Origin of the sequence: Rhizobium sp. AC44/96 (genome assembly GCF_001692185.1) — a bacterium.
Classification (GTDB): domain Bacteria; phylum Pseudomonadota; class Alphaproteobacteria; order Rhizobiales; family Rhizobiaceae; genus Rhizobium.
Genome location: NZ_LXKO01000035.1, coordinates 1 through 56,616, shown reverse-complemented (window position 1 = coordinate 56,616; position 56,616 = coordinate 1). Strand labels below are relative to the sequence as shown.

Sequence of the window (56,616 nt, the reverse complement as noted above, 5' to 3'; positions counted from 1 at the left end):
TTCAATCGGAGATCACCCATCGACCGGCGAATGCTGGCCGGCTTCTTCTCCGGCGCCAGCTGCGCGATGCCGCGATCGGTCGGCAGCTCGATGTTGAGCGACAGGCGATCGGCATAAAGCCCGGCCTCCTCGATCAGATGCGGCGAGGCCTCGGGAATGGATTTCAGATGGATGTAGCCCCGGAAATTATGGGTGGTGCGCAGCTCGCGCACGATCCGCACCATCTCCTCCATCGTGTGGTCGGAGGAACGGATGATCCCCGATGACAGGAAAAGCCCCTCGATATAATTGCGCCGATAGAACTCCAGCGTCAGCCAGATAACCTCCTCGGGCGTGAACCGCGCCCGCTCCACATTGCTGGACGAGCGATTGATGCAATAGGCGCAGTCGTAGATGCAGAAATTGGTGAGCAAGATTTTCAGAAGCGAAATGCATCGTCCGTCCGGCGCATAGGCGTGGCAGATGCCGGCACCTTCAGTCGAACCAAGCCCGCCGCCCTTGCCGGAATCGCGCTTGGTGGTTCCGCTGGAGGCGCAGGAGGCGTCATACTTGGCCGCATCCGAAAGGATGGCCAAACGCTCTTCAAGGGACTTCTTCATGCCAATGTTCACTATATGTTCCGTCGCTAACAGTCAAGAAAACGCCGTTGAGATTGATGATTTTCAAGTTTTGCGCGAATAGCCGCCAAAGGTTGCAAGTCAGGTTATCGAATTTTCTGGAAATTCGCGGCGGCGATCTGCTATAACCCCAAATCAATGACGATGTAGCACGGTTCCGAAGTTCCACTTCGGGACCTGTTTTCTTTTGTGTCTGCGCCTAAGCGGATACAGGGACTGAAGGACAGGAAAATGGTTGATAAGGTACCGATGACGCAGGGTGGGTTTGTCAAGCTGCAGGAAGAACTGCGCTGGCGCCAGCAGGAAGAGCGCCCGCGTATCATCGAGGCAATCGCAGAAGCCCGTGCCCATGGCGACCTTTCGGAAAACGCCGAATATCACGCTGCCAAGGAAGCGCAGAGCCACAATGAAGGCCGCATCGGCGAGCTTGAGGATCTGACCGCACGCGCTGAGGTTATCGACCTTTCCAAGATGTCCGGCAGCACGATCAAGTTCGGCGCCAAGGTGAAGCTCGTCGACGAGGACACCGAGGAAGAAAAGACCTACCAGATCGTCGGCGACCAGGAAGCCGACGTGAAGCAGGGCCGCATCTCCATTTCCTCCCCGATCGCGCGCGCGCTGATCGGCAAGGAAGTCGGCGACTCGATCGAAGTCAACGCGCCGGGTGGCTCCAAGGCCTACGAAGTGCTCGCCATCACCTGGGGCTGATGGACATTGGCAGATCGCCGCCAAGCAGCTGTTGTCGATATTGCTGACGTCGAAATCATAGCGCCGAACTTCAAGAAGCGGCTCTCCGGCGTCACGTCGACCATCATCCAGCTCATTCCAGTGCAGCGCGCCCTCGGCCAGAAGGTCGCGGCACTGGGACCCGGCTTGCCGATCGATCTGCCCCACATCCGTTTCAGAGACCTCCTCCAACTTTGGACGGCACCTCGCGGCCGGCGCTTCCGCATCTGGCATGCGCGGCGCAATATCGAGATGCTGCCGGCGATCTTCATGCGCGATATCCTGCGCATGAAGCTGAAGATCGTATTCACGTCCGCTTCGCAGCGCCGCCACAGCGGCTGGACGAAATGGCTGGTCTCCAGGATGGATGCCGTCATCGCCACCAGCGGCCGGACCGCAGACTATCTGGAAGTACCAAACAGCGTGGTCATGCATGGCATCGACACCGCCCGTTTTTCTCCCCCGGCAGACAAGGCAGCGGCAAAGCGCGCCTGCGGGCTCGACGCCGGCAAGAATGTCGTCGGCTGCTTCGGACGCGTCCGCCACCAGAAGGGAACCGACCTTTTCGTCGACAGCATGATCCGCGTGCTGCCCAGCCGGCCGGACTGGATCGCCATCGTTGCCGGGCGCGCTACGCCTCAGCACATCAGCTTCGAGAACGACCTCAAGGATCGCGTCGCCGCCGCAGGATTGGCAGCCCGCATCCTCTTCGTCGGCGAGCATACCAACATCAACGACTGGTACCGTACGCTCGACCTTTTCATCGCGCCGCAGCGCTGGGAAGGCTTCGGCCTGACCCCGCTCGAGGCCATGGCAACGGCCGTTCCCGTCATCGCCACGGATGTCGGCGCCTTCCCGGAACTGCTGGTCACCGGCGAAAACGAGACGGGCGTCATCATCCCGCGCGACAACCTTCAAGCCATGGCCGACGCCGCCGCAGGCTTCATGGACGAGGCCGACCGGCGACATGCCGCGTCGGCAAGAGCCCGCGCACATGCGATGGAAAAATTCAGCATCGAGGGCGAAGCGCAGCGGCTGAACGCGGTCTATATGTCTGTATAGCGCCGTCGCGATGTTTACGGGTTTCGTGAGATCGCCTAAAAAACAAGGCGGCTTGAATGAACAATAGTGCAAACGGGTAACAATAGGTCCATGGAGAGAGCTGAGCAGCACTTGAAGATTTTCGTATCGTCGCTGACGCGTCGTCGGCCAGAGATGCTGAATGCGCTTCTCGGCTCCTGGGCAGGAATGACTATTCCGGACAACTGCACGGTGACGTTTCTGATCGTCGAAAACGATACGGAGCAGACCGCCGCTGCCGTTATGGAAGCCAACCGTGCGAACTTCCCGAATTCCAACCTCCTTTATGTCCTGGAGACGGAACTCGGCATTCCTTTCGGCAGAAATCGCGCAGCTAAGGAAGCGATTGCCGCAGACGCCGATCTCCTGCTGTTCGTCGACGACGACGAGGAGGTTGCGGAAGACTGGCTGGTCCGCATGATCGACGGCTATCGCCGTAGCAATGCAGCGCTTCTCGGCGCACCGTTGCGTTCGCGTCCGCCCGAAGCCAAACTCTCCTACATCCAGCAACGAATGTACGAGAACGTCGAGGCCCGCTACGCCCAGAAAGAGGCGCGCGCGAAGCAGCTCGCGACCCTCAATTCGACCGATCGCGTCACGATCGTCACCAATAATTGGCTGGCGGAGCTGTCGATCTTCAAGACGCATAACATCTGGTTCGACGAAGCGATGCGCTACACGGGCGGCACGGACTCCAAGCTTTACGCCGACGTCCGCCGTGCCGGTCTTGTCACTGGCTGGGTCTCGGATGCCTTTGTGTATGAAACGATCCCGCCAGAGCGCCTGAGCTTCGCCTATCAGTATCGCCGCGCACGAGATCAATCGAACACGCATATCCGGCGGAAAAGCCAGACGCTCGGTCGCCCCGCGATCGTAGGCGTTCTGCCGGTGCCGCTGAAAGCAGTGATCCTGCTTGGTCAGCTCATCGCCATCCCGTTGACCGGCGGCAAGACCATGCTTGATGCCGCACGAACAATGGGCTGGATATCCGGGCGCATCGGCTACGTCGCCGGAACGAAGTCGTCGCTCTACAGCGAAGTGACTGGCAGCTAGTACAGATCGGGTCTAGTGCGTGATGGTGGACGGATCCCGCCACCATCATCCTGCACCTCAATACCGCATTGCGCAGGCTTGCCGCCTGCCAACCCAATCACACCTCTACCAGCCCCAGCCGCTTCACCTGACGGATGGTCAGCATGGTGCGCACGGTGTCGACGTGCTCGTTTGCCGTCAGCACCTCGATCACGAAGTCCTGGAAGCGCGTCAGGTTTTCGGCGACGCAATGCAGCAGGAAGTCGCTGTCGCCCGAGACCATCCATGCCTGGCGCACCAGCGGCCATTGTGCCGTGGCAGCGGCAAACGCCTTCAGATTGGCTTCCGATTGATGCTTGAGGCCGACCATGCAGAAGGCGACCAGATCGAAGCCGAGCTTCGGGCTGTTCAGCATCGCGTGATAGCCTTCGATGATGCCGGATTCCTCAAGCTTGCGCACGCGACGCAGGCACGGCGGAGCCGAGATTCCGACCCTGTCGGCGAGCTCGACGTTGGTCATTCGGCCGTCTGCCTGCAGCTCACGCAGGATCTTTATGTCGATGGCATCGAGTTCAGCGCGAACCACGCTTGTGCCTTTCTTTAATTTCCCTGCGCCAGCTTCTATATAAAGCGGCGCAATACGCAAGATTGTTTCGCGCTCGCGTCGGAATCTTGCACAGCAGCCGGGAATGCCTTGTTGGTAACGCAAGGCTGCCCTTGAATAAAAGCATTGGTCGTTCATAAATGGCGAATGGATCGCGCTACGGTCGCCTTCGCTTTTGGCCGCTGCGTCCTGCCAGTTGAAAGGAATACACACATGTCCGCCCGCCACACCAAGGTCCTCATCATCGGATCCGGCCCTGCCGGCTATACCGCTGCCGTCTATGCGGCGCGCGCCATGCTGAAGCCGGTCCTGATTGCCGGGATGGAGCAAGGTGGACAGCTGATGATCACCACGGATGTCGAGAACTATCCGGGCTTTGCCGATCCGATCCAGGGCCCGTGGCTGATGGACCAGATGCTGCAGCAGGCCAAGCACGTCGGCGCGGAGATCGTCAGCGACATCGTCACCGAGGTCGAGATGAACACGCGTCCCTTCGTGGCGCGCACCGATAGCGGCCAGGTCTGGACGGCAGATACATTGATCATCGCAACCGGCGCCAAGGCCAAGTGGCTCGGCATCGAGAGCGAACAGCATTTCCAGGGCTTCGGCGTTTCTGCCTGCGCCACCTGCGATGGCTTCTTCTATCGCAACAAGGACGTGATCGTCGTCGGGGGTGGCAACAGCGCTGTCGAGGAAGCCCTCTATCTCTCCAACATCGCGAAGTCGGTCACCGTGGTGCACCGTCGCGACAGCTTCCGCTCGGAAAAGATCCTGCAGGAGCGCCTGTTCGCCAAGGAAAACATCAAGGTGCTGTGGAACACGGAAGTCGCCGAAATCACCGGCACGCCCGCCAAGCCGCCGATGCCGCCGTCCGTCTCGGGCGCCCGCCTGCGCGATACCCGCACCGGTGCGATCAGCGACGTGGCAATCGATGGCGTCTTCGTTGCGATCGGCCACGCGCCGGCAACGGAACTCTTCAAGGACAAGCTGAAACTGAAGGACAACGGCTACATCTGGACCGCTCCTGACTCGACGGCAACCAACGTCGAAGGCGTCTATGCCGCCGGCGACGTGACGGACGACACGTTCCGCCAGGCGGTCACCGCTGCCGGCATGGGGTGCATGGCCGCTCTCGAAGCCGAACGTTATCTGACGGGCCACATGCCTGTCGCCGTGGCCGCGGAGTAAGATCGGCATGAGGGGTGGGGGAATGCCATTGGACTGGGACAAGCTGCGTATTTTTCACGCAGCTGCCGAAGCCGGATCGTTCACGCATGCGGCCGACAAGCTGCATCTGTCCCAATCCGCAATCAGCCGGCAGGTCAGCGCGCTGGAGCAGGACGTCGGTACCAAGCTCTTCCACCGCCATGCGCGCGGCCTGATTCTCACCGAACAGGGTGAACTGCTCTATCGCACGGCGCACGACGTGCTGCTGAAGCTCGAAACGGTGAAGATGCAGCTCACCGAAACAACGGAAACGCCGACCGGCAAGCTGCGTGTCACGACGACCGTCGGCCTCGGCCAGGGCTGGCTGACCGACAAGATTCAGGAGTTCATGCAGCTCTATCCCGATGTCCAGATCCAGCTCATCCTCGACAACGAGGAAGTGGATGTGAACATGCGCTATGCGGATTGCGCCATCCGCCTGCGCCAGCCGGTTCAATCAGACCTGATCCAGCGCAAGCTGTTCACCGTACACATGCACGTCTATGCGGCCCCCTCCTATATCAACAGGTATGGCGAGCCGCAGACGGTCGAGGATCTCGACAATCACCGCATCATCACCTTCGGCGAACCGGCACCGAACTATCTGCTCGACGTAAACTGGCTGGAGGTCGCCGGCCGTTCCTCCGACAACAAGCGCATTCCGCATCTGCAGATCAACAGCCAGACCTCGATCAAGCGCGCCTGCCTGCTCGGCATGGGCGTCGCCTGCATGCCCGACTACATCGTCGGCCGCGATCCGGGCCTGATCCAGTTGCCGATCAACGCCGACGTGCCGTCGTTCGACACCTACTTCTGCTACCCCGATGAAATGAAGAATGCGGCGAAGCTCAAGGCCTTCCGCGACTTCATCGTCAGCAAGGCGAGAAACTGGAACTTCTAGTTGTTTCTCGCCTGAAAGTGCAAGCTGTGCAACTTACGCATGACTGGCATGCATAAACGGGGGTTGCCGTTTGCCCATTAAAGCACCATATCGCACTCAGCTGATGCACACGGTGGCTTTTCCTCCCAGTTCCACCGCATTAGCTGTTCCCCTCTGGAGGTTTTTACCTTCACACCTATAAGGGCCCCGGCTTTCCGGTGGCCCTCTTTTTTTGCCCGCTTTTTCCGCACCGCAACAACGAAATGCTGCATTGCATAGCAGGCATGCGCAAACAGGCATTGAAATATGCCTGCGAAAGCATCATATCGCACTCAGCTGATGCACTTTGGTGGTTCTCTCCCAGTGCCACCGCGTTAGCTGTTCCCCTCTGGAGGTTTATTGACCTTCATACCTTAAAGGGCCCCGACATTTCGGTGGCCCTCTTTTTTTGCTTAAAATTTAACCACGCAAAAACGCAGCCATCTCACTGTGTCGTGACTTGAATATCGAAAAGTACCAATCCATATATCGAACGAAGACGATATATGGTTCGATGAAAGACGATGGACAAAGACGAAATCCTCAAGGCCCTCTCCCACCCGACGCGGCTGGAGATCCTGAACTGGCTGAAGAACCCGCAAGATCATTTCAGCTCGCAGGAACATCCGCTCGAGATGGGCGTCTGCGCCAGCCAGTTTGAGCGCTGCGGCCTGTCGCAGTCGACCGTCTCCGCGCACCTGGGCACGCTCAGCCGCGCCGGCCTCGTTACAACGAGGCGCGTCGGCCAATGGATTTTCTACAAACGCAACGAAGAAACCATTGCTGCCTTCTTGAAGCAGCTCACTCAGGATTTGTGATAATGCCCCTCGCCCTTCTTGTGCTGGCCTTGAGCTCCTTTGCGATAGGTACGACGGAATTCGTCATCATGGGCCTCCTGCCCGAGGTCGCCGCTGATCTCTCGGTCACGATTCCCCAGGCCGGGTGGCTTGTCACCGGCTACGCGCTGGCAGTCGCCATTGGCGCCCCGATCATGGCCGTTTCCACCGCACACCTGAAACGGCGCACCGCGCTGATCGCCTTGATGGCGTTCTTCATTGCCGGCAACCTGCTCTGCGCTCTCTCACCGAATTACTGGGTATTGATGATCGCACGCATCGTTACGGCACTTTGCCACGGCGCATTCTTCGGGATCGGTTCGGTCGTTGCCGCCAATCTGGTGGCCCCGGACCGCAAGGCTCGTGCCGTCGCGCTGATGTTTACCGGCCTCACGCTTGCCAACGTCCTCGGTGTGCCGCTTGGCACAGCCATCGGCCAGGCATACGGCTGGCGGTCGACCTTCGCTGTTGTCACCGCGATCGGTATCGTGACCATTGCTGGTCTGGTCGCCATCCTGCCGAGAGATCGCGATGAGGAACAGGGCAACATCTTCCGCGAGATCGCTGCGCTGAAGAACGGGCATCTCTGGTTGGCACTCTCGACCACGGTCTTCTTTGCCGCGTCGATGTTCGCGCTTTTCACATATATCGCTCCGCTGCTGCGCGACGTCACCGGCCTTTCGCCTGAAGGCGTGACCTGGACGCTGTTCCTGATCGGCCTCGGCCTGACCATCGGCAACCTCCTGGGCGGCAAGGCCGCGGACTGGAAGCTCGGAGCAACGCTCGCTGGCATCTTTGCCCTGATCGCCATCACCTCTGTCGCCTTCAGCTTCACCAGCCCCTTCCTTGTTCCAGCCGAGATCACCCTCTTCCTCTGGGCAATGGCAAGCTTTGCCGCGGTACCAGCGCTTCAGGTTGGCGTCGTGCGCTTTGGCAAGGACGCGCCGAACCTCGTGTCCACGATCAACATCGGCGCTTTCAACACTGGCAACGCGCTCGGCGCCTGGGCTGGCGGGCTGGTCATCGACGCAGGGTTCAACCTCACCCGTGTACCGCTTATCGCCGCGCTGCTGGCACTGATCGGACTGGTCGCCACGGCATTCACCTATCTTTCCGCCAAGGGCCGGGCAGTGCCTGCCCTTGCCGAATGATCCTCCCGTAAACGAAGAAAGGACTCCCATGAGCAAGCTTTTCGAACCAACACAGGTCGGCGACATCGCCGTCAAGAACCGCATCGTCATGGCTCCGCTGACGCGCAACCGCTCCCCGGGCGCAGTTCCGAACGACCTGAACGTCGAATACTACCGCCAGCGCGCAACCGCCGGTCTCATCGTCACGGAAGCAAGCGCCATCACGCACCAGGGCCAAGGCTACGCCGACGTCCCCGGCCTCTATACCAAGGAAGCCCTCGACGGCTGGAAGCGCGTGACGTCGGCCGTGCATGAGGAAGGCGGCAAGATCGTCGTGCAGATGTGGCATGTCGGCCGTATCTCGCACACCACGCTGCAGCCGAATGGAGGCAAGCCCGTCTCCTCGACCAACACGGTCGCGAAGTCGAAGACGTACCTCGTCAACCCGGATGGCACCGGCAGCTTTGCCCCGACCTCCGAGCCGCGCGCGCTGGAAGCCTCGGAACTCTCCGGCATCGTCGAAGATTACCGCAAGGCAGCTCGCGCAGCGATCGAGGCCGGTTTCGATGGCGTCGAGATCCACGCTGCAAACGGCTACCTTATCGACCAGTTCCTCCGCGACGGCATTAACGATCGCACCGACCAGTACGGCGGCTCGATCGAGAACCGCGCTCGCTTCCTGTTCGAGGTTGTCGATGTGATCACCAAGGAAATCGGCGCTCGCCGCACCGGCATCCGCATCTCGCCGGTAACACCGGCCAACGACGCCGCGGACTCCAATCCGCAGCCGGTCTTCACCTACGTGGTCGAGAAACTGGCCGCGTATGATCTCGCCTACGTACATGTCATCGAAGGCGCAACTGGCGGCGACCGTGCCTTCCAGCAGGGCGACAAGCCCTTTGACTACCAGGCGCTGCGCGCAGCCTACGAAAAGGCCGGTGGCAAGGCGAGCTGGATGGTCAACAACGGCTACGACCGCGAACTGGCGATCGATGCGGTTGAGAGCGGACGTGCCGATCTTGTCGCCTTCGGCAAGCCGTTTATCGCCAACCCGGATCTGGTTCAGCGTCTGAAGAACAACCTTCCCCTCGCCGGCCTCGATCAGGCAACCCTCTACGGCGGCGGCTCGAAGGGGTATGTCGATTATCCAGCATTGGAAACGGCTGCCTGATAGCAGCTATCCGAACGACGAAATCCCGCCCAACGGCGGGATTTCTTTTTCAGGCACGCCGGGTAGCATACGGCCATGTTCGAATCTTCTCTCGCGCGTTGGCAGCTGATCGCGGACGGCGACCCCATGGTTACCCATTGCAGCCATTTGCTGCCCGTGCGCTGGCACGGCGAGCCGGCAATGCTGAAGATTGCCCATGACGATGCCGAGCGAGCAGGCGGGGCTCTGATGCAGTGGTGGGATGGTATAGGCGCCGCCAAGGTCTACGCCCATAGCGAGGAAGCAATATTGCTTGAGCGCGCGACCGGCAGCCGCTCCCTGCTGACGATGGCGATGAATGGCGAGGACGATGAGGCAAGCAGGTTTATCTGCCAGACGGCAGTCAAGCTGCACGCGCCCCGCGCCAAACCACACCCGGCACTCATTCCGCTGCACCATTGGTTCCGAGAGCTTGAGCCGGCCGCGCGGACACACGGCGGCGTCCTCTCGCATTCGAGCAGAATAGCCACGGCACTTCTTGCCGAGCCTCGTGATCCCGTCGCTCTCCACGGCGACATCCACCACAGCAATATTCTTGACTTCGAGGAGCATGGCTGGCTGGCGATCGACCCCAAGGGCCTGATCGGTGAGCGCGGCTTCGACTTCGCCAACATCTTTGCCAATCACGACCTGCCGAGCACCAACCAGCCCGCTCGAATGGAACGGCAACTCGCGATCGTCACCACAGAGGCCGACCTCGACCCCATGCGCACGCTGCGCTGGATCATCGCCTATGCGGGCCTATCGGCGGCCTGGTTCCTCGGCGATGGCTCCACCGAAGCGGCCGAAAGCCCGCTGACCGTCGCCCGCATTGCTATCGCCATATTGGAGCGAGGCTAGGACGGCTGTCGCGTGAGCCGGGGCTGAACGCCGGCCACCGGCATCTCCGGCAGACAGCCCAATGCCGCTAGCGACGCTCTCACCGCCTCGTCGACCGGCGTATGCGGTTCCTCGCCGAGTTCCGCCACGAGCCGGTCATTCGCCATCCGCAGCGGTTCGCGCCAGAGATAGCGCATCTCCTTCAGCTCGCGCATGAATGTCACGAAGGGGGCGGCGAGCGGCACGATCCACCAGGGAAACGCCCGGACTTTCGCCTTTCCTCCGACAGCCCGGTTGATTGCGGCGGCCATCATGCTGCCATCCGCATCCCAGAAGCCGTTCATGTGATAGACCGCAAATGCCGGCAGCGTGGCTGCCCGCTCGACAAGGCGGACCATTGTTTCCGCCACATCGGGAAGATAGGCCCACTGGTGGCCGACGCCGCGCCTTGCAGGGTTCTTGATCGCGGTAACCGGTTTTGCCGGCGTGACCATGCCCTGCGAGAACCAGCTGTTTGCAGCATTGGCACCGAAAAAGTCGCCGGCACGCACGATAATCACGCCGACGCCATTCTGCGACGCCACCTTCAGGCGCCGTTCCATTTCGACGCGGATCGCACCCTTCTTCGTCACCGGATGCTGAGGACTGTCTTCGCGTAACATCGGAAACGAGTCGGGTCCGAAATTGTAGATCGTGCCCGGCAGAAGGATGAGTGCGCCGTATTCCCGTGCAGCGGCAATCGTGTTGTCGAGCATCGGAAGCACCAGCTTTTCCCAGTCCCGATAGCCGGGAGGATTGACCGCATGCACAATCAGATCGACGCCCCTCGCCGCTTCCATGACATCGCCGGACTTCATCGCATCGCCGCGAAGCCATTCGAAGCCGGTCTTATTGGCCCCGGCCTTGGTCGGGATGCGATGCATTGCCCGGATCTGCCAACCAGCGCTCATGAGCTTGCGTGCAACCTCGCCGCCAATCCCGCCAGTCGCGCCGAGAACAAGAGCAATCTTCTGTCTTTCGTCGGTCATTCAAACCTCCATCACATTCGATGGACCGACTATGCGTCGACATCAACATAAACAAAATTGACGAAAATCGTGCAGCCGCTATACATATTTTTATGGATGTGGAGCCGAACTGGGATTTTTACCGCACCTTGCTGGCAGTGCTCCAGCACGGTTCGCTTTCTGCCGCAGCCCGCGAACTCGGGCTGACGCAGCCGACCATTGGTCGTCACATCGATGCGCTCGAAGACAGCATCGGCGCCCAGCTCTTTGTCCGCTCCTCAAACGGATTGCTGCCGACCGAAGCAGCCCTGGAGCTGCGCCCTTATGCCGAGGCCCTGGCGGCAACATCGGCGGCGCTGCTGCGCACGGCATCCGGCAGTCGCGGTCGCGTTGGCGGTACGGTTCGCATCAGCGCGAGCGAAGTGATCGGTGTGGAAGTGTTGCCGCGGATCCTCGTCCCCCTCATGGACGCCTATCCGGATCTAGACATCGAACTCTCCGCGTCGGACGCCATTGAGGATCTACTGAACCGCGAGGCCGATATTGCGATCCGTATGACCGCCCCTGCCCAGGATGCGCTCGTCGCGCAGCGCATCGGCAATATCCCGCTCGCATTTCACGCGCACCGTCGTTACCTCGACAAATATGGAAGGCCGCAGTCTCTCGACGATCTTGCCGGCCACCGCCTCATCGGCTTCGATCGCCAGACCGCCTATATCCGCAGCCTCGTCAAGCAATTCCGGATCCCCCAAGACATCGACTTTTCCTTCAAGGCCGATAGCCCGCTCGCGCAGCTTTCGGCCATCCGTGCCGGCCTTGGGATCGGCATCTGCCAGAATGGGCTTGCGGCACAAGACCCCGACCTAGAGCACATCCTGGCTGACGTCTTCGAGATACCGCTCGGAACATGGGTGGTCATGCACGAGAGCATCAGGACGACGCCACGCTATCGCGTCACATTCGATGCGCTGGTGGAAGGCTTGACGGATTATGTAAGGAAAACAGGGCGCACAAATCCCGCCTGACCAACTGTTCAGACAGGAATTGCCATGTGGTCAAGCACCCGGAGAAGCTTCAGCCGAACGGGTCTTCCAGTTTCCGTCGACCACTTCGGTCTCCGGTCTGTCACCGCCTTCGGCATATTCTTCATGCCATTTTCCCTTGTCGTCTTGCCAGCTGATCTCGGCGGAATCGCCGCCGACCTGCTGTTCGGCCGCTACGATGCGAGCAGCTTCAAGCGCTTCGGAATGTGTCGGGAATGCCTCGGAATACACATCTCCCAGCCGGTAGGCCCAGCCCCCGTCATGCGGGACGACTTCATAGACCACCTTGACCATGCATTTCACTCCTCTTCTTTTCTGCTCACCCGAACACCGACCGGACTGAATCCAGTTCCGCCGCGGGCCGTGGCAAGAAAACGAGGGGCGCCGCGATATGCTTCCGGCTGACCGATGCGTTAGTATTCCATTAAATCGCCCAGACTGCAAACCACGCGGATCGGGCCGCTCACTTGATATGTAAAATCATCGCCTTAGACTTGAGAGGTGAATCAAAATCGGAGCCGTCCCTTGGCGATTGCGTCGCGCTTGAAAGACGAAAGATATCTCCTCGTGGCGCTCGTCGTCGGGGTGATCGCCTTCACCACGGAACATGCCGTCCTCGAGATGGGGCAAGGCGTGGTGCTGGGCGCGGCAGCGGCCCTCGTCGGCACGATCGTGCTGGCATCGATGCGCGTCGCCCATCACGCGGAAATCCTCGCGGTCAAGGTCGGCGATCCCTACGGCACGATGATCCTGACGCTCTCCGCCGTGGCGGTCGAGGTTATCATCCTCGCCATCATGATGAGCGGTGAAGGCTCTCCCACCCTCGTCCGCGACACGATTTATTCGGCCCTGATGCTCGACATCAACGGCATCCTGGGGCTGGCCGCCCTCCTCGGCGGCCTCAAGCACGGCGAGCAGCCCTATAACGACAACTCCGGCAAGACCTACGGCGTCATGATCCTGACGGCGATGGGGATATCGATGATCGTTCCGGAGTTCGTGCCTGATGACAAATGGCACTATTATTCGGCCTTCACGATCGTCGCCATGATTGCGCTCTACGCCTTGTTTCTGCGGATGCAGGTTGGCCAGCACAGCTATTTCTTCAGCTACAGCTATCCGCGCGCCGAACGAAAGAAAGACGCCCCCGATGACCACCATGAAGAGGAATCGGCAACGGCCTCCATCGTGACCATTCTCGTCGGCGTCGTCATCATCGGCGCGCTGGCGGAATTCATGTCCACCTTCATGACATCGGGCCTGAGAGGCACCGGCGCGCCGATCGCCCTCACCGCCATCGTTGTCGCCGCGATCTCGGCGGCGCCCGAAATCCTGACGGCATTGCGCGCTGCGCTACGCAACCGAATGCAGGCGACCGTCAACATAGCCATGGGCGCGTCCCTCTCCACCGTGATCCTGACGGTACCGGTCATGGAGGGCATCGCGCTTTACACCGGCCAGCCTTTCGTGATGGCCATGACCCCGGTGCAAACCGTAATGGTCGCCATCACCCTCATCGCCGCGGCCATCAACCTGAACGACGGGGAAACGAACGCGATCGAAGGCATGACCCACTTCATCCTCTTCGCAACCTTCCTCATGCTCTCGGTATTGGGGCTTTGAAGCAGTACTCGGCTGAGACAAACAAACTCGTCTCGCCTTGGCGCATATCACTCCATCCACTCACCACATGGGGTGCATCAACTCGCAAGTTTCCTTGATACTTATTTAAGCTATCGCCGATAAAAGATGAAAACTTGAACCGAGGTGGAGAGCGAAACGATGCGGGTCAATTCTATTACGTCGGCCCCGTCCCTGCCACTTGTGGTCGACATCGTAGAAAAGTCCCTCCTGCTCATCGCCTGCGTGGCCGTCTGGTGGCGTGTTGTGCCGCACATGGCCGGCGCCTCGGCAATCATCGATACGCTGGTGCTGACATCGGAGGCCGTTGCGGTCCTTTTCATTCTTCTGCGGCGTCCAACCAAGACCCTATCCCGCAATCCCCGGGACTGGGCCTTTACGGCGATCGGCACATTTTGTCCGCTTCTCGTCGCCCCGAGTGCTGCCGAACCGATTGCACCGATCGCGGTAGCGCTCTTCTTCACAATCGCCGGCTTTTTTTTGCAGATCTCGGCAAAGCTGGCGCTGCGGCGCAGCTTCGGCCTTGCCCCCGCCAATCGCGGCGTCAAGATCGGCGGACCCTACCAGTTGCTGCGGCACCCAATGTATGCAGGCTACCTGCTGACGCACATCGCCTTCCTGACGGTCCACCCCAGCATCTGGAACCTGCTCGTCTATTCTACCTGTCTCGTCGCCCAGTGCTTCCGGATCCTGGCCGAAGAACGGATCCTTGGCGAGGACGCCGCCTACCGCGACTTCGCCAAGTCGACGCGATATCGCCTGATCCCGTTCGTCTTTTAGACCCGGCAAACAATACCCAAAACAAAAAGCCCGCCTGGAGGAAACCAGGCGGGCTTTTGCTATTGGGTGTTCTCAAACGGCTTACTTGCAGGCGCCGCAGAAACGCTGGATGCGCTTGCAGGCTTCCTCGAGAAGTGCCTCGGAGGTCGCGTAGGAGATACGGAAGTTCGGGCCAAGGCCGAAGGCCGAGCCGTGAACGACGGCGACGCCTTCGGTCTCCAGCAGTTCCGAAACGAAGTCTTCATCGGTCTCGATGACCTTGCCCGACGGGGCCGTCTTGCCGATCAGGCCGGCGCAGGACGGATAGACGTAGAACGCACCTTCAGGCGACGGGCACGTGATGCCCTTGGCCTGATTCAACATCGAAACGACGAGATCGCGGCGACCTTCGAAGATCTTCTTGTTTTCAGGAATGAAGTCCTGCGTGCCGTTCAGCGCCTCGACGGCGGCCCACTGGGCGATCGAGGTCGCACCGGAGGTCTGCTGGCCCTGGATCATGTCCATGGCCTTGATGAGCTGGATCGGGCCGGCAGCGTAGCCGATACGCCATCCGGTCATCGCGTAGGCCTTGGAGACGCCGTTCATCGTCAGCGTGCGGTCGTAGAGCTTCGGCTCGACTTCGACAGGCGTGACGAACTTGAAGTCGCCATAGGTCAGGTGCTCGTACATATCATCGGTGAGCACCCAGACATGCGGGTGCTTGAGCAGGACATCGGTCAGCGCCTTCAGCTCGTCATGCGTATAGGCAGCACCCGACGGGTTGGACGGCGAGTTGAAGATGAACCACTTCGTCTTCGGCGTGATTGCCTTGTCGAGATCGGCAGCCTGAAGCTTGAAATTGTTCTCCTGGGTCGCGGAGACGACAACTGGCGTGCCGCCGCACAGCGATACCATTTCCGGGTAGGAAACCCAGTACGGCGCCGGAATGACAACTTCATCGCCCGGATTCAGCGTCGCCATGAAGGCGTTGAAAAGAATCTGCTTTCCGCCGGTGCCGACAATCGTCTGCTCCCAGGAATATTCCAGACCGTTTTCGCGCTTGAACTTCGCAGCAATCGCCTTGCGCAGTTCCGGGATACCGGAGACCGGCGTGTACTTCGTCTCGCCGCGATTGATCGCGTCGATGGCAGCCTTCTTGATATTGTCAGGCGTATCGAAGTCGGGTTCACCGGCACCAAGGCCGATCACATCGCGCCCCTTGGCTTTCAGCTCGCGCGCTTTCTGGGAAACGGCGATGGTGGCTGAAGGCTTCACACGGGAAAGAGCATCGGCAAGAAAGGCCATGATATCGGTCCTATACGGTTGATTTGGGCAGAAACCCGGGACCGGAATTCTGCGCTAAGCTCTATGTCCAATGTGAGCAGGCATTTCAAGCTCAAAGGCGTGATGGGGCCAATGATTCTTCGTGATCGATCGGTCGCGGTGCGCGTTGATTCGCGGCTCGATGCCTCCGTCGGTCTGAATCATTTTGCGAAGCACTTGAATCGATATCTCAAGTGAGCCCGATTTAGGCCCTGAAATCAAAAACTTCGCCAATATCGACCTTTGCCACGAATTGGCCGCAACAAATGCCGCGGCATGCCGCAATTCGGTCGCGAGCGCGCCGAGATCCGAGAAGCATTTTGATGCATCCGCTATTGGTTCGTGAGGGACATGCCATGTTTGTGGAAGACGAAGTTGTCATAGGGCGCCTGCGCGCCCGCCGCGTTTCAATGTCATTGCTGATTGCACTCGTGGCGTTTGCCGCCTCGATCCTGATGACGTTCGGGCTGGTGACCGTCGCCTACGCCGACGACGGACAGCCAAAGAGCGGACAGCTCGCCGGCCTCGTCCGCCCGAACGACGTCAACAGCGGCTCCCTGCTCTTCCCGGCAAAAGAACCCGGCTTCTTCGTCGAGGCGCCGCGTCTAAAGACCGACGTCCAGATGGACGTGTCCGGCCCGGTCGCGCGCATCAAGGTCACGCAACGTTTCCAGAACCCCAGCAAGGGCTGGGTGGAAGGCACCTACGTCTTCCCTCTCCCCGAAAACTCAGCCGTGGACGTTCTCAAGATGCAGATCGGCGAACGGTTCATCGAGGGGCAGATCAAGCCGAGGCAGGAAGCCCGCGAAATTTACGAGCAGGCAAAGGCGGAAGGCAAGAAGGCCGCGCTTCTCGAGCAACAGCGCCCCAACATCTTCACCAATCAGGTCGCCAATATCGGCCCCGGCGAAACCATCGTCGTGCAGATCGAATACCAGCAAGCCGTCCACCAGAGCGGCGGCGAATTCTCGTTGCGCTTCCCGATGGTCGTGGCCCCTCGCTACAATCCGGCCCCGATCGTGCAGACGGTGGAGTTCAACAATGGCGCGGGCTTCGCGGTGCCGACTGATCCCGTCGAAAACCGCGAAAAGATCGAAGCACCAGTGCTCGACCCGCGCGAAAACGCCAAGATCAACCCTGTTGCTCTCACCGTGAACTTGAAAGCAGGCTTTCCGCTCGGCGACGTCAAATCCTCGTTCCATGACGTCGATATCAAGCAGGACGGCGACCAAAACCGTACGATTTCGCTGAAGGGTGACAGCGTTCCAGCCGACAAGGACTTCGAACTGACCTGGAAGGCCGCGGCCGGAAAGACGCCAAGCGCCGGTCTCTTCCGCGAAGTCCTGAACGGCAAGACCTACCTGCTCGCTTTCGTCACCCCGCCCGCAACGCCGGACACCGCCGCCCCGCCCGCCAAGCGTGAAGTCGTTTTCGTCATCGACAACTCGGGCTCGATGTCCGGCCCGTCGATCGAACAGGCAAAGGCAAGCCTCGCACTCGCGATCGCCAAACTGAACCCCGACGATCGGTTCAATGTCATCCGCTTCGACGACACGATGACGGACTATTTCAACGGCCTCGTAGCAGCCTCCCCCGACAATCGCGAAAAGGCGATCGCCTTTGTCAGGGGCCTGACCGCGGACGGCGGCACCGAAATGCTTCCGGCGCTGCAGGATGCCCTGCGCAACCAGGGCCCGGTCGCGGCCGGCGCGCTTCGTCAGGTCGTATTCCTGACAGACGGCGCGATCGGCAACGAGCAGCAACTCTTCATGGAAATTGCGCAGAGCCGTGGCGACGCCCGGGTCTTCACAGTCGGCATCGGTTCAGCGCCGAACTCCTATTTCATGACGAAGGCCGCCGAGATGGGGCGCGGCACGTTTACCCAGATCGGCTCATCCGATCAGGTCGCGAGCCGGATGGGCGAGCTCTTCACCAAGCTCCAGAACCCCGCGATGACAGACATCGCCGCGACATTCGATGGCGTGAAGGCCGAAGACATCACCCCAAACCCGATGCCTGATCTCTACGCTGGCGAACCTGTGGTGCTCACCGCCGAACTGCCGGAGGAGAAGCCTGCCGGCAAGCTCCAGATCATCGGAAAGACGGGCGCGCAGCCGTGGCGCGTCGACATGGACATCGCCAATGCCGCCGACGGCCAGGGGATTTCGAAGCTCTGGGCGCGCCGCAAGATCGACGATCTCGAAGCCCGCTCCTACGAGCGGCAAGACCCCACATCGCTCGACAAGGACGTCGAAAGCGTCGCGCTTGCACACCACCTCGTGTCTCGCATGACCAGCCTCGTTGCCGTCGACGTCACGCCCTCGCGCCCTGCCGGTGAGCCGGTCAACACGGCAAAGGTACCGCTCAACCTGCCCGAAGGCTGGGATTTCGAGAAGGTGTACGGTGAGCCGGCACCCGCGCCGATCTTGCCAAGCAGCACGCCGGATCACGCCATGGCGGCACCGCAACAGGAGTTTGCGCAACTGGCCGAGGCGCGGATGGCTGCGGCACCGACGGCGAAAGCGGCCGGGTTGATTGCCCAGCGCTCCGCCTCCGTCAAGCTGCCGCAAACGGCGACCCGCGCCGACGAGCAGATCATGCGCGGGTTGACCATGCTGCTGCTGGCCTTGACGGCTGCAAGCGGGTTGGCCGTCTGGCGTCGCAGGGTGCGCGGCATTTTCGCAGGAGCCAAGCCGCATGACCGGTAGACTGGGCAAGAGCTTGAATGAGGAAGTCAGCGAGTTCGGCGCGCTTCCGACCATCCTTGAACTGGCAATGGCCACCGCGGCGGCGACCGCTTACGACGTACCCGACCCCAGAGACAGGCGACTGCGCCTGCCTCGCCTCTCGGCAATCGAAAAGGCGATCGCTGCCTGCATCGCGCTCCTTGCGCTGTACGGCGCGATCCTGATCGGCGATGGTCTCTATATCAAGGCAAAGGCGGAGCTATCACAGCTTCTCCTGAAACGCGCCTTTGCCGCCGAACTCCGTGGCGAGGATACCAAGCCGTGGCCATGGGCCGACTTCACCACGGAAGCCGAAGTCAGCGCACCGCGCCTTGGAAAGCATGCGATCGTGCTGTCGGGAGCATCAGGGGAAGCCCTCGCCTTTGGCCCGGCATGGCTCACCAACACGCCGCAGCCGGGTGATGAAGGAACCTCGGTGATCGCCGCGCATCGTGACACCCATTTTCGCTGGCTGAAGGATGTTCAGCCCGGCGATGAGATCGAGGTGACGCGCCGCGACGGAAAGATCCTGTCCTTCAAAGCGGGACAAGGCCGCGTCGTGCCCTGGGACGAGAGCGGCATCGACCCGTCGGCGCCGGGCCGCCGCCTTGTGCTGGCGACGTGCTGGCCGTTCGGTGCAACGGAGCGCGGGCCACTGCGCTATATCGTCGAAGCCGAACTTGTTGACGCACAGGCGACCGGAAGCGTTTCGCCGGCCAACACAAATCCGTCATCGAGACCGCGGTGAGGGTTGAACGACCGCCCTCGCCGCTCCACGTTCCTTCAGACATGCGGCAGGGTGGATCATGAAAAGACTTCGAGACCTTCGTTTTGGAATAGCGTTGATAGTAGCAGGCAGCCTCGCCTCCCCGATCTTCGCGGCCGACATCGTCAATACGAAGAAGGTCGAAGTCCAGGTCGAGACCATAGTCGATGGGTTGGAGCATCCCTGGGCGGTTGCAGTGCTGCCCGACGGCGCCTATCTCGTGACCGAACGCCCGGGCCGGATGCGCGTTATCCGCGACGGCAAGCTCTCCGCCCCGATCGCCGGTGTCCCGAAGGTCAGCAGCCGAGGCCAGGGCGGCCTTTTTGACGTTGAACTTGCGCCGGACTTTGCGGCAACGCGGACGATCTATTTCACGGCGGCCACGACGAATGCCGATGGCTCCGGAACCCAGGCCTTCAGCGCGTCCCTCTCCCCGGATGAAAAGACGCTTGAGAACGTCAAGGCCATCTTCACCATGAAGCGCTTCACGAGCGGCAACATCCAATACGGCTCCAGGATCGCTATCGCCAAGGACGGTTCGCTGTTCATCAGCATCGGAGATCGCGGCGACCGGGATCGGGCACAGGACTGGCACGACGACGCCGGCTCGATCGTTCACATCAATGCCGATGGCAGCATACCGAATGACAACCCGTTCAAGGACGGCGCAAAGGCGCTTCCAGAGATTTGGTCGAAAGGCCATCGCAATCCGCAAGGCATCACCTTCGATACAGCCGATGACAAGCTCTACACGGTCGAACACGGCGCCCGCGGTGGCGACGAGATCAATGGCATAGAGCCGGGCAAGAACTACGGCTGGCCGATCATCACCTATGGCCGCGACTATTCCGGCGCAGAGATCGGCGAAGGCACCGCCAAGGAAGGGCTCGAGCAACCCCTCTATTACTGGGATCCATCGATCGCGCCCGGCGCGCTGGCGATCTATCACGGCAAGATGTTTCCCGAATGGAACGGCGATTTCCTCGTTGCGGCGCTGAAATTCCAGCTGCTGTCGCGGATGCAGCGCGACGATACCGGAGCATTCGTCGCCGAGGAGCGGATGTTTGACGGCTCCTACGGCCGCATGCGCGATATCGTCATCGCTCCCGACGGAGCGTTGCTGATCGTGACGGACGAAGACAACGGTGCGCTGCTGCGCGTGTCACGTGGGCCGGGCGGCAACGGTTAAGCCGGAGTATCCCGATGCGGCAATGCTGCGACGCACCTACCCTTGCTCAAATCGAAGGCAACTGGTAACCGTCCCCGCATTCGGCTTCTTCCCCAAATCGAGGATGAAATGACGCGCATTCAGGCGAACCTTCTTCTATTGCTTGCAGCTGCCATCTGGGGCGGCGGTTTCGTCGCGCAGTCGACGGCCATGAAAGCAATCGGTCCGTTCTGGTTCATCGGTCTGCGCTTCCTGATCGCGGCCGTTGCGGTCCTTCCCTTCATGTTGCGGGAATCGCGAAAGGCCACGACGAAGACGTCGCCGCGCCATCTGACGCTCTATCTGCTGACGGGTCTTGCGCTCTTTGGCGGCGCAGCCACGCAGCAGCTCGGCTTGAAGACGACGACGGTGACCAATTCGAGCTTCATCACCGGGCTCTACGTGGTCTTCGTACCTTTGATCGCCGTGGTCTTCCTGCGACGCTCGCCGCATTGGATCATTTGGCCGGGCGCGATCATGGCCGTATCCGGCATCTACCTCCTGTCGGGCGGCCAATTGTCGGCCTTGTCGACGGGTGACTTGCTGACGGTCGTCTGCGCCGTCTTCTGGGCGGGTCAGATTACGCTGGCCGGGACCACCGTCTCGGAAACCGGGCGGCCGCTGACCCTCTCGACGGCGCAGTTTGCGATTACCGGGGCCTGTGCCCTGGTGGTCGCTATCGTGACCGAACCGATCAGCTGGGAAGCCATCCGTGGCGCAGCACCCGAGATCCTCTACGTCGGTCTCTTCTCGTCGGGTGTCGCCTTCTCCCTGCAGATCATTGGGCAGCGCTACACCACGCCCTCCCAGGCTGCCATCTTCCTGTCATCCGAGGCGCTCTTCGGCGCGTCGCTTGGCGCGCTCCTCCTCAACGAGACGATGCCGGCACTTGGTTATATCGGCTGCGCGCTGATGTTCCTGGCGATGCTTCTAGTTGAAATTGTCCCTGAGCTAGCCCGCAGAAGGGCATTGCAGGGGCTAAAATCCAGTCCAAATCTGGGTTGATCGGCGAATTTTAGAAAAAAGTGAAGAAAAAGCGCAGTCGCGCTAGCGTTGCATTTTTGGCAAAATCTGCTCCCAGATTATATTGCTGACAATATAAAACGTTAATCAACAGCTTTTGATGAGCGATTTTTTGCGTCAGAGAGGTCAAATGGCAGTTAGATTGCCTTTGCGAGCATCAACGGGTTAAAAAACTTTTGCTTGCCAAATACCAATAATCGCAGCACTCTCACCGCGTTCGGGCATTTTGCGAGCATGGGAAGTCCTTAAGAATGTGCGCGCCGGAGACGCTAATATTCCGGTCAGTCGGTTCCGATAAAGCGGGCGACAGCCCCGCGGTGAACTCGGCTGAGTTAGAGGGGACCTTTTTCTCACAATTCAATAATTGCCTGCTAACGTCTCCGTGAGGAGGCAATATCAGTGATGCTGCCCGTGTGGATGGCGGGCAGAGATAAAAGGACCTGACGCATGGCCGAGACTGGCACTGTAAAATTCTTCAATACCGACAAGGGTTTCGGCTTCATCAAGCCGGACAAGGGCGGCGCTGACATCTTTGTTCACATTTCTGCGGTTCAGGCTTCTGGCCTGGCCGGGTTGACGGAGAATCAGAAGGTAAGCTTCGACACGGAGCCGGATCGCCGCGGCAAGGGCCCCAAGGCAGTCAACCTGCAGATCTCAGGTTGATATCCTAGCCAACGCTGTGATTTCGAGTTGAAGCCCGGCAGGAATGCCGGGTTTTATCGTTCAGCCTGTATTCACCAGCCGGCCCTTACCTTGCCATCATCAAGGTGCAAGCCGGAATCAGTTGAAACAGGACAGGACACGATGAACAGCATCGCCAAAACTCTCTTTCTGACGGCAACAGCTGCTGCCATCACATTCTCGTCGATCGCGACCGCATCGGCAGATGACTGGCATCATCGCCACTATAATCACGGCAACGATGCGCTCGTCGGGGGCGCAGTTGGCCTTGCTACGGGATTGATCGTCGGCTCGGCTATTGCTGCTCCACGTTACGACGAACCGCGCTACATCGATCCGCCATATGCATACGACGATGCGCCGGTCTACGCCGCACCTCCGCCGCGCTACTACCGTCCGGTCCCTGTCCGCGCAGAACTTGAGCCGTGGACGCCGCAGTGGGAACGCTATTGCTCTTATCGCTACCGCTCGTTCGATCCGCGCAGCGGCACCTTTATCGGCAATGACGGCATGAGCCACTTCTGCGTCGCCAGCTGACGCCAGCGCCCGGAAGACAGATGACGAAGCGCCGCTTTTCAGCGGCGCTTTTGTTTTGAGGTCAGATACCGCGCAGGAACGGGTTGTTGCGCCGCTCGTCGCCAATCCGGCTACCCGGGCCGTGCCCGCAGATGAAACCGACTTCGTCTCCCAGCGGAAGCACCTTGTCGCGAATCGATTCGAGCAGCTGCTCGTGATTGCCTCCCGGCAGATCGGTGCGGCCGATCGAGCCGTTGAACAGTATGTCGCCCAGATGCGCGAAATTCTGCGCACGGTTGAAGTAGATGACATGGCCCGGTGCATGACCGGGCGTGTGGTAGACCTCGAACGTATGCTCTCCGAGCGAAACGGTGTCCCCATCCTTCAACCAGCGGTCCGGTACGACGTTCTGCATGCCCGTGAGGCCGTACTTTTGCGCCTGCGTCTCTATCCGCTGCAGCAGTGGAAGGTCATCCTCGTGTGGCCCGACGATATCGACGCCGAGCGCTTCCTTGAGCTCCTTGGCCCCGCCAGCATGATCGAGATGACCATGGGTCAACCAGATCTCCTTGACGACGAATCCGTTCTCTTTCACCGCCTGCAGGATATTTGGCACGTCGCCGCCCGGATCAACGACAACGGCCTCCTTGGTCTCGGGATCGAACAGGATCGTGCAGTTCTGCTGAAATGCCGTCACCGGAATAATGCCAGCCTGGAGCATGCTCATGAGTGCCTCGCTTCATGTCTATGATGACGCGGTATAGTCGGAAACGGGCGCGCACGCAGCCGGCATTTTTTCGAACACAGCGTAAAGCGACACGGCCCCGTGCAGCGGCAGGCATCGTGGACGGGCGGAACCTCCCCTTCCCTTGGGCGTTACCAACCTATCGGAAACAAGGAGTACCAAGATGACCTTGAAGCGAAATCTTTTCCTGGCGGGCGTGATCCTGGCGGCAAGCGCCGGGCTTGGCCGGGCGGAAGAAATGGCGGCGACGGCCATCAATGATATGACGATCCGTTCTGGTCCCGGCACGCAATACCCGGCCGTAGGCGTTGCGACGCGCGGCTCCCAGACGATCCTTGATGGCTGCGTCGCGGGTAGCAAATGGTGTCGCGTGGACGTGAACGGCATGCGCGGTTGGGTCTACGCCCAGTATCTTGAAGTCGATCAGGGCGGGAGTCCCGTTGTCGTGGAAGAACACCAGCAAGACCTCGGCGTGCCTGTCGTGACCTATGAAGCAACGGCCAGCGTTGCCCAGACCGATGTGGCGCAGGCTGAACCGGCACCCGGCGACGAGTTGCTCGGCCCGGTCGGCTCAGTTGATGCGGTAGAGCCGCCAGCAAACGTCACGACCTACATCGAAACCAATCCGGGTCAGACGATCGATCTTGGTGGTGACGTCGTAGTCGGAGCGCAGGTGCCGGCAAGCGTTACGTTCCAGGAAGTCCCTGACTACCAGTACCGTTATGCACGCATCAACAACAGACCGGTACTGGTCGATCCGGGCACGCGACGGATTGTGTATGTCTACCATTAAGGTCTGAGAACCTGCCCTATCGAGGCGGCCACCCGGCCGCCTTTTCTGTGAGCGGTGCCACACAAAATTCTCACGTATGGGTTGCCATCCATTTCACTTTGCACTTGCATATGCTAAAATACTGATATTCAGACGATATCCCTGTTCCCATCGGACGCCGGATCGCCTGTAGGGCTGGCGATCATAGAGATCGCGCAGCCGGCGATGCGTTTGAGGAAACGCAAGGAGGGAATCATGGAAGCTCTGATACCACTCATTACCCAGGTGATTGCCGGCGCGGTCGGCGGCAATGTCGCAAGCGCCGCGCTGAAGCAGGTCGCGATCAACGCCGTTGCCAGAACGATTGCTGGCGCCGTCGGCGGGATCGGCGGCGGCATACTGCTCAGCATGTTCGGTGGCGAAGCCCAGATGACCGGACTGATCGCCGACGGCATCGGTGGCTTGATCGGCGGCGGCATCCTGTCGACGATCGTCGGCGCCGTCGCCGCCAAGGCAAGATAGCAGACACTCAGGCAAACGGCCGGCCATCCGAAGATGCACCGGCCGTAAGCTCTCTGTTTCATCACCGGCAGCAGCCGCGAAGGATCCGAACGAGATTCGGGTCGCCGAGGAAGATATTGGCCCCGCACCAGCTTCTGATTCGCTCGGCTGCCTCGAAACGCCCTCGCAGCTCGCTAGCGGTAGGTCGCTCGATCGCCTCTTCGCCGCGGTCGGGATAGCGCTGGCCATTGCCGCCGCCTACTGCCGCCGGCGCCAAAAGGAACTCGAAACAGCGATGCACGCCCGGCGCCATGCACGGGACTGTTGATTGTTATCCCGGTTCCGTCTTATCCACGGACACAGGGGAAATCGCACGTTGCGTCAGCGGCGTCGCGAATGCGGTTGAGTTTCGGTGGAATCCCGATCTCTTTCGCTTAGCGAAGCCAGGAGGAGTGAACAATCTCGCAAATTGCGCCAATATTGCTGGCATGATTTGGATCGTTCAGGACAACGTCGGAAACGAAAGGAAATGCCAAATTGGCACGACAGAGCAGCCCGAAAGTCGCGAAGCCTGAGCCATTGAAGATGCCGATGGAAAACACCGATACCATCGATTTCGACATCATCGAGCTGCTGTTCTTCTCCTATCGCGACTTCGTTTCCGACCCGGATGCGATCCTGGCGGAAAGCGGCTTCGGGCGCGCGCATCACCGCGTTGTACATTTCGTTAACCGCAATCCCGGCATGACCGTTGCCGATCTGCTGGATACGTTGAAGATTACCAAGCAGAGTCTCGCAAGGGTACTCAAACAACTCATCGATTCGGGGTATATTCGCCAGATCGCGGGTCCGGAGGACAGGCGGCAGCGGAAGCTTTATCCGACAGAGACAGGGCGCGAGCTTGCCTTTGCACTGGCAGAGCCGCAATCGCGCCGCATTGAAAGAGCATTCGACGGAGCTTCTCCGGAGATACGGGAAGGTGTGAAAGCCTTTCTGAGCGGCATGCGGAACAGAAAGAACTCGAAAGCGGACTGAATGGCGGTCAAGACAGTTATATCAGATGATGCGGCGCATTTGCTGGTTGTGGACGACGACACGCGCATTCGTGCGCTGCTCAACCGCTATCTAACCGAAAACGGCTTCAGGGTGACGGTGGCTGCGGACGGTGCCGAAGCGCGCCGCAAACTCGCAGGCCTCGACTTCGATCTGATCGTCATGGACGTGATGATGCCTGGCGAGTCCGGCATCGACGTCACCAAGGGCTTACGCTCGATCAAGAACGTGCCAATCATCATGCTGACGGCGCTGGCGGAATCCGGCAACCGCATCGCAGGCCTCGAAGCCGGCGCCGACGATTACCTGTCCAAGCCCTTCGATCCGCGCGAACTCGTTCTGCGCATCAACAACATCCTGCGGCGCAACGTCTCGAACGATGCACCCAAGATCGAACAGGTGATGTTCGGGCCGTACACGTTCTCGCTCACGCGCAAGGAGCTCAAGAAGGCTTCCGAGATCGTGCGCCTGACGGATCGCGAGCAGGAGATCATGCTGCTGTTTGCCAAGCGCGCCGGCGACACCATTCCGCGCCACGAACTCATCGGCAACGATGTCGATGTCGGTGAGCGCACGATCGACGTGCAGATCAACCGCCTCCGCCGGAAAATAGAAGACGATCCCGCAAATCCGGTCTGGCTCCAGACGGTTCGTGGTATAGGATACCGGCTGAGCATCGATTGAAGCCCCAACGTCAGGACCCTGCGACTTAGATGGTGACGTTCGACTCCCTGCGCCGCGAGGACCGCTCGCCCGCCCACGGATGGCGATGGCTAAGCCGCTGGTTCCGCCATCAGCTACCGACGGGCCTCTACGTCCGCTCGCTTCTCATCATCATCATCCCGATGGTGCTGCTGCAGTCTGTCGTCGCTGCGCTCTTCATGGAACGCCATTGGCAGATGGTCACCCAGCGCCTTTCGATGGGTGTGACCCGCGATATCGCGGCGATCATCCAGATGATCGAAACCTATCCCCAGGATAGCGACTACAGCACGGCGACCCGCATCGCCCGCGAGCAACTCGGATTGCAGGTATCGGTCGAACCGGATGGCGACCTGCCCCCACCGCGCGTCAAGCCGTTCTTCTCGATCCTCGACGGGATCTTGAGCGACGAGATCAGCGATCAGATCAAACGCCCGTTCTGGATCGATACGGTCGGCGATTCCAGCTTGGTCGAGATCCGCATCAAGCTGAAGGACAAGATCTTGCGCGTGCTCGCCAAGCGCAACCAGACCTACGCGTCGAACACGCATATCTTCATCGTCTGGATGGTGGCCGCGTCGCTGGTGTTGATCGGGATCTCCATCCTCTTCCTGCGCGGCCAGATCCGCCCGATCCAGGCACTGGCCGCCGCCGCCGAGAGCTTCGGCAAGGGGCAGAAGGACGAGACGTTCTATCCGCGCGGCGCCGACGAAGTGCGCCGTGCCGGTCTCGCATTCATTCTGATGCGCGAACGCATCGAGCGGCAGATCGAGCAGCGCACCGCGATGCTGACAGGCGTCAGTCACGACTTGCGAACTATTCTGACGCGTTTCAAGCTTCAGCTCGCTCTCGCCGGCGATCACGCCGACCTGCAGGGGCTGAACGACGATATCAACGATATGCAGTCGATGCTGGAAGCCTACATGGCCTTCGCCCGTAGCGAGGTCGAAGAAGATGTTGGCCAGTTGAAGCTGAGCGAGCTGTTCGAAAAGCTCGCGCCCGATTTCGCCCTGAATGGCAAGACGATGACCTATACGATCGACGGCGACGACGAGATCCTCGTCCGGCCGAATGCCTTTACGCGACTGGTGACGAACCTCGCCTCCAACGCCCGCCGCTATGCGAAGACGCTCAACATCGAAGCAAAGCACAGCGCCAAATGGCTGACCGTCATCTTCGACGATGATGGCCCCGGGATCCCGGAAGCCAACCGCGAAGACGTCTTCAAGCCATTCTTTCGCCTCGACGAGGCGCGCAATCTGGATGCCTCTGGAACAGGACTTGGCCTTGCTATCGCCCGCGATATTGCCCGCAGTCACGGCGGCAACGTGACGCTCGGCGATAGCCCGCTGGGTGGCCTGCGCGCAACCATCCGCCTGCCGGCCTGAGGTTGCGGATGGGCATCGATACCACGGCAATGACATGGTTCAATCCGCCGGCCTTCGCTGAAGAGCGGAATGGAGCCCTCCTCGTCCGATCGGGCGAAAAGACCGATTTCTGGCAAGGGACCTACTACGGCTTCCATCGGGATGACGGGCATTTCCTGCACCAGGAAAGAAGCGGCGATTTCACCGCGGACGTCACCTTTTCCGCCAGGTATGAGGCCCTGTACGACCAGGCCGGTCTCATGGTGCGCGCTGACGCCACCCACTGGATGAAATGCGGTATCGAATACACCGATGGCGCAAGGCACTTCAGCGTCGTTGTGACCAACGGAAATTCGGATTGGTCAGCCTTTCGCCTTGATCATGATTTCGACAGGATAACGGTCAGAGCGACGAGAAACGGCGATGCGCTTTTCGTGCAATACCGAATCGACGGCATGAACGAATGGCGGATGGCTCGGCTTGCCTGGTTCAATCCGGCATTCAGCAGCGTATCGGTTGGGCCGGTCTTTTGTTCGCCGCAGCGCGCCGGCTTCGAAGCCGTGTTCCACGACTACGCGCTGACCGATCCGGTCTCGCGCGATATCCACTGATCACATCAGTTTCTTGCCGTTCGGCACCGGCTTGTCTGTCGCGGCAAGCACAATCGCCCCTGCATCGTCCTCGAAGCCAAGTGTCAGAACCTCGGAGATAAAAGGCCCGATCTGGCGTGGCGGGAAATTGACGACGCCGAGTACCTGTCTCCCGACAAGGCTTTCAATCGTATAGTGAACCGTGATCTGAGCGGACGATTTCTTGACACCGATCTCCGGTCCGAAATCGATCAGCAACTTGATCGCGGGCTTGCGCGCCTGCGGAAACGGGCTCGCCTCGATGATCGTACCGACACGAATGTCGACACGCTCGAAATCGGCATAGGTGATCTCTTCAGCCATGGTATCGCCTCAGCCAGCAAGCTCTTCAGCGCGCTTGCGTGCGGCTGCAAGCGCCTTGTCGAACAGCGGCTGCATTGCGTCGTCCGCCATCAGCACCGAAAGCGCGGCGGCAGTGGTGCCGCCCGGCGAGGTCACGTTCTGGCGCAACCGCGAAGCGTCGTCGGGGGACTGATGCAAAAGCTCACCAGCCCCCGCGACAGTTTCCCGCGCGAGACGCATGGCAAGGTCCGCCTGCAGACCAAGTTTGCGGCCTGCCTCTGCCATGCACTCCACGAGATAGAACACATAGGCCGGGCCACTGCCCGACAAAGCAGTCACAGCATCAATATCGGTTTCAGCAGGCACCCACTCGACGGGGCCCGACACGCGCAGCAACGCATGAACCTGTTCGCGCTGCGCTTCAGTCACATGCGCATTCGCAAAAGCACCGGTAACGCCGCGACCAACCATGGCCGGCGTGTTCGGCATGGCACGAACCATGGCAGCTTCGCCGAGGTGCTTTTCAAGAAAACCGAGCGTCTTGCCAGCAGCGACGGAGACAACGACCGTACCTGAAACCACGGTACTCCTCACCGAAGGCAAAACCGTGTCCATCACCTGCGGTTTGAGAGCGAGAAACAGCACATCGGCCTTGAGGTCAGCAGGAGCCGCCGTCAGATGCGTCGCACCCGCAGCGCGAATGGTCTCCATCATCGGAGCCGAAGGGCCCGGATCGATGACGACCACGGACGATCCCGGAACACCGTTCTTGAGCCAGCCGGAGAGCATCGCCCCGCCCATATTGCCGGCACCAACGAGAACAATTCGGCCGACAGAGACGACAGCAGACGACATATTACGCTTCACCCACGGTTTCGAACAAAACGACTTCCATGGCGCGGTTCGCGTCCATGCCGGACCAGATCACGAACTGGAATGCCTGGTAATAGGCCTCGCAGGTGTCCAGCGCGCTGGCGAGAAGGACCTCGACCTGGCGGTTTGTCGGCTCGGCGCCGCCGGCAAGCAGAAGCGACTGGCGGAAGATGATGACATCCTCCTGGCGCCACAGGTCGAAATGCCCCATCAGCACCTGACCGTTGATCGCGGCGAGCAGCTTCGTAACTTCGTTGACCCGCTGATCCGGCACCTTGACGTCGAATGCGCAGCCAAGATGCAGGGCTTCGAACTCTTCCATCCAGGAAAAGGAGACGTGGTAATCAGTCCACTTGCCTTCGACTGTCATCGCGATTTCATCATCGCCAGACCGCTCGAAAGCCCAGTCGTTGTTCGCGGCGACATACTCGATCATATCGACCGGGTTTGACTGACGCTCGACTTCCAATTCCATGAGGCTCATACAGCACCTTCTTGACCGGAGTGAATGCGATCCAACTTCGTCAACGGGGACACAAGAAAGAACACACGCAACTACCGGAAACCACCAACCCAGATGATCGTTGAACCAACGCCAGACTAACGCAGTCACCCTGTCCGGAGCTTACCAGGCGCTTCGAATCATCATTTAAAATCAGTGTATAACGGGCTCGACGGCACGCCAGCCCCCAGAGGGCCCTTTTCGGGAACGGCGCTGTGGAAAGGTGTTGGGAATTGGATTCAGAAGGAGGGTTTAAACGACTCTGCGCATTGGCTTTTTTGGCAGTGTCCACAGGTGGATAACGCGACCTGCATTTTCGGCTGTAGCCGCGGTGTGTCTCTTAAAGGCCACACCGCCGCCTGTCTCAGAATGGGATTACTTACCTTTGGCGGCGAGTTTTGCTTCCAGCGCGGCAATTCGAGCCAGAAGAGCGTCGTTTTCGTCGCGCGCCTTGATCGCCATTTCGCGAACAGCCTCGAATTCTTCGCGCTTCACGATGTCCATGCTGTTCAGCCAGCGTTCGGCCTGTGCGCTGAAGGCGGTTTCGATTTCCTTGCGGACGCCCTGGGCCGCGCCGGCGGCATCGGTCATCAGCTTGGCGAACTCGTCCATGATGCGGTTTGCTCCAGTCGTCATGGCGGCTTACTCCCTTTAATCTATAGCGTGCGGCCGCTTGCGGCTCTATGAAATGAGGTAGGGCTTCGCCGTTAAGGATGCAAGCGCTTTGCTCTGGATAAGCGCCCCCTCTCATTATCCATCACTAACAATCGACTTGACCGCCTGTTATGGCAGCGCCATCTTCCGCCCACATCAACGGATGGGAACACCTTGCCGACAGCAGCGAATCTACTGGCGATCATGCCTTTCCCGAACATTGATCCGATCGCCTTCTCGATCGGACCTATCGCCGTTCACTGGTACGGCTTGGCCTACGTCACCGGCATCATGCTCGGCTGGTACTATGCACGTATGCTCGCGGGCAACGACAAGCTATGGCCGGGCAACGTATCGCCGATTTCCAGGGCGCAACTCGATGATTTCATCGTCTGGGTCGCGCTCGGCATCGTCCTTGGCGGGCGTATTGGCTACATTCTGTTCTACGACATGCCTGCGGTGATCGAGAGCCCGATCCGGGCCATCCAGATCTGGAACGGCGGCATGTCCTTCCACGGCGGGCTGACCGGCACGACGATCGCGATGATCATCTTCGCGCGCCGAAACAGCATCCCGCTCTGGAGCCTTTTCGATATCGTCGCAGCCGTAGTGCCGATCGGCCTCTTCTGCGGCCGTATCGCAAACTTTATCAATGGAGAGCTCTGGGGTCGGTTGACGGATGTGCCGTGGGCTGTCGTTTTCCCGAGTGGCGGACCGTTTGCACGCCATCCCAGCCAGCTCTACGAAGCCGGCCTCGAGGGCATCACGCTCTTGATCGTCCTGACAGTGCTGATCTACGCATTCCGCGCGCTGAAGGCGCCAGGCTTCATCACCGGTGTTTTCGTCTGCGGCTATGCGCTCTCGCGCATCTTCGTCGAATTCTTCCGTGAACCCGATGCTCAGCTCGGCTATCTGCTCGGCACAAACTGGCTGACGATGGGCATGGTGCTCTCGTCTCCCATGATCCTGCTGGGTGTCTGGGCGATGATCCGTGCCCGCCGTCAGGCTGCTCCGCAGCTCTGATCGCGTTTATCGGAGGAGGAGAACCATGACCACCGCACTCGGTGAGAAGATCAAGGCGATCATCCAGGCCAATGGGCCAATCAGCGTGACGGACTACTTCTCGCTCTGCCTGGCCGATCCCGACTACGGATACTACAGGACGCGCGAGCCCTTCGGACGGTCCGGGGATTTCGTCACCGCACCCGAAGTCAGTCAGCTCTTCGGCGAGATGATCGGCGTCTTCATCGTGCACGCATGGCAACGCCACGGCGCGCCAACCGGCGTGAGGCTGGTGGAAATCGGCCCCGGACGCGGCACGATGATGGCCGACATGCTCCGCGTCATTGCCCGCCTCGCGCCACCGCTGTTCGAGAACATGACGATCCATCTCGTCGAAACCAGCGAGCGTCTGAGCGATGTGCAGCAGGAGACCCTGGCAGCCTACGCCGGCCAGATCCAATGGCACCAGGATTTCGACGATGTGCCCCCCGGCTTCACGCTGATCGCGGCCAATGAGCTGTTCGATGCCATACCATTTCGTCAGTTCGTGAAAACCCCGACAGGCTTTCGCGAGCGCATGGTCGGTATCGATGCGGACGACGAGCTGTCCTTCGGTGCCGGCGTGGCTGGGATCGACCCTGCCCTTCTCCCCGAACAGGCATCGTCGATGCCGGTGGGAACGATGTTCGAGATCGCCCCGGCCCGCCAGTCGGTGATGCTGGCGATCAGCGAAAGGCTGAAGCGCCTCGGCGGTACCGCGCTCGCGCTCGATTACGGCCATCTTGTCACCGGCTTCGGCGACACCCTTCAGGCCGTCCGCATGCATGAGTTCGATCCGCCGCTCGCCCACCCGGGCGAAGCCGACCTGACCAGCCATGTCGATTTTCAGGCCCTTGCCGAAACGGCGGTTTCCGCCGGCTTGCATGTGAACGGAATGCTGCGCCAAGGCGATTTCCTGGTTGGCCTCGGCATTCTCGAGCGTGCGGCGGCCCTTGGCCGTGATCGCGAGCCCCGCACCCAGCAGATCATCCAGACCGCCGTTGACCGCCTTGCCGGCGAAGGCGAAGGCAAGATGGGGGAACTCTTCAAGGTGATGGCCGTTTCATATCCCGCGGTAGACCTGATGCCGTTCCGCGCTGTGGATTGACAGGGCGCGCGCCGCTGGGCCAACATCCGGCCCGACAGAAAACTGCTTCGCCGCACGGCGCGGCAGACTTGCAGAATAATTTTGGAATGACAGATGACAGATGCGCTCTTCCCGGCACCGATCCAAAGCGCGCTGCTGAACGCCGCGACCGGTGACGCGATCCTTCATGGCTATTTTACCAGGCTCGGCGGAGTGTCCGATGGCATCTACCGCGGCCTGAATGTTGGCCTCGGCTCCAACGACGAACGCGAGAAGGTCAACGAGAACCGTCGGCGCGTCGCAAACTGGTTTGACCTTCCTGTCGAACGGCTGGCAACGGTCCACCAGGTTCATTCACCCGATGTCGCCGTCGTCGATGATGACTATGATGGCAAACGCCCGGCCGCCGATGCTTTGGTTACAGCGACACCAGGGATAGCGCTCGGCGTGTTGGCCGCCGATTGTGGACCGATCCTGTTTGCCGATCCGGAAAATCGTGTTGTCGGCGCCGCTCATGCCGGCTGGAAGGGTGCGCTTACGGGCGTGCTGGAAAACACCATCGAGGCCATGGAGAAGCTGGGCGCAAACCGCGCAACCATCACGGCCTGCCTCGGCCCATCGATCAGCCAGGCCAGCTACGAGGTCGGCCCGGAGTTTGTCGAGCGCTTCCTGAACCAGGAGCCGTCATACGAACGCTATTTCGTGGCGTCGTCGAAACCGGGCCATTCGATGTTCAATCTTCCCGCTCTGACAGTCGACAGGCTACGGGCTGCGGGTGTTCGCGCGGAAAGCCTGGGGCTTTGCACCTACCCGGACAGCGAGCGCTTCTTTTCCTACCGTCGCACCACGCACAACAATGAGCCGGACTACGGTCGACAGATATCGGCGATCGCCATCAGGGAGATTTGAACGCATGGCCCTACACTTTGAGAAGCCTGAATTTGCGGTTCGCCTCGCCCGCCTGACCGACAAGATGCGGGAAGAGAAGCTGGACGCCGTTCTGCTCTTCGCTCAGGAAAGCATGTACTGGCTGACCGGCTATGACACCTTCGGCTACTGCTTTTTCCAGACGCTCGTGGTCAGGGCCGACGGGACGATGGCCCTGATCACGCGCTCGGCCGACCTCCGGCAGGCGAAGCACACGTCTATCCTGGAGAACGTTCACGTCTGGGTCGACCGCGTGAATGCCGATCCGACGGTGGACTTGAAAAATCTGCTGGTGGAGATGGACCTGCTCGGCGCTCGCATCGGCGTCGAATATGACACGCATGGCATGACCGGGCGGATCGCCCACCTCTTGGACGCGCAGCTGACGGCCTTCGGCCAGATCGTCGATGCTTCGTACCTTGTCAGCCGCCTGCGCCTGGTCAAGAGCCCCGCCGAGATTTTCTATGTCGAGCGCGCGGCGGCCCTTGCCGACGACGCGCTAGATGCTGCAATTGCATTGACCAAGCCCGGCGCCGACGAGGCAGATATCCTTGCTGCCATGCAGGGCGCCGTGTTTGCTGGCGGTGGCGACTACCCGGCCAACGAGTTCATCATCGGCTCGGCCGAAGACGCGCTTCTCTGCCGCTACAAGGCCGGTCGCCGGAAGCTTGGCGACAATGATCAGCTGACATTGGAGTGGGCGGGCGCGTATGCGCACTACCACGCCGCGATGATGCGCACGATCGTTGTCGGAGAGCCGAGCTATCGCCACCGCGAACTCTACAATGCCTGCCTCGAAACCATCCAGGCAATCGAAACCGTTTTGAAACCGGGACATGTTTTTGGCGATGTCTTCGACATGCACGCCAAGATCATGGACGAGCGCGGGCTCGCCCGTCACCGGCTGAACGCCTGCGGCTACTCTCTCGGCGCCCGTTTTTCGCCGTCCTGGATGGAGCACCAGATGTTCCATGTCGGCAACCCGCAGCCGATCGAGCCCGGCATGTCGCTGTTCGTGCACATGATCATCATGGATTCGGACACGGGAACAGCCATGACGCTCGGCCAGACTTACCTGACGACCGAAGGCGAGCCGCGCGCCCTCTCCCGCCATCCGCTGGACTTCATCAACGCCTGACGCCACACCCGGCAACAATCCGCAATTGACACAAGGCAGCCGCGACCGTCATAAAGTCAGCCGGGGCTGACACGCATGATGGAAGGACGAAACGAGGGATGACGCGACTTGCGACAGCGCCCGCGCTCTTTTCGTGTATTGCCCTGTTGTCTGCCTGCAATACCACGGATGCCCTGACGCCATTGGTCGATATCGGCGACACCTCGGGCAGCGTCCGTTCGTCTCCAGTGACCCAGAACGACGTCGAGCGCATGGCGGGCACCACGCCGCGCAGGCAGGCTTTCGCCGCCGAGCCGCGACGCGGCGGTTACGCGCAGCCCGACTACCGGCCCGGCACCGGCACACCGCCGACGACGATGGACGAACAAGCCCTCGCACTGGAAAACCAGGCGCCCGTATCCCCTGCATCCGCGCGCATCCAGACCCAGACGCTATCGGAACCGGTGTCCAATGCCGAAGCCGAAGAGCAGGACATGATCGAGCAGCCGGCGCGAGCAGCGCCACCGCCGCAAACCCACACGGCAGCGGTGAACCCCGGCGTCAACCGTGACGCCACCGTGCGCTTCCTTCCAATCATCGGCGCCCCCGTCCAGGCGGTGACGCCGCTTTCGCGGCAGCTCGGCGCCGAAGCCCGGTCCCATGGACTTTCGATCAAGAGTTCCAACGACAACAGCAGCTCCTACATCCTGAAGGGCTATCTCTCCGCGTTTTCCGACGGCGGCAAGGTGACGGTCGTCTATGTCTGGGATGTGCTTGATAACAGCGGCGCCCGCCTGCACCGCATCCAGGGACAGGAGAGTGTACCGTCGGCAGCGCAGGATCCCTGGGCCGCCGTCCCGGCGTCGGTCATGCAGCAAATTGCGTCGCGAACGATCAGCGAGTTTTCGTCCTGGCGCGAAACACGTGGCGGTTAAGCCACAAGCATTTTGGAAATATGGGGGCGTTCGACGCCTTTACGCTTGCATTCGGGAACAAGCTGGCTAAAAAGCGCGGCTATCAGCAGGTAACAGGCGGACCAAGATGAAGGTTTTCGCAGGCAATTCGAACCGGCATCTCGCCGAAGCGATCTGCAACTATCTCAATGTGCCTTTGGGCAGAGCAACCGTCCGGAGATTTGCCGACCAGGAAATCTTCGTGGAAATCCAGGAAAACGTGCGCGGCGAGGACGTTTTCCTAGTGCAGTCCACCTCGTTTCCGGCAAACGACCACCTGATGGAACTGCTGATCATGATCGACGCCATGCGTCGTTCGTCGGCACGCCGCATCACGGCCGTCCTGCCCTACTTCGGCTACGCCCGCCAGGACCGGAAACCCGGACCGCGCACGCCAATCTCCGCCAAGCTCGTTGCGAACCTGATTACCGAAGCCGGCGCCGACCGCGTCCTGACGCTCGACCTGCACGCCGGTCAGATCCAGGGCTTCTTCGATATTCCGACGGACAACCTCTATGCCGTGCCGATCCTGACGCGCGACATCAAGGCGAACTACGATATCAGCAACGTCATGGTCGTTTCGCCCGACGTTGGCGGCGTCGTGCGCGCCCGCTCTGTCGCAAAGCGGCTCGACTGTCTGCTGGCGATCGTCGACAAGCGCCGCGACCGCCCGGGTGAATCCGAAGTCATGAACGTCATCGGCGACGTGACCGGCAAGGATTGCATTCTGGTCGACGACATCGTGGATTCCGGCGGCACGCTGGTCAACGCTGCCGAAGCCCTGCTTAAGAACGGTGCCACTAGCGTCACGGCGTACATCACGCATGGCGTCCTGTCCGGCGGAGCCGTCACCCGCGTGACGTCCTCCAAGCTTCGCGAACTCGTCATCACGGACTCGATCCAGCCGACGACCGCGGTGCAGTCCGCGCACAACATCCGTGTTGTCACGACGGCCAACCTGATCGGCGAAGCGATCAACCGCACCAGCCAGGAAGAATCCGTCTCCAGCCTGTTCGACTGAGGCATTGCCAAAATCGTAACGATTGCAGAGCTTTGGGCTTTCCACCCAATGCGACTTCGGCTACGTTTTGCGTGATGTTTATGGAGGAGGAACGACGATGTTTGCCGGGTTGATATCGCCGAAGAAATGGTCGCTGTTCCTTCTTGCTCCGATGCTGGCGGCGTGCACCGTGGATGTCGATCCCGGCTACTCGCGCCCGCCACCACGCCCGCGTCCGCCGCAAACGCAGATGTGCACCATGGAATACGCACCGGTCTGTGGGCAGCGTGGCGGAAGAACGCAGACATTCGCAAACAGCTGCCAGGCGCGCAGCAATGGCTTTGCCATCGTCGGCCACGGAGAATGCCGCCGGCAGCCGCCCGTCACGCCAATGCCGCCGCATAGGCCTCAGCCCCAGCCGCCTCGTCCCGGCAGACCGGAGCCGACGCATCCGGAGCGTCCAGCCGGGATCTGCACCCGCGAATACCGGCCTGTCTGCGCACAGCGCGGACCCCAAACGCGGACATTCCCGAACGCTTGCGAGGCCCGCAACGGCGGCTTCCGCATCATCGCCGACGGCCAGTGCCGCTAACGAACGGCTAGGCCGCGATATTTGAGGCCGCGGACATCACCTCTTGCGGCGCCGGCACACCGAACAGGCGGCGCCCATCATCGACAACTTCGGTGAAGCACCACCTGACGAAGCCGTCGCGATCCAGCAGGAATTCGCCGACGAGCTGTCCCTCGCCCGTCGCGATCATGCTCTTGTCCTCATCGGTAAATTCGTAGCCATCGGCATTGTCGAGATATTCCGTGGCCGCGATGAAATTCATCGGCTCCGGTAATTCCGGCATATCGACCTTCATCGAGGTCATCGCACTCAGGCTGACCTTGTAAGGCCACTGCGTCTCCGATTCCGTGAACTCGATATTCGGCAATCCGAATGCTCGATGCGACACGCGATCAGGATCTGACGCCGCCAGCAGGTTGGGCAGCGGGTGGTAACGGAAATACATGCGAGCCCGCTCGATCGGCGTGTTGACGATCGTAAGGCTTTCCACCCCCTTTTCCTGCAGGTCGCCGGCAAGAGTGGCCATGGCCGCGATCTGGCGTCGGCAGAAGGGACAGTGAAGCCCGCGAAACAGCCCGACGAGAACAGGCTTCTGGCCGCGAAAATCGTCGATAGAAACCTTGCCTTGGCGCGTGATCGCATCGAGAACAACATTTGGGGCACGGTCGCCCGGTTGCAGCGGCTTGTCGCGTTGAATTTCCGACATGACACCCTCCTTTGCCTGTACGTCAGGCATGTTCCGCGTAGAACGAGGAAAACCTACACGCGGCGTTGCGTGTTCACCTTCAAACGGCGCTCGTTCAATCAAGAAAAGGCAAAACCACCAAGGCGTCAGGGTCCAGGCCGTGCTTCGTACAAATGTCCTGAGCCAGCGTAAAATACCGCTCAGCTTCCGCCATATCGTCCTTTTCCAAATTCAGGGTCGCCAAGCCATCATAGCATGGAAACAGGAGCTGCGGCTCGCCGATTTCGAGCGCAAGCCGCAACGCTTCTTCATAAAAGCCACGTGCAAGGCCCGGCTGTCCGTGACACTGATGGATCTGGCCCAGCACGATCAAGGGCACGGCCAGGTGGTCGCGCTGATCGAGGGCACGGTCGATCTCGATCGCCTTCTCGGCAGCCGGCACACCCTCGCTGGCACAGTTGTCGGTGAACGTGCAGCAAGCGACGGCAAGGTTCGCGTAAAGCCGCGCCTGGAAGCCGAGATCGGACATCCGCTCGGCAACATCGAGCCCGCGTCGGCAGACATCGATGGCGCGTGCCGGATCCACGATCGTGTAGAGAACGCCCAGGTTGGCATAGGCCCGGCAGGCTGCCCCCAGCAGTTCGGCATCCTCGGCAACCTTGAGACTGTGTTCGACTGCCTGCACCGCCTCCCGGCGGCGCCCAAGCCGCGCCAGCGCCACCCCTTTTGTATTGAGGGACTCCGCACGCGCCTGGGCCGCCTCGGCCGTCGCACAGCCCGCCGCATCAAGGCAGGATAGCGCATCGTCCGCCCAGCCGGCGGCCACGACATGATCGCCCATGCGAAATGCGAGATGGCCACGCTCCTGCAGGAGATGCGAAAGCTCGATCGGCGCATCGGCATCGCTCAGCATCGACGCTGCCTCCGCATAGGCAGCGTCCGCCAGGTCCCTCTTTCCGGCATCCAGATTGAGACGCCCGAGCTTGCGGAGCACGCGGGCGGCAGCAGCCCTCTCGCCGGTTTCCCGGAAGATCGCCAGCGCCCGCCCATAATGGTCCCGCGCTGCATCCCTGGCGCCGACAGGACCGCACAGATCCGCAACACGTTCGAGCAGCGCAAGCCGCTCCGACATCGTGCTTGCATCGCCTTCGACCGCCATGAGCGCCTCCCGATAGAGCCGCATCGCATCGTCGTTGGCATAGGTCTTTCGCGCCAGATCGCCGGCAGCCATCAGGTAGCTGGCGCCCTTGCCGGTCTCATCCGCAAGGCAAAAATGGCGGCCGAGTTGTGCGGTGTCTTCCAGGCGGGACGGCATACCGCGGTGCATCCGCTCGAGTGCCATGCCGACACGAGCATGCAGTGCCTTGCGACGCTGCAGCAGGAGGTTACTGTAGATGGCATCATGCAGAAGACTTTGCTTGAAGGCATAACCCGCCACACCCTTTATTTGCCGATGCTCCGTTTCCTCCAGAATTTCAGCCTGGCAAAGGCCGTCCAGCCCAGCGTCAAGACGCACCGGATCAGAGGCAACGTCCCGGAGAAGGGCCACGTCGAAGCGTGGGCCGATAACCGCCGCCTCCTGTGCCAGCCGCTTCATCTCGGGAGAGAGACGATCGACGCGGGCGAGCAACATTGCCTGCAAGCTCACGGGTATTTCCGAGCCGACCTCGCTGCCCACCACGGACCAGCCGCCATCGCTGAAGCTCAGCGTGCCGGTCTCGATCAATGCTCGAACGATTTCCTCGATGAACAGCGGATTGCCTCCCGCCCTCGTCAGGATGCCAGACCGCACATCCGCCGGAATGGCATCCCTGCCCCCGAAGTATTGGGCAAGAAGCGCTTCGCCGTCCGCCTCGGAAAGCGGCAGCAGGCGCAGCACGGTTCCACTCGTTCGGCTGGATGCCAATCCTTCGCTTTCCGTCGATGATCGGCCGGTCGTCAGCATCATCAGGCGCGTGCATTCAAGCCGGTCCATCACGAAGCGCAACGCCTCCACCGAGGCGGAATCGGCCCAATGAAGATCCTCGATCACAAGCAGCAGCGGGCTCAGCGACAGCCGCCGCTCGATGATGGTGCGGGTCGCATAGAGGATCTGCCGCCGCAGCTGCTCTGGTTCCAGATGACGAAGGGCATCGCCCGGATCGCCAAAACCGAAAATCGAGAAGAGAAGCGGTGCCAGCTCCCCGATGTCTTCCTCGGAAAAGCCAAGATCGCGCAGGCCTGCCGTCAGCAACTCGGCGGTACGCGTTGGGCTTTCCCGCTCCGCGATCCCGTATGCGCTGCGCAACACGGATGCCAATGTGCCATACGACTGATCGCCAAGCGGCGAACAGACGGCACGTCGCACGACGACATCACGAAACCGCTCGTCCTTAGACATCGATCCCAGGAAATCCTTCACCAAACGCGATTTGCCGATCCCGGCATCGCCGGCAAGCTGGACGAGTTGCGCTCTGCCGGCGCAGGCAAGGCCCAGGCATGAGCCCATGCGCGCCAGTTCCGCGTCGCGTCCCACGATCTCGGAATGCAAGCCGAGACTCTCCAGGCCACGCGCGGCGTTCGGCGTATCCAGCGGCGCGATCAGGCGATGAACGTGAATGTTGCCGGTCTTGCCGCGCAGCACCTGCGAACCGAGGCTTTCGAACGAGAAGGCATGGCGCGTGAAGCGGTGTGTCAACGCACCGACCAGGATCTCGCCCGCGCCCGCCATGGATTGCAGGCGCTGCGCCGTGTTGACCGTATCGCCCGTTACCGAATAGGAGCGCGAAGCCGATGCTCCGAAGCCACCGGTGACAACGGGCCCGGTGTTGATGCCGATATGCAGCTGCAGGGGCATGTTTGCAAGGGCCGGCCATCTGGCGCCCACGCGAGCGGCTCCGGCTGTCATTTCCAGCGCCGCACCAAGCGCCCTGGCCGGATCGTCCTCATGTGCCGTGGGAGCGCCGAAAAGCGCAAGAAGCGCATCGCCGACGAACTTGTCGACAAATCCGCCGTAATCCTCCACCGCCCGCGTCAACTCTTCGAAAAGCTCGTTCTGCAGCGCGCGCATCACCTCAGGGTCGGTTTTCTCGCTCAGCGTCGTGAACCCACAGAGATCGGCGAAGAGGACCGTCAGCATCCGGCGGTCAGCACCGTCTTCCACGGATGCCGTGGCCACGGCTTTTGGTACAACGGCGTCCCGTGCCACGACGCGGGTGGCTGAACCGCCGATCGGCGTGCCACATTTCGGGCAGAATGCGAAATCCGGCTGGCAAGCCTCGCCGCAGGCAGCGCAGGAGATCGGTTGCTTTGCGCCGCATTTCGGGCAGAACGCAAAGCCGCTCTCGATGGCAAAACCACAGGCGGCACAATCCATTGGAATGGCCCCGACCGCGCGGGTTCACGGCCCGCACTTCTGCCTCACAATGAACCCGCAGCACCGCTCCTGCAAGGACTATCGCGGAACGTTGTGCCCACCGGCATCGTCAGTCAGCAGGCTTATTCAGCACCCTTGATCACCTGCCCGTTCACCGACACCGCGCCATCACGGGCAACGTTGATTTCCCACCGCTGGCGGCCATCCGGGTCGGTCTTGGCAAAGCCCTTCGCCATCATCAGACCGAACGACAGCTGATTGAGATCGGGATTGCTCTTGGCAAGGTCCTGGACGGCGGCAATCGTCCTGTCGAGGTCGCGCGCGAGGATCGTCGCCTCCATCGAGTATTCCTTTTCGTTGTCGAGCCGCCCGCGCACCGTCCCGGAGATCTCTGCGTCATAGACGCTGGAGGAAGCGGCAATCTTCGGGAACTCCATCACGAGGTTCCCGTCCTTGAACAGCTTCTGGGCAGCCTCCTTGCCGCTGTCGTCAGACATTTTGTCCTGATTGAAATCGGCCTTCAACAACTCCTCGCTGAATGCCGTAAAATCCATATCCGAAAGGGCGAACTGCATCTGCAGCGCATCCGGCAGGAAGGCCGAATAGGCTGCCGGAACAAGGGGACTGTCGAAGCTGATCTGCCGAGCAGACATGCCGAAACCGAACCGCATCGCGTTGGTCGGGCCATCGAGCGCGACGTTGTAGTCCAGGCTCTTTGCGCCACCGTTACCACCGGTGCTTGATATGGTGAGATTGTTGACGCCGATGGTCTCGTTCAGGCTCGTTACCAGCGGGAACGCGTTGCGAAGCATCGTCTTCAGAGTATCACTATCGGCTGGTTTGAGCTTCTCGGTCTCGGCATGATCAAGGATGAACACGACGATATCGCGGATTTCCTTTGCCTTGATGCCGTTGACCGCTGCCGCGAGGTCAAGCGAGTCCGCCCGAATTTCGACCGGTGGAATCTCGTGACCTCCGATGGTCTCGACAAACCCCAGTGCTGTTCCGCTGACCGCGAAATTCGTCCGCTCAGGGGCAGAACTCGGCGACGATGTCAGCTTGTAGGTCGAGCTGTCCAGAGCAACGGCAACGTTCTCGGCAGCTGTTTTCGAGGTGAAGCGAAGCGCCTTGGTCGAGAAGTCGCCGGAACGAAGGTAGCTGATGGCAGGATCGAAAATACCGCTGAAGATCGCGGAGCCGATCACGTAGGTGAAGTCGGTCCTCGGCTGTCCGGCCACCGAAAAATGTCCTGTCACATCGAGGGCATTGTTGCCCTCGAGCTTCCAGAGACCATCATCCTGCGGTGTCGCGAAAATGGACCATGGCACGAGACCGCTGATGGCGAAATTCGCCGGTCGCGCCGCCTTCAGCATCTTTTCGAAATCGGAAATGATCTCGTAGCGGGTACCGGCCGGCTTGACCGTGATGGCGCGGTTCGGCGCAACCTCCTTGGGCAGAAGCCTGGTGAGATTGCCCTTGAGCGCATCGGCACCACTCTGATTGATTTCAACGGCAGACGCCGCCGAAACGAAACCGAGCATGATGGCGCTAGCGGCGGTTACGACATTGAGCTTCATACCAATTTCCCTTCCCCAATCAGCGCGTATGTGAGGTCGGCAGTGGCACGATGTCAACCCAGGGTCAGGCTGCGGCGTCCTGTGGAGGCTCGCGCATAACAACTTGATTTTCCGTAGCGATCGCATCGGTGCGAGCGGGCTGGGCATTGACCAGCGCCTCGATCTCCTCGCGTGGCATCGGCTTTCCGAATAGGAACCCCTGCACCTGCAAGCACCCCTCGCGGCGCAGGAAATCGATGTGCTCCTCGCGCTCGACGCCCTCGGCGAGTACCGGAATATCCAGGCTCTGGGCCAGAATAAGCGTCGAACGGACGATAGCCGCCGATTGCTTGTTGCTGACCACGCCGTCGATGAAGGCTCGGTCGATCTTGATCTTGTCGAAGGGGAAGCTCTGCAGCGTCGACAGCGACGAGTAGCCTGTCCCGTAATCGTCCATCGCCACCTTGACGCCGAGCACCTTCAGGCGCCGGATCACGTTCAGGGCGTGCGCATGGTCGGCAACGATGCCGGATTCCGTAATCTCGAGCTCGAGGCGTGAGGGCGCCAGGCCGCTGTCCGCCAGGACCTGCTGCACGATCAACGGCAGTCGGCTGTCGGCAAGCTGCTGCGCCGCGACGTTAACGGCAATTCCAAGTGGGTTCTGCCATTTCGCCGCTTCGCTGCAAGCCGTCCTCAAGACCCACTCGCCAAGCTCCATGATGAAACCCGTCTTTTCCGCGATCGGGATAAACTCGCCGGGCGAAACGAAACCGCGCGTCGAGTGCTTCCACCGCAACAGGACTTCGAGGCCGACGACCTCGCGGCTCACGGTATCGTTCTGCTGCTGGTAGAACAGCGTGAACTCGCCGCGCTTGAGACCTTCGCGCATCTCCATCGCCAAGGCATTGCGCGCACGCGCGGCTTCGTCCATCGAAGGATCGTAGAAGCAGATGCTGCTACCGGCCGTCGCCTTCGCGCGGTACATGGCGACATCCGCCTGCGACAGCAGATCGTCGATCGTCCGGGCCTGGTTGGGGAAGCTTGAAATACCGATGCTCGACCCGACGGAAAGCAGCTGGCCGTTCCATTCGACAGGCCGCTCAACCTCATCGAGAATGCGCTGGGCGAGCGCCGTGGCCTCGGAGCGGACGATATGATCGCGCATGACGACAACAAACTCGTCGCCCCCTGCTCTCGCGGCAAACTGTCCCTTGTCGGTTATCTTCGCCAGCCGTTCGCCGATCGCCCGCAGCACGGCATCGCCTGCAGCGTGCCCGTGAACGTCATTGATCTCCTTGAAGCGATCGAGGTCGAAGCTCAGTACCGTAATGTTGCTCGACATGTCGTTCAGGCTCTTGATCATCAGCGGCAGGTGCTCGTTCAGCCCTGCCCGGTTCGCCAGATGCGTGAGCGGATCGTGAAGCGACAGATGCCGATACCGCGCAACGGCGGCGACCGTGGACTGCATGTCGATGATATAGGTCGATGCGCCAAGCAGGAGGATGATGACCATCACGGCTCCGACAAGGCTGGTCATGACCCCAACCGAGAGGATCTCGCGCGAAACGGTTACCGTCGCATCAGGCACGATCGTCATACCGGCCATGCCGATGAAATGCGTGGATACGATCGCCAGGATCAATGGCAAGGCGGAGCCGCACTTGCTGAAACGCGATGTGGGTCTGGCGACGCGATTGGTCACCAGCGCTCCAAACCCGGCCGCGGCAACGAGGGAGGCGACGACGTAAGGCCGGCTCCACTCGATATCCCCGGCAACCTCAAAGCCGGCAATACCAACATAATGCATCGCCGCAACGCCGAGACCAACGATGGCGCCGCCGGCTTCAATCAGCGCACCCTTGCGAGAAAGGGAAGCAATGGAAAAGCCCGTCATCGCCGACGCTATGCCGATGAACAGCGACAGAAGCGTCAGCGTAGGGTCGTAGCCCGTCAGCACCGGCGTCTGATAGCCGAGCATCGCAATGAAGTGGGTGGTCCAGATCGTCGCCCCACCGACAAATCCCGAAAGAAAGAGCCAGTTAAGCTTCTGAAGTCCCTGGGTTCTTCTCACCTTGGCGAAAAGCCTCACCGTCAACAGCGACCCAAGCACGCAGATGATGGTTGCAAAAAGCAGATGGGAGGGGCTGTGTTCAACAGCGATGCAGGAAAAGAGACGGAGCATCAAAAGGGACCAGATTGAGACATCCCCTCATAGCCACTCCGACATTAGTATTCCTTAATGATCCAGGAAATCCCGGCCTATGGTTAAATCTTGACGACCGGCTGCAACTTCTGAATTCGCGAGTGGCAGAAAAGCTCGCCGCTCGCTTGTCCGATATGGCGAAACCACGTAAAAATGCTCGCAATTCCCAGCAAGCTTGCCTTTGCGGCACAACTATACTATAGCGCACGCGTCCGCGCAGACACCCTTGGAGGCAACGCGGATGAGGATGGGGTAACCCCCGCCTCCAGTTCCGCACAGGCACACGCCATGCGGAGCTCTCCAAATAACCTCGGAAGGAAAAGTCATGAGCCACGCAAGCTACGAGCTCAAGGCCGAGGCGCGCGAACGGGTTGGTAAGGGGTCCGCCCGTGAACTTCGCCGCAACGGTTTGATTCCCGCTGTCATCTATGGTGACAAGCAGGCCCCAATTTCTATCGCTCTCAGCACCAATGAGGTGACGAAGCGCATCCACGCCGGCGGTTTCATGACCACCGTTGCAACGATCGAAGTCGACGGCAAGAAGTACAAGGTTCTGCCGAAGGACTACCAGCTCGATCCGGTTCGCGACTTCACGATGCACGTAGACTTCCTGCGCGTTTCGGGCAACACCCAGGTCACCGTTGAAATCCCGGTTCACTTCATCAACGAAGAGAAGTCCCAGGGCCTCAAGGTTGGCGGCGTTCTGAACATCGTTCGTCACGAAATCGAAGTTCATTGCCCGGCAGACGCTATCCCGGAATTCTTCAACATTGACCTCAGCGGCAAGAAGATCGGCGACAGCATCCATATCTCGGAAGTCACCCTGCCGAAGGGCGTGACGACCGTTATCGACCGCGACTTCACGATCGCAACGATCGTTGCTCCGGCAGGCGGCGTTGCCGAAGAAGCTGGCGAAGCCGAAGCTTAATAGCTTCCATAATTTGTAAAGCATAAGGCCCGCTTTCTCCGGAAGGCGGGCCTTTTCATTTGGGCGAAGGAGGCCGTTTCAGCAACATTTAATACATTTCGTGGAAGCATCCGGTACCGCTTATGAAAGTCCTGCGATGGCAGGAAGCGATAAAAAAGGTACGGCAGGGAGCCGACAGGAAAATATGAACAATTCCGTTCAGAACAGATTTCTGGCGATCGTTTGCGGAGCCCTGCTCCTCTTCGTCGCCCCTCTGTTTGTTCTCTTCCTGTTTCTTTCCTCGGAGCGAGCGGACAAGGAAATCCGCGACCATATCTCCGTTCTTCTTGTTGCAAACGCCCAGGCACTGGCGAAACCTTTATGGGATCTCGACGAAGACAGCGTCGCGCAGATCAGCGCAACCGTCGTTTCGCAAGGCGCGATCGTCAAGGTTCAGGTCCGCGATCAGTCCGGGCAGCTGGATGTCACCCAGTCGACCATTCCGAAGTCTTTCGGCGGCGAACTCGTCCAGGTATCGCGCGCCATCATCTACAACACCGTCGATGGCCCGAAGAACCTCGGCACCATCTCCGTCTTCTATCCCGCGCTTGGCCTGTTCTCGGGGCTGAAGCATGAAGAGATCGTCTTCATGTCGATCTTCATCTTCGCGGTGCTCACCGTGTTCAGCTCCGCATTGATCGGTAACCGCATCTTCATCATCCGTCCGCTGATGCGCCTGATTGCGGCCACCGAGGCAACGCGCCAGCTGGGTTCGCGCCACCACGTCGACTGGCACTCGAACGACGAAATGGGCCGCCTTGCCCGCGGCTTCAACGAGATGCAATCCAAGCTCGAACGCGAAGAGCAGGAGCTCAAACTCGCCCATCGCCGCGCGATCGACATCTACGACCTTACGCCCGCCATGCTGTTCTCGCTCGACGAGGACGATCGGATCACCGCTGTCAGCGACTACTGGCTGGTCGCCACCGGCTATGAGCGTCCGCGCGTTATCGGCAGCAGGTTCACCGATCTGGTAACATCGGATACCAGGGAGGCCTTCCTCAATCGCAAGAAAGACGGTGGCACCGCTGTCGATGTGACCGTGAAGTTCCTTTGCGCAGACGGTCGCTTGATGGATGTCCTGATCCTGGAATCGAAAGCCGCCACCGGCGGCCACGACATGCTTTCGCTGTCCGTCATGACCGATGTGACGGAACTCAAGGCATCCGAAGCGCGGAACCACCGCCAGGCGATCAGCGACCATCTGACGGGCCTGCTGAACCGCCAGGGTTTCGAGACTGTCCTCGACGGGAAGATCGGCGAAGCCGACGCTGCCGGCCAGGAGCTTGCCTGCCTGTTCGTTGACCTCGATCGCTTCAAGTGGATCAACGACAATCTCGGCCACGCCGAAGGCGACCGGGCTCTGCGCGAGTTCGTCGACCGCTTGAAGGCACATCTCGCGCCATCCGACGTGGCCGCCCGCCTCGGCGGTGACGAATTCGCGATCCTGCTGCCGGCAAAGGACGCCGCCCGCCGCGCGGCTGTTATGGCCGAGCAGATCGCTTCGATATTCCACGAGCCCTTTGGCGCCGATCTGCATCTCAGCGCCAGCGTCGGCATCGCTATCTATCCGCGGCATGCCACGACCGCCGCCGAGCTCCTGCAGAAATCCGACATGGCCATGTACGCCAAGAAGCGTGACGGCAAGAACGGCGCACAGCTCTTCGACAACGGCATGCTGGACCACGCCCGCGCCCGCGCCGAAATCGAAACATGCATTGAGACGGGCTTGGCCGAGGGCTGGTTCGACGCCTATCTGCAGCCGATCGTCAATCTGAACGGTCGCGGCATTGCCGGCTTCGAGGCCCTGATGCGCCTCAACCATCCGCAAAAGGGGTTGATGCCTCCGGCCGAGATCATCAACGTTGCGGAAGAGACGGCGAAGATCGTGCGCGTCGGCAATGTCATCATGGAGAAGGCGATCGCGCATCTGGCGCGGATCTCGAAGCTAGCGGGCATACAGGACAGCTATCTCGCCATCAACTTCTCGCCGCTGCAATTCGAAGCCGCCCTCCCCGCGCGCCTGACCGCCCTGCTCGGTCGCCACGGCATCCGCCCGGAACGGATCGTCGTGGAGATCACCGAAGCAGTGCTGATGCACAACAATCCGGAAATCCGCATGATCGTCAGCGAATTGCGCCGTTTCGGCTGCCGCATCGCCCTGGACGACTTCGGCACGGGATACTCATCGCTGAGCTATCTCAACCGCTTCCCGGTCGATATCATCAAGATCGACCAGTCCTTCACCCGCTCGATCAATGACGTCAACGAAGACGTGCGCCACAAGAGCCGCATGCTGGTTGAAAGCATCACCACCCTGTCTCACAAGATGGATTGCACGGTCATTGCCGAAGGCATCGAGACGGAAGAGGAATGCAGGACGCTTTGCGAGATGGGCCTCGACTATGGTCAGGGTTATCTTTTCCACCGTCCTCAGAATGCTGCACAGCTGATCGAGCAGCTGACGGTCGTCAAGCTTACGGTCGCCCGTGCTTCATAAGCGCTAAGTAGGAAGGCATAACGATGAAACGCCTGTTGATCCTTGCTCTTCTCGGTCTTTCTTCGTTTGCGCCGGCCAAGGCGGCGGGTGTCAGCCTCCTCACCGAAGAGTATCCTCCCTTCAGTTACCGCGAAGGCAAGGAGATCAAGGGCGCCTCCATCGAACAGGTGGAGAAGGTGATGGCGGCCGCAGGCGTCGAGTACAAGATTGAGATGGTGCCCTGGACGCGGGCCTATGCACTGGCACAGACAACTCCGATGACCTGCGTTTTCACGACGGCTCACAATGCACAGCGCGACGCACTGTTCAAATGGGTGGAGCCTCTGCTGGTCGATCGGAATATTCTGATCGCCAAGGCCGGTTCCGGCGTTTCGGCGAAAACCCTGGAAGACGCGAAGCGATACACCGTGGGCACGCATCGCGGTGACTACACCGAAGCGCTTCTCAAGGATCATGGTTTCACCAAGATCGATCTCGCTACCGATTTCAAAGCATCGCTCCGCAAGCTGCTGAACGGCCGCATAGACATGATGCCGATCTCCGAGCCCTATTTTGAGAAGCTGAAGGCAGAGCAACCGCTCGAGAAGGTGGCCCTGCTTGCCGCTCAGCCGATGGGGATCGCATGCGAGAAGAGTTTCCCAGCCGATCTCCTCGCCAAGATGCAGGATGCGTTGAACAAGTTGATTGCCGATGGCACACAGAAGGCAATCTTTGAAAAGTACGGCCTTCGCCCCGCAGATTGATTTTCCGCAAGAACCGCGCGCTTGTGCTTGACTTTGACGCCGTTTCGCGGTGGTGAACGGCAAAGCGACCTTGCGAGGAATGAACGCGCCATGCTGATCATCGCCGGCCTCGGCAATCCCGGCGGCAAATATGCCGGAAACCGCCACAACATTGGCTTCATGGCTGTCGATGCCATCCACCGCCGCCACAGTTTTTCGCCATGGGCGAAGAAGTTCAAGGCCGAGATCGCCGAAGGCGAAATCGGCGGTGAAAAGGTGCTGCTGATCAAACCGCAGACCTACATGAACCTGTCCGGCGAATCCGTCGGCGAAGCGATGCGCTTCTACAAGTTGCAGCCGGCCGATCTCGTCGCCATCTACGACGAGCTGGACTTACCCCCCGCCAAGGCCCGTATCAAGACCGGTGGCGGGCACGGCGGCCACAACGGTATCAAGTCTCTGGACGCCCACTGCGGCAAGGAATACCGTCGCCTGCGGCTTGGCATCGGCCATCCCGGCGTCAAGGAGCTGGTGCAGCATCATGTGCTGGGCGATTTTGCCAAGGTCGACCAGACCTGGCTCGAGCCGATGCTCGACGCGCTCGCCGACAACGCCGAGATGCTGGTGCGGAAGGAAGATTCGCAACTCATGAACAAGCTGGCGCTGGCGGTCGGCGGCAAAGCCGACGAGGACAAGCCGAAGGCCGAGAAAAAGCCGGTCGCAAAGTCGCACATTCATCAGGCGCGCAACCACGCGCAGCCGAAAGCACTGCCGACAACAGGCCCCATGGCCGAGATGCTGAAGAAGATGTTCGGCAACAAGGGAGAGTGACCGGTGAACGACGCGGCTTTTTCGATCCGCCGGGCTGCGGCTGATGACCTGGAAAGCCTGATCGCGCTCTATCGTCACTTCAACTCCGGCGATCCCGTACTCGCTCCCGCCAGGGCCGAGGAACGTTTCGCGGCCATGCTGGCCCAGCCCGGAATGTCCGTTTTCATCGGCTTTCTCGGCACTGCACCGACCAGCACGGTAACGTTGATCGTCATTCCGAACCTGACGCGAAACGGCGCTTCCTACGCACTGATCGAGAATGTCGTCACCCATGGTGACTACAGGAAGCGAGGTCATGCGGGCGCGCTCATCCGCCACGCCGTGGACGCGGCATGGGATGCTGGCTGCTACAAGGTCATGCTGCTGACCGGATCAAAGGATCCTTCGACGCTGCGCTTCTACGAGAACTGCGGTTTCGTCCAGGACAAGACGGGTTACCAGATCCGTCGCCAATAGGGACTATTCCTCGGGTTCGGTGACGAACATCAGCGGAAAGCCGGCCTCCTTGCCGAAATCCACCGCCTCTTTCGCCTTGGTCTCCGCGATGTCCTTCGCGCAGACGACCACCACGGATGTACCCAGCTTGTGCGCCGTCAGCATCACGCGGTAGCCGGTCTCCTCGCTCATCCGGAAAACGGCCTTGAGAACGGCGATGACGAATTCGCGCGGCGTATAGTCGTCATTGACGAGAATGACCTTGTACAGCTTCGGCCGATCCAGCTTCGGCTTCGACGCGACTTTCGGTTTCTGGGCAATGTCGTTGTCACTCATCGGAGGTCCACCCGTTGATGACATGGGAATGGCGAGGTTGTGGCTCGCTAAGGTCTATATTGCGCTACAAAGGTCGCGGATCAAGACAAAGGCACCTACGGATGGCGTGCAGATGCGCGAAAAGCTTGACCGCGCACCGCCTTTTATCCCATACGCACCCCCAAGAACTTCAAGAACAGCAGGTTTCAGCCATGGGCTTCAAATGCGGTATCGTCGGTCTGCCGAATGTCGGCAAGTCGACCCTCTTCAACGCGCTCACCAAGACGGCGGCAGCGCAGGCGGCAAACTATCCCTTCTGCACGATCGAGCCGAACACCGGCGAAGTCGCGGTTCCGGATCCCCGCATGCAGAAGCTTGCGTCCATCGCCGGCTCCAAGGAAATCATTCCGACCCGCATCTCCTTCGTCGACATCGCCGGCCTCGTGCGCGGCGCGTCCAAGGGTGAAGGTCTCGGCAACAAGTTCCTCGCCAACATCCGCGAAGTCGATGCCGTCGTGCACGTGCTGCGCTGCTTCGAGGACGACGACATCACCCACGTCGAAGGCCGTATCAATCCGGTCGGCGATGCCGATACGATCGAGACCGAGCTGATGCTCGCCGACCTCGAAAGCCTGGAGCGCCGCGTCGAGCAGACCCGCAAGCGCGCCACCGGCAAGGACAAGGAATCGATGGCGCAGCTTCCTATTATGGAAGCGGTGATCAAGCTCCTCAACGAAGGCAAGCCCGCCCGTCTTCTGCTGAAGACGCTGGCGCCTGAAGAGATCGAGATCCTCAAGGGCCTCAACCTTCTGACCTCGCATCCGGTCCTCTACGTCTGCAACGTCGCTGAAGGCGACGCTTCCACCGGCAACGAGCACACCAAGGCCGTCGCCGCCATGGCGGAGAAGCAGGGTGCTGAATGCGTCATCATCTCGGCCGCCATCGAAGCCGAAGTCGCGCAGTTGCCGGAAGAAGAAGCGACGGAGTTCCTCTCCGCGCTCGGCCTGGAAGAAGCCGGTCTCGACCGCCTGATCCGTGCGGGCTATCACCTGCTCGACCTGATCACCTATTTCACCGTCGGCCCCAAGGAAACCCGCGCCTGGACCATCGTGCGCGGCACCAAGGCCCCGCAGGCGGCAGGCGTCATCCACACCGATTTCGAACGCGGCTTCATCCGCGCCTTCACAATCGGTTACGACGACTACATCAACTTCAAGGGTGAAGTCGGTGCCAAGGAAGCCGGCAAGGGCCGCGACGAAGGCAAGGAATACGTCGTCCAGGACGGCGACGTCATCCACTTCCGCTTCAACACCTGATACCCGACTGACACAAACTGCCGCCTATGCGGGCGGCAGTTTTTCGCGGATGGCGGCCGGCAGCGCCCCCATGACGACCCGCCGCAGCGGCATCCATCCGGTGCCGATGACCAGAACGATCACGCCGACCGTCAGCAACGTCGTGAAGACGTAGGTATCGACCCGGGCCTCGCCCTGGCGAAAGATGCCGTAAAGCGCGAAGCCGAGCGACAGCAGTCCTGAGGTCACGAAAGCGCGGCGATCGATCACCAGCCCGACAAGCATCAGCGCAGCTACCGTCGCCACCACCAGCGGTGTGCGGAAAGACACGGTCTGCAGCGTCGCAAACAGGCTGCTGTCCGCACCGGCCAGCGAGAGAACGCTGTAAAGCAGCGCCGGAGCCGCGCCAAGATGCAGCCAGAAGGCAACGTCGGCATTGATGGTGCGACGAAGCGGATCCCTGAGGTCGAAGCGCATGGCAAGGGCAAAGAGGCCGACAGCGCAGGCAACGGCGACAAACGACAGCACGCCCGTGTGATTGAGCACGAAGAAGGGATCGCCACTCATCCAGCTGAGAGCCTGCAGGACAAGCAGCAGAATAACCGCCATCGCGCCCATGATGGTGAGCGCGAGCGCCAGTGGTATCCGGTAACGCAGGTAGAAGGCGCCCAGCACGACCGGAAAGCAAAGCGCGAACTGCAGCGCCTTGTTGTCGCCCAGCGCAGCGGCGTTGGGCCAGCCGTCCAGCAAGGCCGCGGCAACGACACCAGTCCAGACGGTCAGCGCGATGGTCAGGGCGACGGCCGGCAAGGCCAGCCTCTGTCGCCGAACGAGGATTTCAGCCAGCACGATAACGGCCGGCAGGACGGCATAGACCGAAGCAATCCCCCAAAGCCCCGCAAGTGCCACGACGATGCCGATGGTGATCAGGACGTCATGGAAGCCACGCACAAAGCTTGGCGTCTCCGTATCCGAGAACGCCGCTGCAGATCTCCGCCTGGTCGCCCGGTCAGCGTCAACCGTCACACCGCGCTCGAGCAGAAACGCCGTTAGTGGCGCTGAGCCTTGCGTCGGAATGAGCCCTTCTCTTTCGGCGGCGTCGAGGATCGACTTTAGGTCTGACATGCAGGAAATCTCGCAGCAATCGTTGAGTCGTGCCGGATGCTATTGTAGTCCTTGTGAAACTCCTATGAAGCGGAGGACAAATTTGTCCGATCAGATACTGGCTTTCGAGGATTTCCATCCGGATCAAGTCTTCGCCCTCGGCCCGAAGACGGTCACGGCCGAAGAGATCATCGAGTTCGCGCGGGAATTCGATCCGCAGCCTATGCATCTAGACGAGACGGCCGGCCGCGACAGCATCCTCGGTGGACTGGCCGCCTCCGGCTGGCACACATCGGCAATGCTCATGCGGATGATGACCGACAGCTTCCTCATCAATTCTCTGTCGCAGGGCGCCCCTGGCGTCGACGTCATGGAATGGCGCAAGCCCGTGCTTGCGGGAGACACGCTTGCCGGTCGCTCGACGGTGGTGGAAGCACGCCCGCTGCGTTCGAGGCCAGGGATCGGCATCGTCAGGTTTCGCCACGAAATCGAGAACCAGAAGGGTCAGATCGTCTGCTTTTCGGAGAACTCGATCATGTTCTCCACGCGCCAAACGTTGGGTAAAGCTCTATGATCATGGTCGAGCGCTACCCGATCGGCGAGAAGACCGACATCGGCCACTACGCCTTCACGGAAGAAAGGATTCTGTCGTTTGCGCGGCGCTTTGATCCGCAACGATTCCACGTCGATACCGCCGCGGCCAAGGAGAGCCTGTTCGGCGGTCTATGCGCATCCGGCTGGCACACAAGCGCGGCCTGGATGCAGGTGTTCCTGGCCTATTGGAAGGTGGAGTCCGAGCGGCTGATACGCGAAGGATCGGTGCCGCCCAATCTTGGCCCCTCACCCGGCTTCAGGAACATGCAGTGGATTCGTCCCGTCTTCGCAGGCGAAGTGGTGCACTATTCGAACACCTTGCTGGCAAGCCGCGCGCTGGCCTCGCGCCCGGGCATGCGGCTGAACACCATTCTTTCCGAGGGCGCCATCTCCGATGGCACCCCTGTCATTCGCTTCGAAGGCAGCGTTCTGGAATTCGAATAAGCGGAGCGCAGAGCGGGATGCCGAAAAGTGTGCGCGGTTTTCGGGTGATATCCCGCTCTAATTTTTTGATCTAGAGGCGGATTCAGATTTCAGGTCGTTTCGACCTGAAATCATCCGGCTCTAGTGCCCCGAAAATTCGACAAGCGTCCGGACGTCCACGCCCAGCGCCTCGAGCTTGGCGCGACCGCCGAGATCTGGAAGGTCGATCACGAAGCAGGCAGAGACGACCTCCGCCCCGATCTGGCGTAGCAACTGCGTGGCACCGACGGCCGTTCCGCCGGTGGCGATCAGGTCATCCACCAGGATCACCTTTTCGCCAGGCTGCACCGCATCGCGATGCATCTCCATCTCGTCCACGCCGTATTCCAGGCTATAGGCGATCCGCACGGTATCATGCGGCAGCTTTCCCTTCTTGCGGATCGGCACGAAGCCGGCCGAGAGCTGGTGGGCAACCGCACCGCCGAGAATGAAGCCTCGGGCTTCCATGCCCGCGATCTTGTCGATCTTCATGCCGGCATAGGGCTGGACAAGCTCATCGACGGCGCGCCGGAACGCACGCGCATTGCCAAGAAGCGTCGTGATGTCACGGAAGATGATGCCGGGCTTGGGATAATCCGGGATGGAGCGAATGCTGGCTGCGAGCTCCGAGGTCTTGTCGTTCATGGAAAATCCATATCTGCAGGGGTCGAAAGTTGGCGCACCCTATCAATTGCGACAGATGGAACCAACAAAAAAGGCGGCCACCGGGCCGCCTTTTCCGCAACATGAGAGCAAAACCCTCAGTGTTCCTTGTTCGCGTAAACCGAGCGCTTCGTCAGGTAGATCAGTACCGAGAAGATCAGCAGGAACACCATGACCATGAAGCCGGTATGCTTGCGCTCCACCAGATGTGGCTCTGCGGCCCACATCAGGAAGGACGAGACGTCCTTGGCATACTGGTCGACGGTTGCCGGCGAGCCGTCGTCATAGGTCACCTGACCGTCAGACAGCGGCTTCGGCATGGCCAGAACGGCGGCAGCATGGAAGTAAGGGTTGTAGTGCTGTCCCTGCGAGACCTGGAAGCCAGCGGGAGGCTCTTCGTAGCCGGTCAGCAGCGAATAGATGTAATCCGGTCCGCCTTCCTGGTACTGCGTGAAGATATCGAAGATGAAGCGCGGGAAACCGCGTTCGACTTCGCGCGCCTTGGCGAGCAGCGACATGTCAGGCGGTGCGGCACCGTTGTTGGACGCAGCAGCCGCTTCGGCGTTCGGGAACGGCGACGGGAAGTAATCGGATGGTACTGCCTTGCGGGTGTACATGTCACCGCTGGCGTTCGGGCCATCCTGTACTTCGTAGTTCGCCGCGAAGGCCTTGACCTGCGCGTCCGAGTAGCCGAGCTCGCCCAGCATGCGGAACGGCACCAGCTTCATGGAGTGACAGGCAGCACAGACTTCCGTGTACACCTTCAGGCCGCGCTGCAGCTGGCCCTTGTCGTAGGTGCCGAAAGGACCTGCGAAGGACCAGTCGACTTCCTTGGGCTCCTTCAGCGGATAGTGCGGGGTCGCGGCTTCGTGATGCTCCGCAGGCTTTGCAGCCTCCTCAGCGAAAACCGCGGTTCCGAGACCGGCGACGACTGCGAGCGACAGAATGCTTGCAACAAGCTTTTTCATGGTTTGTTTCCCTCTCGTCGCCCGCTTATGCCTTGGCCGCTACAGCCGAGGCAGTCTTGTTGCGCTTTTCAAGCACGGCTTCCGTGATCGAGTTCGGCACACGGCGCGGCGTCTCGACGAGACCAAGCACCGGCATGACGACCAGGAAGAAGGCGAAGTAAAGCAGCGTACAGATCTGAGAGATCGTGGTGTAGAGGCCTTCCGCCGGCTGCGAACCGAGCCAGCCGAGGATGATCGCGTTGATCACGAACAGCCAGTAAGCCATCTTGTACCACGGACGATAAACCGCCGAA

The 56,616-nt window shown here is 60.6% G+C and carries 57 protein-coding genes and 1 pseudogene (1 of these 58 only partly in view); 39 read left to right on the top strand and 19 right to left on the bottom strand.

Annotation, left to right across the window (positions count from 1 at the left end; genetic code table 11):
- On the bottom strand, nt 1-599 hold the beginning of the coding sequence (locus tag A6U87_RS22010; protein ID WP_065693454.1) for a putative DNA modification/repair radical SAM protein. 634 nt of this gene lie to the left of the window's left edge; only the first 599 of its 1,233 coding nucleotides appear in the window; its start codon is at nt 597-599; its stop codon lies off the left edge, out of view.
- Nucleotides 600-848: 249 nt separating this feature from the next.
- On the opposite strand from A6U87_RS22010, the gene greA reads away from it, so the two are divergent.
- From greA to A6U87_RS21995, 3 genes are all read left to right on the top strand, one after another.
- On the top strand, nt 849-1,325 hold the full coding sequence (greA, locus tag A6U87_RS22005; protein ID WP_065693453.1) for a transcription elongation factor GreA: 477 nt from the start codon (nt 849-851) through the stop codon (nt 1,323-1,325).
- A gap of 6 nt (nt 1,326-1,331) precedes the next feature.
- Complete coding sequence (locus tag A6U87_RS22000) at nt 1,332-2,405, top strand: glycosyltransferase family 4 protein (RefSeq protein WP_065693452.1); 1,074 nt, start codon at nt 1,332-1,334, stop codon at nt 2,403-2,405.
- A 111-nt stretch (nt 2,406-2,516) separates the two neighbouring features.
- Complete coding sequence (locus A6U87_RS21995; RefSeq protein WP_198928744.1) at nt 2,517-3,476, top strand: glycosyltransferase family 2 protein; 960 nt, start codon at nt 2,517-2,519, stop codon at nt 3,474-3,476.
- A 97-nt stretch (nt 3,477-3,573) separates the two neighbouring features.
- Here A6U87_RS21995 and A6U87_RS21990 read toward each other — a convergent pair whose 3' ends face one another.
- On the bottom strand, nt 3,574-4,041 hold the full coding sequence (locus tag A6U87_RS21990; RefSeq protein WP_065693450.1) for an Lrp/AsnC family transcriptional regulator: 468 nt from the start codon (nt 4,039-4,041) through the stop codon (nt 3,574-3,576).
- Nucleotides 4,042-4,272: 231 nt separating this feature from the next.
- Between A6U87_RS21990 and trxB the strand changes: the two genes are divergently transcribed.
- The 6 genes from trxB (at nt 4,273) to A6U87_RS21960 (ending at nt 10,200) form a co-directional block, all read left to right on the top strand.
- On the top strand, nt 4,273-5,247 hold the full coding sequence (gene trxB, locus A6U87_RS21985; protein WP_065693449.1) for a thioredoxin-disulfide reductase: 975 nt from the start codon (nt 4,273-4,275) through the stop codon (nt 5,245-5,247).
- A gap of 22 nt (nt 5,248-5,269) precedes the next feature.
- On the top strand, nt 5,270-6,166 hold the full coding sequence (locus tag A6U87_RS21980) for a LysR family transcriptional regulator VtlR (protein WP_065693448.1): 897 nt from the start codon (nt 5,270-5,272) through the stop codon (nt 6,164-6,166).
- 542 nt (nt 6,167-6,708) lie between these two features.
- Nucleotides 6,709-7,002, top strand: a complete 294-nt coding sequence (locus A6U87_RS21975; RefSeq protein ID WP_065693447.1) for a helix-turn-helix transcriptional regulator — start codon at nt 6,709-6,711, stop codon at nt 7,000-7,002.
- Nucleotides 7,003-7,004: 2 nt separating this feature from the next.
- Nucleotides 7,005-8,171, top strand: a complete 1,167-nt coding sequence (locus A6U87_RS21970) for an MFS transporter (protein ID WP_065693446.1) — start codon at nt 7,005-7,007, stop codon at nt 8,169-8,171.
- Between the two features lie 28 nt (nt 8,172-8,199).
- Entirely contained in the window at nt 8,200-9,321 is a 1,122-nt protein-coding gene (locus A6U87_RS21965; RefSeq protein ID WP_065693445.1) for an alkene reductase, read from the top strand.
- Between the two features lie 75 nt (nt 9,322-9,396).
- Nucleotides 9,397-10,200 carry an aminoglycoside phosphotransferase family protein gene (locus A6U87_RS21960; protein WP_065693444.1) on the top strand — a complete coding sequence of 268 codons (804 nt, stop codon included), beginning with the start codon at nt 9,397-9,399 and terminating at the stop codon, nt 10,198-10,200.
- On the opposite strand, the gene A6U87_RS21955 is transcribed toward A6U87_RS21960, so the two are convergent.
- Nucleotides 10,197-11,207, bottom strand: coding sequence for an NAD(P)H-binding protein (locus A6U87_RS21955; protein WP_065693443.1), 1,011 nt, complete (start codon nt 11,205-11,207; stop codon nt 10,197-10,199). The genes A6U87_RS21960 and A6U87_RS21955 overlap by 4 nt on opposite strands.
- Before the next feature lie 92 nt (nt 11,208-11,299).
- On the opposite strand from A6U87_RS21955, the gene A6U87_RS21950 reads away from it, so the two are divergent.
- Entirely contained in the window at nt 11,300-12,211 is a 912-nt protein-coding gene (locus tag A6U87_RS21950; RefSeq protein WP_065693442.1) for a LysR family transcriptional regulator, read from the top strand.
- Between the two features lie 30 nt (nt 12,212-12,241).
- Here the strand turns inward: A6U87_RS21950 and A6U87_RS21945 are convergent, their stop codons facing one another.
- Entirely contained in the window at nt 12,242-12,523 is a 282-nt protein-coding gene (locus tag A6U87_RS21945; protein ID WP_065693441.1) for a DUF2188 domain-containing protein, read from the bottom strand.
- Nucleotides 12,524-12,754: 231 nt separating this feature from the next.
- On the opposite strand from A6U87_RS21945, the gene A6U87_RS21940 reads away from it, so the two are divergent.
- A complete protein-coding gene (locus A6U87_RS21940) occupies nt 12,755-13,852 on the top strand; it encodes a calcium:proton antiporter (RefSeq protein WP_065693440.1) in 1,098 nt (365 codons plus the stop codon).
- Between the two features lie 159 nt (nt 13,853-14,011).
- On the top strand, nt 14,012-14,650 hold the full coding sequence (locus A6U87_RS21935; RefSeq protein WP_065693439.1) for an isoprenylcysteine carboxylmethyltransferase family protein: 639 nt from the start codon (nt 14,012-14,014) through the stop codon (nt 14,648-14,650).
- Between the two features lie 81 nt (nt 14,651-14,731).
- Here the strand turns inward: A6U87_RS21935 and A6U87_RS21930 are convergent, their stop codons facing one another.
- The gene (locus A6U87_RS21930) at nt 14,732-15,934 is read right to left on the bottom strand and encodes a pyridoxal phosphate-dependent aminotransferase (protein ID WP_065693438.1); all 1,203 of its coding nucleotides are present in this window, start codon (nt 15,932-15,934) and stop codon (nt 14,732-14,734) included.
- 374 nt (nt 15,935-16,308) lie between these two features.
- On the opposite strand from A6U87_RS21930, the gene A6U87_RS21925 reads away from it, so the two are divergent.
- The 6 genes from A6U87_RS21925 to A6U87_RS21900 all read left to right on the top strand — a co-directional run bounded on the left by A6U87_RS21925 (nt 16,309) and on the right by A6U87_RS21900 (nt 22,892).
- On the top strand, nt 16,309-18,660 hold the full coding sequence (locus A6U87_RS21925; protein ID WP_065693772.1) for a marine proteobacterial sortase target protein: 2,352 nt from the start codon (nt 16,309-16,311) through the stop codon (nt 18,658-18,660).
- Nucleotides 18,650-19,426: a class GN sortase gene (locus tag A6U87_RS21920; protein WP_065693437.1), complete on the top strand. Its 777-nt coding sequence runs from the start codon at nt 18,650-18,652 to the stop codon at nt 19,424-19,426. The genes A6U87_RS21925 and A6U87_RS21920 overlap by 11 nt, the downstream gene beginning before the upstream one ends.
- Before the next feature lie 58 nt (nt 19,427-19,484).
- The gene (locus A6U87_RS21915; protein ID WP_065693436.1) at nt 19,485-20,633 is read left to right on the top strand and encodes a PQQ-dependent sugar dehydrogenase; all 1,149 of its coding nucleotides are present in this window, start codon (nt 19,485-19,487) and stop codon (nt 20,631-20,633) included.
- Between the two features lie 108 nt (nt 20,634-20,741).
- On the top strand, nt 20,742-21,656 hold the full coding sequence (locus A6U87_RS21910; RefSeq protein WP_065693435.1) for a DMT family transporter: 915 nt from the start codon (nt 20,742-20,744) through the stop codon (nt 21,654-21,656).
- A 465-nt stretch (nt 21,657-22,121) separates the two neighbouring features.
- Nucleotides 22,122-22,337 (top strand): cold-shock protein, encoded by a 216-nt coding sequence (locus A6U87_RS21905; RefSeq protein WP_007824341.1) that lies wholly within the window; start codon nt 22,122-22,124, stop codon nt 22,335-22,337.
- A 141-nt stretch (nt 22,338-22,478) separates the two neighbouring features.
- Nucleotides 22,479-22,892, top strand: coding sequence for a BA14K family protein (locus tag A6U87_RS21900; RefSeq protein ID WP_065693434.1), 414 nt, complete (start codon nt 22,479-22,481; stop codon nt 22,890-22,892).
- A gap of 61 nt (nt 22,893-22,953) precedes the next feature.
- Here A6U87_RS21900 and A6U87_RS21895 read toward each other — a convergent pair whose 3' ends face one another.
- On the bottom strand, nt 22,954-23,598 hold the full coding sequence (locus A6U87_RS21895) for an MBL fold metallo-hydrolase (protein WP_065693433.1): 645 nt from the start codon (nt 23,596-23,598) through the stop codon (nt 22,954-22,956).
- Between the two features lie 181 nt (nt 23,599-23,779).
- Between A6U87_RS21895 and A6U87_RS21890 the strand changes: the two genes are divergently transcribed.
- The 6 genes from A6U87_RS21890 (at nt 23,780) to A6U87_RS21860 (ending at nt 28,622) form a co-directional block, all read left to right on the top strand.
- Complete coding sequence (locus tag A6U87_RS21890) at nt 23,780-24,409, top strand: DUF1236 domain-containing protein (protein ID WP_065693432.1); 630 nt, start codon at nt 23,780-23,782, stop codon at nt 24,407-24,409.
- Between the two features lie 234 nt (nt 24,410-24,643).
- Nucleotides 24,644-24,910, top strand: a complete 267-nt coding sequence (locus tag A6U87_RS21885) for a hypothetical protein (protein WP_065693431.1) — start codon at nt 24,644-24,646, stop codon at nt 24,908-24,910.
- A 516-nt stretch (nt 24,911-25,426) separates the two neighbouring features.
- The gene (locus A6U87_RS21875; RefSeq protein WP_065693429.1) at nt 25,427-25,924 is read left to right on the top strand and encodes a MarR family winged helix-turn-helix transcriptional regulator; all 498 of its coding nucleotides are present in this window, start codon (nt 25,427-25,429) and stop codon (nt 25,922-25,924) included.
- Nucleotides 25,925-26,626 carry a response regulator gene (locus A6U87_RS21870; RefSeq protein ID WP_065693428.1) on the top strand — a complete coding sequence of 234 codons (702 nt, stop codon included), beginning with the start codon at nt 25,925-25,927 and terminating at the stop codon, nt 26,624-26,626. It abuts the gene before it with no gap.
- A gap of 29 nt (nt 26,627-26,655) precedes the next feature.
- Nucleotides 26,656-28,032 (top strand): ATP-binding protein, encoded by a 1,377-nt coding sequence (locus A6U87_RS21865; protein ID WP_065693427.1) that lies wholly within the window; start codon nt 26,656-26,658, stop codon nt 28,030-28,032.
- A gap of 8 nt (nt 28,033-28,040) precedes the next feature.
- Nucleotides 28,041-28,622: a DUF1349 domain-containing protein gene (locus A6U87_RS21860; RefSeq protein WP_065693426.1), complete on the top strand. Its 582-nt coding sequence runs from the start codon at nt 28,041-28,043 to the stop codon at nt 28,620-28,622.
- Here the strand turns inward: A6U87_RS21860 and A6U87_RS21855 are convergent, their stop codons facing one another.
- The 4 genes from A6U87_RS21855 to A6U87_RS21840 form a co-directional block, all read right to left on the bottom strand.
- Nucleotides 28,623-28,964 carry a tRNA-binding protein gene (locus tag A6U87_RS21855; protein ID WP_065693425.1) on the bottom strand — a complete coding sequence of 114 codons (342 nt, stop codon included), beginning with the start codon at nt 28,962-28,964 and terminating at the stop codon, nt 28,623-28,625. It abuts the gene before it with no gap.
- A gap of 9 nt (nt 28,965-28,973) precedes the next feature.
- Entirely contained in the window at nt 28,974-29,798 is an 825-nt protein-coding gene (gene proC / locus A6U87_RS21850; RefSeq protein WP_065693424.1) for a pyrroline-5-carboxylate reductase, read from the bottom strand.
- Nucleotide 29,799: 1 nt separating this feature from the next.
- Nucleotides 29,800-30,300 (bottom strand): YbjN domain-containing protein, encoded by a 501-nt coding sequence (locus A6U87_RS21845; protein ID WP_065693423.1) that lies wholly within the window; start codon nt 30,298-30,300, stop codon nt 29,800-29,802.
- A 393-nt stretch (nt 30,301-30,693) separates the two neighbouring features.
- The gene (locus tag A6U87_RS21840; protein ID WP_065693422.1) at nt 30,694-30,954 is read right to left on the bottom strand and encodes an accessory factor UbiK family protein; all 261 of its coding nucleotides are present in this window, start codon (nt 30,952-30,954) and stop codon (nt 30,694-30,696) included.
- Nucleotides 30,955-31,146: 192 nt separating this feature from the next.
- Here A6U87_RS21840 and lgt point away from each other — a divergent pair, with 192 nt between their 5' ends.
- From lgt to A6U87_RS21805, 7 genes are all read left to right on the top strand, one after another.
- Nucleotides 31,147-31,995 (top strand): prolipoprotein diacylglyceryl transferase, encoded by an 849-nt coding sequence (gene lgt / locus A6U87_RS21835; protein WP_065693421.1) that lies wholly within the window; start codon nt 31,147-31,149, stop codon nt 31,993-31,995.
- 25 nt (nt 31,996-32,020) lie between these two features.
- Complete coding sequence (locus A6U87_RS21830) at nt 32,021-33,121, top strand: class I SAM-dependent methyltransferase (protein ID WP_065693420.1); 1,101 nt, start codon at nt 32,021-32,023, stop codon at nt 33,119-33,121.
- 93 nt (nt 33,122-33,214) lie between these two features.
- Nucleotides 33,215-34,009, top strand: a complete 795-nt coding sequence (pgeF, locus tag A6U87_RS21825; RefSeq protein ID WP_065693419.1) for a peptidoglycan editing factor PgeF — start codon at nt 33,215-33,217, stop codon at nt 34,007-34,009.
- Between the two features lie 4 nt (nt 34,010-34,013).
- Nucleotides 34,014-35,165: a Xaa-Pro peptidase family protein gene (locus tag A6U87_RS21820; RefSeq protein WP_065693418.1), complete on the top strand. Its 1,152-nt coding sequence runs from the start codon at nt 34,014-34,016 to the stop codon at nt 35,163-35,165.
- 98 nt (nt 35,166-35,263) lie between these two features.
- Complete coding sequence (locus A6U87_RS21815; protein WP_065693417.1) at nt 35,264-36,079, top strand: hypothetical protein; 816 nt, start codon at nt 35,264-35,266, stop codon at nt 36,077-36,079.
- Between the two features lie 106 nt (nt 36,080-36,185).
- On the top strand, nt 36,186-37,118 hold the full coding sequence (locus A6U87_RS21810; RefSeq protein WP_065693416.1) for a ribose-phosphate pyrophosphokinase: 933 nt from the start codon (nt 36,186-36,188) through the stop codon (nt 37,116-37,118).
- A 97-nt stretch (nt 37,119-37,215) separates the two neighbouring features.
- On the top strand, nt 37,216-37,689 hold the full coding sequence (locus A6U87_RS21805) for a Kazal-type serine protease inhibitor domain-containing protein (protein ID WP_065693415.1): 474 nt from the start codon (nt 37,216-37,218) through the stop codon (nt 37,687-37,689).
- A gap of 7 nt (nt 37,690-37,696) precedes the next feature.
- Here A6U87_RS21805 and A6U87_RS21800 read toward each other — a convergent pair whose 3' ends face one another.
- From A6U87_RS21800 to A6U87_RS21785, 4 genes are all read right to left on the bottom strand, one after another.
- Entirely contained in the window at nt 37,697-38,374 is a 678-nt protein-coding gene (locus A6U87_RS21800) for a peroxiredoxin-like family protein (protein WP_065693414.1), read from the bottom strand.
- A 94-nt stretch (nt 38,375-38,468) separates the two neighbouring features.
- The gene (locus tag A6U87_RS21795; protein WP_065693413.1) at nt 38,469-41,708 is read right to left on the bottom strand and encodes an adenylate/guanylate cyclase domain-containing protein; all 3,240 of its coding nucleotides are present in this window, start codon (nt 41,706-41,708) and stop codon (nt 38,469-38,471) included.
- Nucleotides 41,709-41,830: 122 nt separating this feature from the next.
- Complete coding sequence (locus A6U87_RS21790) at nt 41,831-43,285, bottom strand: hypothetical protein (RefSeq protein ID WP_065693412.1); 1,455 nt, start codon at nt 43,283-43,285, stop codon at nt 41,831-41,833.
- Nucleotides 43,286-43,349: 64 nt separating this feature from the next.
- Nucleotides 43,350-45,446, bottom strand: a complete 2,097-nt coding sequence (locus A6U87_RS21785) for a bifunctional diguanylate cyclase/phosphodiesterase (protein ID WP_065693411.1) — start codon at nt 45,444-45,446, stop codon at nt 43,350-43,352.
- Nucleotides 45,447-45,792: 346 nt separating this feature from the next.
- On the opposite strand from A6U87_RS21785, the gene A6U87_RS21780 reads away from it, so the two are divergent.
- From A6U87_RS21780 to A6U87_RS21760, 5 genes are all read left to right on the top strand, one after another.
- Entirely contained in the window at nt 45,793-46,395 is a 603-nt protein-coding gene (locus A6U87_RS21780) for a 50S ribosomal protein L25/general stress protein Ctc (RefSeq protein WP_065693410.1), read from the top strand.
- A gap of 184 nt (nt 46,396-46,579) precedes the next feature.
- Nucleotides 46,580-48,934, top strand: a complete 2,355-nt coding sequence (locus A6U87_RS21775) for an EAL domain-containing protein (RefSeq protein ID WP_065693409.1) — start codon at nt 46,580-46,582, stop codon at nt 48,932-48,934.
- 23 nt (nt 48,935-48,957) lie between these two features.
- A complete protein-coding gene (locus tag A6U87_RS21770; protein WP_065693408.1) occupies nt 48,958-49,677 on the top strand; it encodes an ABC transporter substrate-binding protein in 720 nt (239 codons plus the stop codon).
- Nucleotides 49,678-49,767: 90 nt separating this feature from the next.
- Nucleotides 49,768-50,487, top strand: coding sequence for an aminoacyl-tRNA hydrolase (pth, locus tag A6U87_RS21765; RefSeq protein WP_065693407.1), 720 nt, complete (start codon nt 49,768-49,770; stop codon nt 50,485-50,487).
- Between the two features lie 3 nt (nt 50,488-50,490).
- Complete coding sequence (locus A6U87_RS21760; protein WP_065693406.1) at nt 50,491-50,943, top strand: GNAT family N-acetyltransferase; 453 nt, start codon at nt 50,491-50,493, stop codon at nt 50,941-50,943.
- 3 nt (nt 50,944-50,946) lie between these two features.
- On the opposite strand, the gene clpS is transcribed toward A6U87_RS21760, so the two are convergent.
- Nucleotides 50,947-51,258 (bottom strand): ATP-dependent Clp protease adapter ClpS, encoded by a 312-nt coding sequence (gene clpS, locus A6U87_RS21755; RefSeq protein ID WP_065693405.1) that lies wholly within the window; start codon nt 51,256-51,258, stop codon nt 50,947-50,949.
- Nucleotides 51,259-51,449: 191 nt separating this feature from the next.
- Between clpS and ychF the strand changes: the two genes are divergently transcribed.
- Nucleotides 51,450-52,553 (top strand): redox-regulated ATPase YchF, encoded by a 1,104-nt coding sequence (gene ychF, locus A6U87_RS21750; RefSeq protein ID WP_065693404.1) that lies wholly within the window; start codon nt 51,450-51,452, stop codon nt 52,551-52,553.
- A gap of 24 nt (nt 52,554-52,577) precedes the next feature.
- Here the strand turns inward: ychF and A6U87_RS21745 are convergent, their stop codons facing one another.
- Complete coding sequence (locus tag A6U87_RS21745; RefSeq protein WP_065693403.1) at nt 52,578-53,657, bottom strand: hypothetical protein; 1,080 nt, start codon at nt 53,655-53,657, stop codon at nt 52,578-52,580.
- Between the two features lie 82 nt (nt 53,658-53,739).
- Between A6U87_RS21745 and A6U87_RS21740 the strand changes: the two genes are divergently transcribed.
- Nucleotides 53,740-54,210, top strand: a complete 471-nt coding sequence (locus A6U87_RS21740) for a MaoC family dehydratase (protein ID WP_065693402.1) — start codon at nt 53,740-53,742, stop codon at nt 54,208-54,210.
- Entirely contained in the window at nt 54,207-54,674 is a 468-nt protein-coding gene (locus A6U87_RS21735) for a MaoC/PaaZ C-terminal domain-containing protein (protein ID WP_065693401.1), read from the top strand. The genes A6U87_RS21740 and A6U87_RS21735 overlap by 4 nt, the downstream gene beginning before the upstream one ends.
- 120 nt (nt 54,675-54,794) lie before the next feature.
- Here A6U87_RS21735 and A6U87_RS21730 read toward each other — a convergent pair whose 3' ends face one another.
- From A6U87_RS21730 to A6U87_RS21720, 3 genes and pseudogenes are all read right to left on the bottom strand, one after another.
- On the bottom strand, nt 54,795-55,337 hold the full coding sequence (locus A6U87_RS21730; protein WP_065693400.1) for an adenine phosphoribosyltransferase: 543 nt from the start codon (nt 55,335-55,337) through the stop codon (nt 54,795-54,797).
- Between the two features lie 116 nt (nt 55,338-55,453).
- Nucleotides 55,454-56,323 (bottom strand): cytochrome c1, encoded by an 870-nt coding sequence (locus A6U87_RS21725; RefSeq protein WP_065693399.1) that lies wholly within the window; start codon nt 56,321-56,323, stop codon nt 55,454-55,456.
- Nucleotides 56,324-56,348: 25 nt separating this feature from the next.
- Nucleotides 56,349-56,616: pseudogene (locus A6U87_RS21720) on the bottom strand (cytochrome b); the annotation flags it as partial.

Bases quoted from the DNA above. Each gene is read 5' to 3' on its own strand.
- greA (WP_065693453.1), top strand. From the start codon at position 849: ATGGTTGATAAGGTACCGATGACGCAGGGTGGGTTTGTCAAGCTGCAG.
- trxB (WP_065693449.1), top strand. From the start codon at position 4,273: ATGTCCGCCCGCCACACCAAGGTCCTCATCATCGGATCCGGCCCTGCC.
- A6U87_RS21980 (WP_065693448.1), top strand. From the start codon at position 5,270: ATGCCATTGGACTGGGACAAGCTGCGTATTTTTCACGCAGCTGCCGAA.
- A6U87_RS21975 (WP_065693447.1), top strand. From the start codon at position 6,709: ATGGACAAAGACGAAATCCTCAAGGCCCTCTCCCACCCGACGCGGCTG.
- A6U87_RS21970 (WP_065693446.1), top strand. From the start codon at position 7,005: ATGCCCCTCGCCCTTCTTGTGCTGGCCTTGAGCTCCTTTGCGATAGGT.
- A6U87_RS21965 (WP_065693445.1), top strand. From the start codon at position 8,200: ATGAGCAAGCTTTTCGAACCAACACAGGTCGGCGACATCGCCGTCAAG.
- A6U87_RS21960 (WP_065693444.1), top strand. From the start codon at position 9,397: ATGTTCGAATCTTCTCTCGCGCGTTGGCAGCTGATCGCGGACGGCGAC.
- A6U87_RS21955 (WP_065693443.1), bottom strand. From the start codon at position 11,207: ATGACCGACGAAAGACAGAAGATTGCTCTTGTTCTCGGCGCGACTGGC.
- A6U87_RS21950 (WP_065693442.1), top strand. From the start codon at position 11,300: ATGGATGTGGAGCCGAACTGGGATTTTTACCGCACCTTGCTGGCAGTG.
- A6U87_RS21945 (WP_065693441.1), bottom strand. From the start codon at position 12,523: ATGGTCAAGGTGGTCTATGAAGTCGTCCCGCATGACGGGGGCTGGGCC.
- A6U87_RS21935 (WP_065693439.1), top strand. From the start codon at position 14,012: ATGCGGGTCAATTCTATTACGTCGGCCCCGTCCCTGCCACTTGTGGTC.
- A6U87_RS21930 (WP_065693438.1), bottom strand. From the start codon at position 15,934: ATGGCCTTTCTTGCCGATGCTCTTTCCCGTGTGAAGCCTTCAGCCACC.
- A6U87_RS21925 (WP_065693772.1), top strand. From the start codon at position 16,309: ATGTTTGTGGAAGACGAAGTTGTCATAGGGCGCCTGCGCGCCCGCCGC.
- A6U87_RS21920 (WP_065693437.1), top strand. From the start codon at position 18,650: ATGACCGGTAGACTGGGCAAGAGCTTGAATGAGGAAGTCAGCGAGTTC.
- A6U87_RS21915 (WP_065693436.1), top strand. From the start codon at position 19,485: ATGAAAAGACTTCGAGACCTTCGTTTTGGAATAGCGTTGATAGTAGCA.
- A6U87_RS21910 (WP_065693435.1), top strand. From the start codon at position 20,742: ATGACGCGCATTCAGGCGAACCTTCTTCTATTGCTTGCAGCTGCCATC.
- A6U87_RS21905 (WP_007824341.1), top strand. From the start codon at position 22,122: ATGGCCGAGACTGGCACTGTAAAATTCTTCAATACCGACAAGGGTTTC.
- A6U87_RS21900 (WP_065693434.1), top strand. From the start codon at position 22,479: ATGAACAGCATCGCCAAAACTCTCTTTCTGACGGCAACAGCTGCTGCC.
- A6U87_RS21895 (WP_065693433.1), bottom strand. From the start codon at position 23,598: ATGAGCATGCTCCAGGCTGGCATTATTCCGGTGACGGCATTTCAGCAG.
- A6U87_RS21890 (WP_065693432.1), top strand. From the start codon at position 23,780: ATGACCTTGAAGCGAAATCTTTTCCTGGCGGGCGTGATCCTGGCGGCA.
- A6U87_RS21885 (WP_065693431.1), top strand. From the start codon at position 24,644: ATGGAAGCTCTGATACCACTCATTACCCAGGTGATTGCCGGCGCGGTC.
- A6U87_RS21870 (WP_065693428.1), top strand. From the start codon at position 25,925: ATGGCGGTCAAGACAGTTATATCAGATGATGCGGCGCATTTGCTGGTT.
- A6U87_RS21865 (WP_065693427.1), top strand. From the start codon at position 26,656: ATGGTGACGTTCGACTCCCTGCGCCGCGAGGACCGCTCGCCCGCCCAC.
- A6U87_RS21860 (WP_065693426.1), top strand. From the start codon at position 28,041: ATGGGCATCGATACCACGGCAATGACATGGTTCAATCCGCCGGCCTTC.
- A6U87_RS21855 (WP_065693425.1), bottom strand. From the start codon at position 28,964: ATGGCTGAAGAGATCACCTATGCCGATTTCGAGCGTGTCGACATTCGT.
- proC (WP_065693424.1), bottom strand. From the start codon at position 29,798: ATGTCGTCTGCTGTCGTCTCTGTCGGCCGAATTGTTCTCGTTGGTGCC.
- A6U87_RS21845 (WP_065693423.1), bottom strand. From the start codon at position 30,300: ATGAGCCTCATGGAATTGGAAGTCGAGCGTCAGTCAAACCCGGTCGAT.
- A6U87_RS21840 (WP_065693422.1), bottom strand. From the start codon at position 30,954: ATGACGACTGGAGCAAACCGCATCATGGACGAGTTCGCCAAGCTGATG.
- A6U87_RS21830 (WP_065693420.1), top strand. From the start codon at position 32,021: ATGACCACCGCACTCGGTGAGAAGATCAAGGCGATCATCCAGGCCAAT.
- pgeF (WP_065693419.1), top strand. From the start codon at position 33,215: ATGACAGATGCGCTCTTCCCGGCACCGATCCAAAGCGCGCTGCTGAAC.
- A6U87_RS21820 (WP_065693418.1), top strand. From the start codon at position 34,014: ATGGCCCTACACTTTGAGAAGCCTGAATTTGCGGTTCGCCTCGCCCGC.
- A6U87_RS21815 (WP_065693417.1), top strand. From the start codon at position 35,264: ATGACGCGACTTGCGACAGCGCCCGCGCTCTTTTCGTGTATTGCCCTG.
- A6U87_RS21810 (WP_065693416.1), top strand. From the start codon at position 36,186: ATGAAGGTTTTCGCAGGCAATTCGAACCGGCATCTCGCCGAAGCGATC.
- A6U87_RS21805 (WP_065693415.1), top strand. From the start codon at position 37,216: ATGTTTGCCGGGTTGATATCGCCGAAGAAATGGTCGCTGTTCCTTCTT.
- A6U87_RS21800 (WP_065693414.1), bottom strand. From the start codon at position 38,374: ATGTCGGAAATTCAACGCGACAAGCCGCTGCAACCGGGCGACCGTGCC.
- A6U87_RS21795 (WP_065693413.1), bottom strand. From the start codon at position 41,708: ATGGATTGTGCCGCCTGTGGTTTTGCCATCGAGAGCGGCTTTGCGTTC.
- A6U87_RS21790 (WP_065693412.1), bottom strand. From the start codon at position 43,285: ATGAAGCTCAATGTCGTAACCGCCGCTAGCGCCATCATGCTCGGTTTC.
- A6U87_RS21785 (WP_065693411.1), bottom strand. From the start codon at position 45,446: ATGCTCCGTCTCTTTTCCTGCATCGCTGTTGAACACAGCCCCTCCCAT.
- A6U87_RS21780 (WP_065693410.1), top strand. From the start codon at position 45,793: ATGAGCCACGCAAGCTACGAGCTCAAGGCCGAGGCGCGCGAACGGGTT.
- A6U87_RS21775 (WP_065693409.1), top strand. From the start codon at position 46,580: ATGAACAATTCCGTTCAGAACAGATTTCTGGCGATCGTTTGCGGAGCC.
- A6U87_RS21770 (WP_065693408.1), top strand. From the start codon at position 48,958: ATGAAACGCCTGTTGATCCTTGCTCTTCTCGGTCTTTCTTCGTTTGCG.
- pth (WP_065693407.1), top strand. From the start codon at position 49,768: ATGCTGATCATCGCCGGCCTCGGCAATCCCGGCGGCAAATATGCCGGA.
- clpS (WP_065693405.1), bottom strand. From the start codon at position 51,258: ATGAGTGACAACGACATTGCCCAGAAACCGAAAGTCGCGTCGAAGCCG.
- ychF (WP_065693404.1), top strand. From the start codon at position 51,450: ATGGGCTTCAAATGCGGTATCGTCGGTCTGCCGAATGTCGGCAAGTCG.
- A6U87_RS21745 (WP_065693403.1), bottom strand. From the start codon at position 53,657: ATGTCAGACCTAAAGTCGATCCTCGACGCCGCCGAAAGAGAAGGGCTC.
- A6U87_RS21735 (WP_065693401.1), top strand. From the start codon at position 54,207: ATGATCATGGTCGAGCGCTACCCGATCGGCGAGAAGACCGACATCGGC.
- A6U87_RS21730 (WP_065693400.1), bottom strand. From the start codon at position 55,337: ATGAACGACAAGACCTCGGAGCTCGCAGCCAGCATTCGCTCCATCCCG.
- A6U87_RS21725 (WP_065693399.1), bottom strand. From the start codon at position 56,323: ATGAAAAAGCTTGTTGCAAGCATTCTGTCGCTCGCAGTCGTCGCCGGT.